This window comes from Kitasatospora sp. NPDC057015, from assembly GCF_042673745.1.
Lineage (GTDB): Bacteria > Actinomycetota > Actinomycetes > Streptomycetales > Streptomycetaceae > Kitasatospora.
On record NZ_JBHUSG010000037.1, the window covers coordinates 56,451 to 108,683 of the forward strand.

The following is a 52,233-nucleotide window of genomic DNA, read 5'->3' on the forward strand; positions in this document are numbered from 1 at the left end:
AGGTGAGTTCCGCCGGGCACCGGTGACCCTTGTACAGCGGCGATCCGCACTCCACGACAGGCCCGTCCCAGCCACATCCAATGCGGAGATCATCTCGCTCCTCGAGCAACGTGACGGCACCCTTGGGACACGATCGGGATATTTCCCGCACGAGCCGGTGATCAAGCAGCTCTTACGATGGGGGCCTTCGACATAAGGAAGTTGGAAGATACATGCGCTCGCACATCGTTCCCCTCGCACTCGCAGTCACCGCACTCGCGGTCACGGCCACCGCCTGCGGCCCGGAGAACAGTGGCCCGGCCTCCGCCGAGGGGGCCGCTCCGACGAGCGCTGCCGCCGCGTCGACCGCTCCCTCGACGGCCACGGCCACGGCCACGCCGACGGCCGCGGCGGCCAAGTCGGCGGATCCCAAGCCCTCCACCTCTGGTTCGGGCGACAAGAGCGGATCCGGCCAGGCCTGCCGCGCCAACGACCTCACGTTCAGCGCGAAGCTGGAGACCCAGGCCGGCGGCTACATCCTGGTCTCCGCCAAGGCCAAGCCCGGCATCACCTGCGTCCTGTCCGGCGAGCACCCGGTCATCGCCTTCGGATCGGGCGGCATCGAGGCCGCCAACGCCGAGCAGGCCGTGGGTCGGCCGATCACGCTCAGCGGCTCCGCGATCGCCTATGCGGGGATCAACCCGAAGAGCACCAAGGACAACCAGGCCGTGGAGTTCAAGGACGTCATCATCGGCATCGGCAATGCGGACCCGAACCCTGTGAGCATTCCTGTCGGCGCCGTCAGGGTCGACAAGCCGATCGTCACCAACTGGCACACCAATGCGAAGGATTCCGTCCCCGGCGTCTGATCTCGAATCCGCCGGGTCGGTACGGTCAGCGGCCCTGTCGAAGCGCCGCTGCGTGCGGAGGCGGAAACCATGGTCGAGGATCTACGGGAGAACGCAGGCGCCTTCGCATCGCCGTTTGACGTCGTGCCTCGAACAGGCGATGTCTGTGCCCCGCCGTAGGGTGCGGGCATGACTGAGACCTTCGACCTTCACGCCCGGCTGTCTGGAGCTTTGCACAGCCGTGCGGAAGCCTGGCGATTCGTCGCCGACTTCGCGGCCTCCTGGCAGCAGCCGCTCCAGGCGGGAGACGGATGGAGCGTGGCGGAGGTCGAGGCAGCCGAGCGGCGCCTGGGCTTGGTTCTGCCCGTGGCGCTTCGTGAGGCCCAGCTGCTTCTCGGGCGCCGGACCGACCTCACCAGTAATCACGACACCTTGCTCAAGCCCGATGAGTTGCATGTGGTCGACGGTGCCCTCGTGTACCGGGTGGAGAATCAGGGCGCTGCCTCCTGGGGCATCCTGCTGGCCGACCTGGACGGTGATGATCCCGGCACCGTGATGCGTCCCGATCTCGCCGACGAGTCGCAGGAGCGGTGGGAGGCCTGGGAGTCGAGCCTGACGGTGGCCTGCATCGAGATGGTCATGTCCGAGACGGTGCTTTTCGGGGGCGGGTTCACCGACTTCCTGGACGCGGGCGCCGAGGAGGCCGGTGTGGTGGGGCGGTTCCGGGAACTTCCGGTTGTGGGACGCGACGTGCGATGGTTCGCCGACGCCGATGTCCTGATCCGCGAGGTGGACGGCAGCTGCCTGAACGTCCGGGCCCGGACGGAGAAGGCCCTGGACCAGTTGCGTGACTCGGTGCCCGGGGACTGGCTGGAAGGCTGATCGCTCGAACGGCATCGGTGGGGCTTTGCCGGCGTCACCCCCATGGGGGTCCGGCGGACGCCGAGGCGCGTGTCATCGAGCACGTGGGCGGTAGGGAGCCCGGCTGTCCCCGAGGGGATCCGGGCCAGGCCGCCGGACGACCGACCTGTCATGGGGCAGCGCCAGTGCGCCGCGATGTGCGGGTGCCGCGCCACGAAGGTCACCACCTCCCACGACCAGGTCGCGCCCGCCGCGGGGAGCGAGACCCTAGGCGTTGGACGGTCTTCCGCCGACAGCGGGTCGACCTGGACGACCGGGCCCCGTGGCGCTCACCGACCCGAGGCCTCCGAGCCGCTGCCCGGGACGAGAGCCTCGGAAGGCGGCCCCCAGCCCGGTCGGAAGGGCTCCCCGGGCTTGAGGGAGCTCCAGGCGGCCGGGCAGTCGGGCAGTCGGCCGGTCGGGGCGCCGGACCGGCTGCTCACTCGCGAAGCTACGCCGTTCGCGTGCATTTCGAGCCCGGTTCTCCCGACCCTGCCGTGGCACCCGTCCGAGGCGTGGTTGGGTCGTCGGCATGAGCAAGAGTGAGGCAGAGGCCCTGTTCGGCAACCGGTTCCTGACGGTACCTGCTCCCTCGGAGACCTTTCCCGAGAATGGCATGACCGCGACGGACGCCATGAGGCTGGTGGACGTGGACCTCGCGATGGAGGGCGATCCGCAGCGCAACCTCGCGACGTTCGTCACCACCTGGATGGAGCCGGAGGCGCAGCGGATCATCGCGGAGAACCTCCACCGCAACTTCATCGATCACGCGGAGTACCCCATCTCCGCCGAGATCGAGCAGCGTTGCGTGCGGATGCTCGCCGACCTCTTCCACGCGCCGGGGAAGACCGCCGGGTGCCGGACCCAGGGCTCGTCCGAAGCGATCATGCTCGGTGCGCTGTCGCTGAAGTGGAAGTGGCGGGAGCGCCGCCAGGCGGCCGGCCTGTCGGTCGAGCGGCCCAACCTGGTCTTCGGCGGTGATGTCCATGTCGTGTGGGAGAAGTTCTGCCGCTACTTCGACGTCGAGCCGCGGATCGTGCCGCTCGCCGAGAACAAGTACACGATCGGCCCGGAGGACGTGGAGCCCCACCTCGACGAGAACACGATCGGTGTCGTCGCCGTCGTCGGTACCACGTTCACCGGGCACATGGACGACGTCGTCGGGATCGACGGGCTTCTGCGGGAGATCCGTACGAAGCGGGACCTCGACATCCCGATCCATGTCGACGGTGCCAGCGGCGGCTTCGTGTGGCCGTTCCTCTACCCCGATTCGAAGTGGGACTTCCGGCTCGAACAGGTTCGTTCGATCAACGTCTCGGGGCACAAGTACGGCCTGGTCTACCCCGGCATCGGCTGGCTGGTCTTCCGTGAGGAGTCCGACCTGGCCAAGGATCTCGTGTTCTACGAGAACTACCTGGGCAAGACCGACGCGACGTTCACCCTGAACTTCTCGACGGGCGCTTCGATGGTGCTCGCGCAGTACTACAACTTCGTGCGACTGGGCCGCCAGGGCTACACCTACGTCATGGAGACGATGCAGGCCAACGCCCGCGCGCTGGCGGACAACCTGCGTGACAGCGGCCGTTTCGAGGTGATCGGCAGCGGTCTCGAACAGCTGCCGCTGGTCGCCTTCCGCCTCGCGGGCAAGCACTCGTACGACGAGTCGGACATCGCCTGGCAGCTCGCGGCCGAGCGCGGCTGGATGGTGCCGGCGTACACCCTCCCGCCCAACGCGCAGCGGGTGAAGATCCTTCGCGCCCTGGCCAAGGAGACCCTGAGCCGTGAGCAGATCGAGCGCCTGACCAGCGACATCGCCGACGCGTGTGCCACCTTGGACCACAAGGGCGCGACCCATGACGTCGAGCGGGCCCAGATCAAGCGCGGCACCGGCTACTGACGCCGCAACCCGGTCTGCGGTGCCGCCGAAGTCGCTCCTGCCGGCGAGGAGCGACGGTTGCCGCATGAACGCCCGCAGCAGATCCGCACCCTGCGAGCCCTGGCCGGGGTGCAGGAACGCTTGCGCTCGCGCCCCCTGCGAGCACGCCCACAGGTGGGCCCGTCTCCCAGAATGGATGCGTATGCCAGCCGGACCGGCGGCCGAGAGCCGCGCAGCCCCGCAGGACCCGCTCGCCATCGTCCGCAGCCGCAGCTACCTCCTGCTGCTGGTGATGGCGGCGGTGCTGGGCGTCCCGATCTCGGCCGTGGCGTACGGCTTCCTCGCCCTCGTCTCCGAACTCCAGTCCCTGGTCTACAACGACCTGCCCAAGGGCCTCGGCTTCAGCGGGACACCGAACTGGTGGGCCGTGCCCGTGCTCGCCGTTTCCGGTGTGCTCGTCGCCCTGACCATCCGCCACCTGCCGGGCAGGGGAGGACACGAGCCGGCCGAAGGGCTCAAGACCGGCGGCACCCCGTCGGCGGCGGCGGTACCCGGAGTCGCCCTCGCCGCGATCGCCTCGCTCAGCCTCGGCGTCGTCCTCGGCCCGGAAGCCCCGCTCATCGCCCTCGGCGGCGGACTGGCTGTCGGCGCGATCCGGTTGGTGAAACGGAACGCCCCTCCCACCGCCGTCGCCGTCGTCGGCGCGGCGGGCAGCTTCGCGGCGATCAGCGAACTCCTCGGCTCACCCGTACTCGGGGCGTTCCTGCTCATGGAGGCCTCCGGCCTGGCCGGGCCGATGCTCGGCGTGGTGCTGGTGCCCGGGCTGCTCGCCGCGGGCGTCGGCTCGCTCATCTTCACCGGCCTGGACTCCTGGACCGGCCTGGGCACCTACTCCCTGTCACTTTCCCAGGTACCGCCCGCCGACCGGCCGACCCTCGCCGCGTTCGGCTGGGCCGTCCTCGCCGGCCTCGCCGCCGCGATCCTCGGCGAGGCGATCCGCCGCAGCGCCCTGCGCGTGCAGCCACACGTCGAGCGGCGCAGGTTGCCGCTCACGGTCCTGATGGGCGTTCTCGTCGGAGTGCTCGCCCTGCTCTACACCACCGTCACCGGAAAGCCCCTCTCCGGAGTGCTGTACTCGGGCGAGAGCACCATGGGCCCCCTGCTCGCCGACCACGCCGCCTACTCCGTGGGCACGCTGGTCCTCCTCGTGGTGCTCAAATCACTCGCCTACAGCGCCTCGCTCAGTGCCTTCCGCGGTGGTCCGGTCTTCCCGTCCCTGTTCGTGGGCGGCGCGGGCGGACTGGCCCTGTCCCACTTCCCCGGTCTCGACACGACCACGGGCTTCGCGATCGGGGTGGGCGCGCTGGGTGTGGCCATGCTGAAGCTGCCGATGACCTGTGTCCTGCTGGCCACCGTGCTGCTCGGCTCCCAGGGGCTGACCGTGATGCCGCTGGTGATCGTCGCCGTGGTCGTCTCGTACGTGCTGACTCTTCGACTCGCGCGGCCGGCCACCCCGCCCGCCACCGACCAGCAGCCCACCGGGCGGACCGCCCCCTGACGTCCGCGCGCCGGCGGCCGCCCACCGTCAGGACGGACCGCCCGAGGTCCTTTCCAGGACCTCCTCGCTGTCCGGGCCGGAGCCACGGAGCGTCACCGAAACCGCGATCACGAATCCTCGTCGCTGACGTGCTCCGCCAAGGCGTCCCGAGCCGGCTGCTCCAGTCCTTCGAGCCGAGCGAGCACCTCCAGGGACTGCCGGAGGTCGGCCTCGAAGAGGACGGGATTGCTCTGGGCGAGGGCGCGGCGGATCACGACTGCTTCCTCGATGGCGGTGAGGCTCTCCTCCCGCCGGCCGGCGTCGCCCAGCTGGTTGGACAGGGTGTCGAGAGCCATGGCGAGGTTGGGCAGGTGGGCGTCGGGGTTGGCTTCGGCGAGGGCGCGGAAGTGGTCGGTGGCTTCCAGGGCGGCGGCGAGGCTCTCCTCCCTTCGGCCCGCGTCGCCCAGCTGGTTGGACAGGGTGTCGAGAGCCTGGGCCAGGTTGGGCAGGTGGGCGTCGGGGTTGGCTTCGGCGAGGGCGCGGAGGTCGGTGGCCTCCTGGACGGCGGCGAGGCCCTCCTCCCGCCGGCCCACCTCACCGAGTTGGACGGAGAGGTTGTTGAGGGCAAGGGCGAGGTTGGGCAGGTGGGCGTCGGGGTCGGCTTCGGCCAAGGCACGGAGGCGGCCGGCGGCTTCCTGAGCGGCCGCCACGCCTTCCTTCCGTCGGCCCACCTCATTGAGCCCGAGGGAGAGGTTGTTCAGGGCGCTGGCGAGGCGGGGCAGGTGGGCGCCGGGGTCGGCTTGGGCGAGGACGCGGAAGTGGTCGGTGGCTTCCTGGACGGCGGCCAGGCCCTCCTCCCACCGGCCCGTTTCACCGAGCCGGAGCGACAGGACGTTGAGGGCCGTGGCGAGGCCGGTCAGGTGGGCGTCCGGGTCGGCTTCGGCCAGGGTACGGCGGATCGCGAGGGCTTCCTGGACGGCGGCCAGACCCTCGTCCCACCGGCCCGTCTCACCGAGCCGGAGCGACAGGTTGTTCAGAGCCGTGGCCAGGTTGGCCAGGTGCGCGTCGGGGTCGGTTTCGGCGAGCGTGCGGTGGTGCTGGACGAGCCGCTGGGCGAGGCGGGTGGCTGTGGGGGCGAGGCGGTGACTGGTACTCGGGAGGAGGTTGTAAAGATCGTCGAGCCGGACGGCGGGCTCGGCGGCGATGGCGTCGAGCGCGTCGATGAGGGGCTGGGGGTGGTTGGTGCGGGTTGCCGTGCTGATGATGAGAGGGGTGAGTAGCCGGTGGTGGCGGACGCAGAGTTCGGTGAGCCGGTTGTCGAGGCGGTTCTGGAAGACGGTGTGGGCGGCGGCGCGGCTGTAGACGGTGAGGAGCCGTCCGGTCCGGGTGTCGTCGGCACCGTCCACGAGGTGGTCGGCGAGGCGGGGATCGGCTTCGAGGGTGCGGCCGATGTGGCGTTCAGCGAGGCGGTCGGGTTGGAGTGCCCCCCAGGGCTGCCCGTCGGGATCGATGACCGTCGTGGGGTAGAGGGCGGCGAGCCACGCGGTGACCTGATCGCGGCGGTCGCGCGGCTGGTCGGTGAGCGCCGGCACGTGCTGCCACAGCACGTCGGCGTGTTCGCGATCGTCGGCGCCGGTCAGGTGGGCTGCGGCGAGCGCGGTCTTCAGGGTGTCCATGCTCAGACCCGGGCTGATGCCGCGCACGGTGGCGCTGCTCAGCCAGTAGCGGCTCTCGTGGCCGAGGAGCCGGTCCTCGACATCCTGCGCGGCCTTGGTGCGGTGCGCCGGTTCGGACCGGGTGGTGTCGAGGAGGTCGGCGAGGGCGGTCATGTGGAGGGTGAGCGCGTTGCCGTAGGCGTCCTGGGCCAACCCCTGCGGCGAGGGAAGGGCCGCGGCGGCTGCGGCCCACTCGTGGCCGGTGAGGCCGTCGACGAGCGGGAGCTCGGCGGCGAGGGCCCGGGCGGCGTCGCGGTAGTGGCCGGCCCGCCGGTCGGGGTCGTCCTCCAACGGGGCGAGGCGGTGGGTTCGGGCAGTGGTGAGGTGGTCCTCGGCCAGACGGGTGGCGATTCGGGCCTGCTCCCACCAGTCGCCGGCGGTTCGGGCGAGGAGGAGGAGCTTGAACGCGCTGGTGCCGGGGTGTTCGGCGGCGGCTTCGACGAGGGCGGTGAGTTGGTGGGTGCGCGTCTCGGCGTAGTCGAGGACGACCAGCAGCGACCGGGCCGCGCTCCGCAACGGCCGGAGCTGTTCCGGGGTGGCCGCGGCGCGCGGCCACAGCACCGTCCAACCGTCGGCGGTGAGCCGGCGGCCCAGGTGGTGGGCGAGGCGCGTCTTGCCCTGCCCGCCCGGGCCGTGCAGGAGCCACGCCCCGAACCCGCCCAGCGCGCACCAGGCCCGCAGTTCGGCGAGGAGGTCCTCGCGGCCGTGGAACGGCACCACCTGGCGGCCCGCCTCCAGCAGCGCGGCCGGTGTGGCCGGGGGGCGGAGCGCGGCCGGACCGTGGGCCGGGTCGGTGAGGTGCTGGAACTCCACCGCCTCCAGGCCTTCGACAGGGCCGTCGCAGTACCGGGCGAGCGCGGTGCGGAAGGCGGGGTCGTGGAGCAGGACGTAGGCGGGGACGACGTTGAGGCGGCCGTGGGCGGAGCGCGCCCGGTCGGCCGCGACGACGCCGGTCACGACGGTGCCGCAGTACACGGCCGCGCCGGACAGCCCGCCCCACGGCGAGGTACCCTCGGCCGGCCAGTGCGGGGGGTGCTGGTCGAGATCCATGACGTACTGGCTGTTGACGAAGCCGGTGCCGGGGTTGATCCGGCCCGCCAGCTGCTCGGCCTCCACCGCCAGCCGGGGGCGCTGGGCCTCGTCCGGCACCCCCCACGTCTCGCAGACGGCGCCGGGGCGGGTGGTGACCAGGCGGCCCCACCGGACCGGCGCCGCGGGCGGCCGCCAGTGCGGGGAGTCGTCGACGAGCACGAGCGCCGCGTCGTCCCGCTCCCTCGGTGTGCCGGCCCAGACCACCGTCCCGCCCGCGGTGCCGCCGCCGGCCGGATGGAAGACCGTCACCCTGCTCCCGGCGGGGCCGGTGACGTGGGCGGAGGTGAGGACGAGTCGGCCGCCGACCGCGTACCCCGATCCCGGTCCGCCCGTCCCGGTCACCGCTGCAAGACGTTGCTGTTCCACCCCTGGCCCCCGACCACCCTGTTCGTTTCCCGAGCCCGGCCGCTTCGGTCGCCGCCTCCGGCCCCGGACGCCGGAGCTGTCCGTGGCCGAAGGCGGGCCGGGCGCTACTCGATGCGCCCGGCGGTGTTTCCGGGTCCGTCGGGCCGCTGTTGCGTGGAGTTGACGAGGAGATCGCCGCCGTCGGGGCGCTTGGGGGTGAGGGTGAACGAGACACGATGGGTACGGGCGCGGGAGAGGCCGGCCTCGGTCTCCGCCCCCACCGCGAACAGCTTGAACCCGGCCTTGGCCTTGGCGTCGGCGCGCAGCTCGAACTCGAACTCCATCTCCACCGGCCCCACCGCGAACACGACCCCGGGGTCGTCCCCCACCCGGCCTGCTGCTTCGATCAGTTCGTCGCGCACCGCGGCCACCGCGTCCGCAAGAGGAACATCCACCCGAACCCGCCCCCTACCCGGTACCTGACCGGTAATCAGATCGATGCGGACACCGTAAACGCCGGGCGCCGCCCGTCGCAGCCGATCCGGCCGATCCCCACGGGCCGCCGGCCCGCAGCGGGGCGGGCCCCGAGCACTCGCCCTTCACAGCGACCGGCCCGCCTGGAGGAGGCCGCACGGCCACGGAAGGTCTGCGGTCGTGGCGTCCAGGGCGTCGGTCGGTGCCCGCGCCACGACCACCGGAGCCTGGGAATCGGCATCGATGTCAGTGCCTCCCGATAGCCTCGCGTAAGGGATGCAACGGTCGGCGTCGCCGGGGCGGCTTTCGCCCGGCACGTCGCACCACCGTCGTGGGCGACCAAGGAGGCGTACGTGGCTCAGCTGCTGAGGGTTCAGAACTTCAACGTTTCGAGTGACGGGATCGGTGCCGGTGAGGAGCAGACTCTTGAGCAGCCGTTCGGCCATGTCGATCCGGCGAGGCTCTTCTCCTGGGCGGGTGCCACGGCGAGCTGGCCCATGCGTACCGACCCCGGGGGGAGCCGGGGTCTGGACGACTACCTCACGCGGGACTACGCCCACAACATCGGCGCCGAGATCATGGGCCGCAACAAGTTCGGGCCCCAGCGCGGGCCCTGGCCGGACCACGAGTGGCAGGGCTGGTGGGGCGAGGAGCCCCCGTTCCGTACCCCGGTGTTCGTCCTGACCCACCACGAGCGTCCGTCGATCACGCTGTCCGACACCACGTTCCACTTCGTCGACGGCGATCCTGCCGCGGTCCTGGAACGGGCCCGGGAGGCGGCACAGGGCAAGGACGTCCGGCTCGGCGGCGGGGTCAGCACGATTCGGCAGTTCCTCGACGCCGATCTCGTCGACACCATGCACGTGGCGGTCTCGCCGGTGAAGCTGGGGACGGGACTGCGACTCTGGGAGTCCCCCGACGAGCTGATCGACCGGTTCCACCTGGAGGTCGTGCCCAGCCCGAGCGGGGTGACACACCACCTGTTCTGGCGGAAGTGACCGGTCCTCGGTGCCGGCCTGCCGCCGCCGTGCATCGCGCGGCCCAGTCATGGCCGCCGGTGCTCCCCGACCCGCCTGCGTCCGGCTGACGCCCGCTGGTAGGGGGCCGGCTTGGGGTTGTGCCCCCGGCCGCCAGGTGGGAGGTGGGCGGGGGCAGGCGGCCGCCGAGTGCGGGGGTGACGTGTCGGAGGTGCTTGCTAGGCTCCGGCTCCGAGGATCGAGGGGAGGGGCGGCGGGAATGTCGCAGTTCATCGAGGTGGCGGCGGCCGTGGTGATGGCGAGGCCCCGACTGGAGGCCTTTCTGCGGGCACCCGTCGCGCTTGCCTCGGCCTGGCCGGTGGACGACTGGCTCGGCATCTGCGAGCCGTGGAACGACGGCGCGCTGCGGCGCCGGTACCGCGAGGAGTTGGCCGGTGCCGTCACCGAGTGCGACGGCTGGATCGACGGCGACCACGTCGGCCTGCTGCGCGGCCTCGACGGTCTCAGGATCGGGTCCGACGAGGACTCCGACTCGCTCACGATCGACTTCGACTCCCGGGTCGACTTCCAACTCCCTTCACTCATATGGGTGTTCACGGCACTTCGCGGCATGGCCGGGTTCATGGCCGAGGACGACACGGGGCTGGTGACCGCCATCGTCGACTGGGACGACGCCTCGGCGGTGATGCATCTGGGCCCGAACCGGTCGTCGTTCCTCGATCGGACCCGGGATGCCGCGCTCTGGGCGAGGGCCCGAGACGCGGAGTTCGACGTACGGTGCGCGGTCTCTGACGCGGGCGTGGCTCCGAACGGTCTGGCTGCCGAGATCGTCGGGCGTCGGCTCGGGCGCTGACGCCGCCCTCGCGGGCGCCTCCGGTTGCCACTGCGGGTTCGTCGGCGAGGATACGGACCCGGTCGGTGCGGATGTCGCCCGGCCGACGGCGTTGCCCTGGACGGTCCGGGCCGCTCCGTCGACGGGCAGGCGCTTGGCTGGTCGGGTCGGAGGCCAGGAAACCTGCCTCCCGCCGGGTGCGCGGCGGCCGGGCACACCACGCCGGGTGCGGGAGGGAGCCTGGTCCTGGGTGCACCGGTGTGGTCGTGGGCGGCGTGAACGATCACGGACGGTCGGTGTGCCGGGTGCGGGCACGGCCGGGGTTCGCGGGTAGCTCGCCGCCGGCCGAGCGCGGCGTCGCCCGCGCGCTGCTCGGCGTAGGCGTCCGACGAGCAGCCGAAACCCCCGGACCTGGGGAACCCGGCGCCCACCCGATGCGACAGTCAGGCCCTCAACACGCTCGCCACCGCCCCGACAACCCGAAACGGCCCGCCAGGCGAACCGGCGGACCGTCACGAAGGACCGAGGCTAGCAGTGCGCCAAGCCATTGCTCGCACGGGCGCGCCAGGTGTTGTTGCTGTCGACGTAGGCACCGTAGACGTAGTCGTAGTAGAACTGGTTGCCGCTGGCGTTGTAGTACTCGTGGATGACGTGGTACCAGACATTGCCCTGGTTGTTGATGTTGTCGCCGGTCGTCCAGCAGTTGACGTAGACGGTGTCTCCAGGGTGGAGGTCCGCGACGTACGGCTCCTTGTTGTTCACGTAGGGCGTGATGTACATCCCCACGCTGTGGGGGCCGGTGAGGGTCACTGCTATGCCGTCCCAGGCCTGGGCTGTTCCGGTCGACCACGTCAAGGCACCGAGCATCAGTGCGCCTGCCATGACAGCCTGCCGTGCGCGTCGCTTCAGATGCTGCTTCATGCTTCCCCCCAAGAGACGGCCCATTGGAATTCCATTCGAACATACAATCGCTTGTGCTGCGAGGGTCTTCGGTGAACTCGGGGCCCTTGCGCATCCGGCCTTCTACTCGACGCCGGAGAGCTCGCCGTAGCGTCCGCGCGCGACCGCTCGCCCGCCGACTGAAGCGCTCAGTCACAGGAAAGTACTCCACACCATGACCGCCACCGGAGTACCTCCTTGCCCTGCGGAACGTGGACGGCGAGCAGCAGCCGACCGTCGCCGACCGGCTCGACGTCGAAGCCATCGCCCGCACCACCACGACCGGGACGGGCCGCCCGTGAACCGGAAGCCCAGCGCCCCGGACAGGCCCTAAACAGCCCGCATCACCGGCGCCCCGGCAGCCGACCGCGCAGCGGCCGGCACGCCCGGCCACTGCGACACCTGAGTGTTCGTCGGCCACCGGGGCGCCGAACCCGCGCTCGGCTGCGCCGCTGTCGGCTGCGCCCAGGCCCGCGCCATCACCGGGGCCGGCCTGCCGCAGTGCGCGAGCTACCGCCTGCCGATCACCGGCGCCCTGACTGTCCGACCTGCCGCTGCCCGGCGACGGAGCGACGACCAGCTGCGCTACTGGCACACCGGCCCGAGCGCCTGCGCCCGGGCCGGGAGGCGGTGGTCGGGCCGGGAGGCGGCGGTCGGGCGGTTTGCCGATGCCCAATGGACATGCGCCGATCAATTCGGCGTGAATCACATGATTCTACCGACAGGGCGTCCGCTCGGCCGGAACTTCCCGGTACCCGTAACGGGGAGCGACGGCCGCCCTACGCTGGCGGCACATCGCCGTCCGGACCACCCGGTCGGCCGTCGCCTTGGGGGGCGTCCGATGGAGTTCGACAGCTCCGCGTTTCCGTCCGGCAGCCTGGGTGCCAAACTCGCACCGGCCGCGCTGGCCGAACTGCTCGGTGCCGGGCGCCTGCGCCAGTTCGCGGACGGGGCCGCACTGCTGCGGGAGGGCGACATCAGCACCGAGGTGGTCTTCCTTCTCGACGGTCACGTGAAGGTCACCGGGACCAACCACGAGGGCGGTTCGGCACTGATCGCCATCCGCTCCCGCGGCGACCTCGTCGGCGAGGTCTCGGTCATCGACGGCGGACCGCGCACCGCCACCGTGATCGCGGCCGGCGCGGTGTTCGGCCGGGTGGTACCGGGCTCGGAGTTCCGGTCCTTCCTGGCCCGCCATCCGGCCGCGGCGGGCCAGGTGCACAGCTCGCTGTCGGAGAAGTTCCGACAGGCCATCCGATGGCGGCTGAGCTTCGTCGACGGTCCGGTGCTCAGCCGGCTCGCGCTCGTCCTGCTCGACCTCGTCGAGCGCTGGCCGCTCCGGGTGCCGGAGGGCACTGCGGTCGGCATCCCGCTCAACCAGGGTGAACTCGCCGCCCTGGTCGGCGTGGAGGAGCGCTCGGTGAACAACGCGCTGGCCGAACTGCGCAAGTCGGGGACGGTGCTGACGGGGTACCGGCGCATCGTGGTGGTCGACGCGGAGGGACTGCGTCGGGCCGCCCGCGGCCCCGGGAAGAGCCTCTGAGCACAACTTCCCCGAATCCCGAAGGACTTCGGTGTCGTCCCGGCGCCCCACCGGCAGAGTGATGAGCACATCGTCCGACTGCTGGAGGCGCCATGGGACCCCCTGCGGAACCGTCCGACCCGGAGCCAGCCGAGCCGGGTATCCGGCGGCTCTTCCTCGCCGTCGAGTCGGCCGGCCCGGTGCCGCAGCCGCTGCTGGACGCGGTCTGCGTCGCCGCCGGCGCCGACCGGGTCTGGTGGCAGCGCGGCCCGCGCGGCCAGCGCCTGGGTCTCCTGCCGCCCGGGGTCGACGAACCCCGGGTGATCCACGGCTTCATCCGTGAACTCGGCCGCGCCGTCGGCCGGTCGAACCTGACAGGGGAGATCCCCGGGCGCGGGCCGCGGGCGGTGCTGGCGATCGGCGAGGGGATTACCTACCTCGACGAACAGGGTTTCGACGGGCCGGCGGTCGAAGCCGCCGAGCAACTGCTGACCGTGCTCCGCGAGGCAGGGCCCGGGGCGGCCGGGCCGGGCGGCACACGACCGTCGTGGGCCGACCTCGCCGTCGTGCTGACCGAGCACCTGGCGACCGAGCTCCTCGACGGCCCGCACCCCCGCGCCGCGCCGCTCGCCCGGCTCACACTGGCCGGTCCGCTGCTGCCGGGCGGCACCCCGGTCCCGATCCGCGCCGAGTTCCACGGCCGGACGGCACCCGACACCCAGGAAGGAGGACCGACGGTGCGCGTCGCGTTCCTCGGCAAGACCGGAGCGGGCAAGTCCTCGCTGCTGAACGCCCTGTTCGGCCTGGACCTCCCCACCGGCAACACCAGCGCCGTCACCATGGAACTGCACCGCGTCCGCGTCCGGCTGCCCGACCCGGACGGCGGACCGGACCTGCCCCTGGAGGTGGTCGACACCCCCGGCTTCGCGGAGAGCCGGGAGACCGAGGAGCGCTACCGCCGCATGTTCGGCGAACTGCTGCCGGAGGTCGACCACGTGGTCTGGGTGGTCCAGTCGCACCCGCGGGTGTTCCGGCCGGACCAGGAGGCCCTGATCGCCCTCGGGGACCTGTCCGCGCGCCTCCCGCTGACCGTCGCGCTCACCCGCGCCGACACCATCGGCCCGGGCGACTGGGACACCGCCGCGAACCAGCCCTCGCCGGGGCAGCGGACGACCCTCGCCGAGCAGTCCGAGAACGTCCTGGGCAAGCTCGCGCCCTACGCCCCCACACTCCGCCGTGAGGCCGTGGTGCCCTGCGCACCCACCCGCGGCTACGGCCTGGACGCGCTGGCCCGCTGCCTGCACGCCGCCGCCCGGGCGCCCGGGCCCGCCCTTCCGTCCTCCTGACCCGGCCCCGGACGGACTTCTCGCACCCGACTTCTCGCACCCGACGTCTGGCACCGGACGTCCGGCGCCGGACGTCTCGCACCCGACCTCCCGCACCTGAGATGGAGCATCAGATGAGCAAGCACGGAACCGACGGCCCGGATGCGCGGGGCCGCGGCATCCTCCGCGGCCTGATGAAACTGGCGAGCACCGGAAAGGCGGACGCCGAACTGAGCGGCGTCATCGGCGCCGACAGCGCCCGGCAGTTGGAGCAGCTGATCCGCACCGAGCGGGCCGCCAACCCCCCGCGGATCGCGGTCATCGGCAAGGCCGGTGTCGGCAAGACCACCACCATCAACAGCGTCTTCTCGGTGCGGATGCACACCAGCCACGCGCTGCAGGGCACCTCCGCCGCCCAGTTGAAGCGGTTCGAGCTGACCGGCGGCGGCACGCTGGAGGTGATCGACCTGCCGGGTCTCGGCGAGAGCATCGAGGACGACCGGGTGTTCGCCGGGATCTACCGCGAGGAACTGCCCAAGGCGGACGTCGTGCTGTACGTCCTGTCGGCCGAGGAACGGCTACTGGCCGAGGACCAGCGGATCTTCGACGAGGTGGTGCTGCCGGCGTTCCGGGCGGGATCGGCCACGGCCGGCGGCCGGGTCAGGCGCCTGGTGATCGGCCTCAACAAGATCGACATCATCGGCCCCGGGAAGTGGGACGACGAGATCAACTACCCGGACGAGCAGAAGGAGGAGAGCATCCGGCGCCGCGCCGCCGACATCGCCGCGAAGCTGTCGGACCTGGTGCCGGACCTCGTTCCGGAGAACATCGTGCACTACTCGGCCGAGCGCCGGTTCCGCCTGCACGACCTGCTGCTGGCGTTGGTCACCGCAGCCGGCGCGGCGGCCTGGAAGCTCCCGCTCGCCCCGGCCGACCCGTTCGAGCTGGCCACATCCGAAGAGGCCAGGCAGCTTGCGGCGGACTGGCGCCGCACTCACGAGAGGTACTGAACAATGGCACTGACGGACTATCAGAAGCAGCGCATCGTCTCCCTGCTGGAGCGGGAGTCGCAGACCCGCATCTCCGCGATCCTGCGCTCCGCCGGCACCCTGCTCAACTGGGTCGCCGGGGTCGTGGACCTCGGGTACGAGCTGGTGCAGCAGGTCCGGGCGACGGCCCCGGACATCTTGCAGCGTCTTCGTTCGATCTTCCTGTGATCCCGCCACCGGCTCGGAAGGATGTGCCACCATGGCGCTGAGCGAAGCCCAGCAGAGAGGATCTGGAAGTTGATCCATGAGCTGGGCAGTGCGGAGGCGGAGCGGGTGGGGAAGTCGATGGAAGGCTTCGGCAACTTCCTGCGGCGCAACGCCTACGACATCCGGGTGTCCGTCTCCGGCCTCCTCCGCAATGTCCGGCAGGCCGTGTGCGGCTGGTTCGACTGACCGGTCCGGTGTTCCTCCGGTGATCGGGTGGGGGAGGATCCGGTCAGCCGGTACGAGGGGGGAGGGGCCCGTGTCCGAGAGCGTTCCCGAGGGTGCCCGGCGGCTGTGCGCCGCCGTCGACATCGTCTCCTGGAGCTCCCGGCCACGGGCCCCACAGCGTGACGAGGCGGCCCGGCTGCTGCACTCGCTGCTGGCGACGGCCTCGGACCGGGCCGGCGTGGACTTCGGCCGCTGGCTGCTGCCGACGGCGGGCGACGGCGGCCTGGTGGTTCTGCCGGGCGAGATCGACGAGTCCCGGGTGATCACCCAACTGATCGGGACGCTCGCGATCGAACTGCGCCGGGTGAACGCCGAGGCGTCGGCCGACGCCAGGGTGCGGGTCCGGTTGAGCTTCGCCCAGGGGACGCTGCGCTCCGGGCCCTTCGGCTTCTCCACGGACGTGGCGATCGAGGTGTCCCGGCTGAACGACAGCGCGGTGCTGCGGCAGTCGCTCGTGGCCTACCCGGCGGCCGACCTGGCGGTGATCGTCGCGGACGACGTGTTCTGCGACGTGGTCGCGCACGAGCACCACGGACTGCCGGCTGCCGCCTTCTGGCCGGTCGTCGCAGAGCACAAGGAGTACCGGTCGTCCGCCTGGCTGTGGGCCTCGGACCGGTCGGGCGGACCGCCCGAGCCGCCCGGCCTCGACCGCATCCGGGCGGGCCGTCCGCCACGCGAGTCCCGGCGGGCACCCGGCGGCCCGTCGGGTGCGGACGGCGCACAGGCCACCATCCTCTCAGCCGCCTGGGACCAGGTGCACTTCGCCCAGGTCGCCCTGGGCGCCGGACGACCGGAGCAGGCGGCCGCCGTGTTCGACGCGGTCTGGCGGATGCTCCGTGCCCACGTGGACCTGTCCGAGGCGGGGGACATCCTGCTGTACGCGGTGACGGGGCTCTGGCGCGCCCACCGGGCGGCCGGCCGGCCGGATGAGGCGCGCGGCCGGCTGGACGAGGTGGCCTGGTCGCTGCCCGGCATTCCCTGGATCACCGTCGTCCGGGCGATCGACGCCCGGCTGTCCGGGGACGGGGCGGCGGCACAGCGGTACGCCTCCCAGACTGTCAGGGAGGTGTTGGAGACACCGGGCGGGGCGTTTCTCCTGAAGGTCCTGCGGACGCACGGGCTGATCGAGGAGAGCGTTTACGCGATGGCCGTGGAGCTGCACGAGCGCCGCTTTCCACCGGCAGGGTGAACCCGCGGGGTCGTGACCTCCTCGCCCGGGCCGGCCGGGCGGTCGGGCCACGGCCTGGCGGACAGCCGCCGGTCGTGCAGACGGTCGGTGAGCTCTCTCGGCGCGGCCACCGGTCGGGTGACGGCCGGCGCCCGTGGACCGGTGGGCGGCGGGGATCGGGAGCGGGGCGCCCCGTCCGCCCCGTCCGCGCGCCGGGGCTCGACGACTCCGGGCACCCGCTTCGGCCGGGCCACCTCCTGGCGCTGCGCCGCGCGCGTGACGGAGGCAGAACGCGCCCCTTTATGGGCCGCTGTGCCTCGCCCTCTCAGCGCAGGCAGAGGCGGTGGGGACGGCACAAGCCGCGGGGACGATAGGCCGGCTGCGTCTGGGAACCGGCTGGATGCCCCACTGCGGCTGCCGGAAATCACCTCTGACGGCTCGGTGGACCGGGGTGTCGGCAAGCCGGAAGAGTGATCACCCGTCCGGCCGCTCGGCCCCGGCCTGTTCGTCTACCTGACCGCCCGCCGCCCGGGGGACTCGCCGCGGCGAGGTGCTCCTTCACCAGGGCGGCACAGCGCGGCGGCAGCGGTAGATCGTGACCTGGTGGGTGTCGGCACTCGTCGTTCGCGGGTGCCAGATGTACAGCGGGACGTCGGCCGCACGTGGACTTACCGCTGGCTTGAATGGGCGGCGATCAAGCGCCAGCCTGATCCGGGGGTGTAGATCCAGGTTCGGGTGAAGTTCAGGTCGGCGGTGAACTCCCGGCCGGCGAAGGTGCCCTCCAGCCTGCCCCGGAACCACGTCACACCGGTATGCCCGTCAACGAGGACGATCAGGTCTTCCTCCTCGACCGTCGAGAGCACCTGGGTGCGTGACCGTTGGATCTCCAGGTCGTCCTGTTTGGTGTACCGGGTGCCGTCCGGTCCACCCGTGTAGATCAGGCGGTCGTCGAGCAGGCCGTCGAGCACGTCGGCGTCACCGGCGAGTTGAGCAGCCTGGAGCCGCCGCTCGGCTTCCTGCAGGGCGGCGGTGAGGTCATCGGCCATCCGTCCTTGCCTCCATGGTCGATTCGAAGTCGGGGCGACCGGGGGAGTCGGAGTCCGCAGGGTGTCGGTGACCGCCGTGATCACGGCGGGATGTGACCTGCGGTCAGCACAACGCGGTCTCGGCCACGATAGCGCCCCGGCGGTTCCGGGACCGGCTTCAGCGCCTTCTGCCCGGGGCGGGCTGGGGTGACGGGCCGGCCCGGCGACGAGTCAGCGCCATCCTGTGCGGTGACGCGCTTCCGCCGCGCGGGCACGCCACCACGTCCACCGAGGGTTCCCCGCCCGTGCCCCTGCCCCGCTCCGCGACGCTTGTCCAGGACCGGCTGACTGTGTTCCGGCCCGCCGTGATGCGGACACCGGGGCGGATCCCGTCCGGTCGCGTGCCGAGAGCGCGCGTACGGTGCGCGCACCGGTCCCCGTACGGGGCCGGACACCGCGGTTCACGTACCGGAGCCGGCCGCCCCTCGGAGGGGTGGCCGGCCGTGGTCCGACCGGAGGTCAGAGGTCCAGCACCTGGTCCGGGAAGATCAGGTCCGGGTTCCCGCCTATGGTCCGGATGTTCTCCGCGTACAGGCTCCGCACGTCCTTGCCGAACTTGACCGCGATCTCGCTCAGGGTGTCGCCGCTCTTGACGGTGTAGGTGCCGGTCGGGACGCCGTTCCTCGGGGAGTCGACCGGGGCCGACGGGGCCGGCGTCCGCCCCGATCGCGTGGTCTCGGTGGAGCTCCGGTCGGGGACCGGGACAGGGGCGGGCGCGGACGGCTGCGACTGTGGCTGCGTTTTCGGGGCCTGGGCCTGGGCCTGGGCCTTGGGTGCGGCCGGCTTGGCCTTGGTGGCGGATTCGACCTGGGCCGGCGCGCCGCCCCTGGCCAGACCGGCCTTCCTGGAGCAGACCGGCCAGGCGCCGGGGCCCTGCGAGGCGAGCACCTTCTCGGCGACGGCGATCTGCTGTGCCCTGCTGGCCTGGTTCGCCTGCGGCGCGTATGCGGTGCCGCCGTACGCCCGCCAGGTGCCGGCGGTGAACTGCAGACCGCCGTAGAAGCCGTTGCCGGTGTTGATCGACCAGTTGCCGCCGCTCTCGCACCGGGCGACGGCGTCCCAGGTCGAGGCGGAGGCGGCCGAGGCCGAGGGGGCCGCGACGAGTCCGGCCACCGGGAGCGCCGCGACGGCGGCGCCGGCCACGACGGCTGCGCGGATTCGGTTGCGCTTGGTGGTGGCCTTGGTGGAGGTGGTGGCAGCGGTGGTCTCGTGACCGACGGTCATGAACATCCTCTCGACAAGCCCCAGGCAGGCATGCGGAACCAGGCCCCGGTGGGGCCCAGGTTTCGCTCACCTCACTCGATGGGCGGCCGGGCACGTGTCCGACGTGCCGTGCCGCCCCGGTTCCCCGCACACCGCCGGCCCGTTCTTCGAGCTTGGCCGGTCGACGGGGCACGGCCCTCGCACCGGGGATCGGCCGGCGGGCCGTGCATCGGGGGTGAATCCGGGTGGTGCTCGTTGCACCGCCCAAGAAGCTACGTGCGGTTGCGGTCGGTAATCAAGTAAATGCCTGACAGCGCAGGTCAGTTGGCTCTTACCGGCGGTAAGGATCAAGAAATCGTGCCGGAAATGCCAGCTTTGAGAGGATTTTCACGATCGAATGGACCGCCAGTGCGCCCCCGATCACACCAATGCACCGGCGAAGTGGCCCGCGAGCTCCGCCCGGAGCGATCGCCATGTGACGATCCGTCACCACGTTCTGCGGAGTTCCCGCTTCCGCTGCCCGTCTTGGTGGCACCAGTCACAGTCGTCACCCATCACGCCCTGGCCAGTCGCACAACGTAGTACCCCACCGGCCCGTAGCCGGCGCAGCAGATCAGTCGCCGCGCCTACGGCGAGCGGCGCGCGCCCATCAAACACCCCTCGAACACCCCTGCCAACGCCGGGAACTGCTGCCACATCAGTGAGGCCATGCACACCCTGGCCGCGAACGCCACCCCGCCGCCGCACCACCCGGGCCGCCCCCTCCCGTCACCGGCGCGGCGAAGCGCGGTGCCGGTGAGGGGTCGACCATCGTCAGGCCCGTGAACCGCAGGAACGTCCCCGTGGCGCCTCGTCCCGAGCCCCCACGGGACCCGCCCCGGTCCTCCGTCAGTCGCATTGTCGGCCCTGCCGGGTACGGCCGCCGACACCTCCGTGGGAGCCGGCCGCCCGCGGCCCCGACAGTCCGCGCACCGCGAGCACCGCAGGCAGGAGCGCCGCGACCGCCCGCGTCCACGACCCTCACCCCGCGGGCGCCTCCGACAGCCGCGCCCCCGGCACCGTCCCCCTGCGCCGCGTACAGGATGTCGACGAAGGCGACCGCGCACGCCGCGCGGACCGCCGCGCGCCACCCCCCGACGCCCCTCCTCCACCACCGGCACCCCGACCGCGCCGCACCCGGCGGCGCGGCCACTCGCCGGCCCGCGTCGCCACCCGCCGCAGCCGCCCCACCAGGGCCCCACCTCGAACGTCATGCCGGCCACCGTGCCCCGCGGGCCCGGACCACCTGCCGCGGTGACCGCTGCCCGTCCCGCCTCGCCCGCATGCCGGCCGGACCCGCTGCGCCGCCCACCGGCCCGCCGTACCGCGCAGCGCAGAGCACGCACCGGATCCCCCTGACGGCAGCGGTTCAGCGCTTGACCCGGCTGCGTACCGCGAGGGCGGCGAGGCCGAGGAGGACGGGTTCGCCGATCCGGGAGGCCATTTCGATGACGGTGCCGGGCGGGGTGAGGTTCTGGCCGCTGGAGCGGAAGACGACGGAGTTGACCACGACCAGGCCGGCCCTCTCCGCCCGCCCGGTGGTGACCCGCTTGCCCCAGGGCAGGGTGAGGGCGGGGCCGGGGGTCCTCGTCGTGACCGTCACCGTCCCGGCGTCGTAGGTGCCGGTGGTCTGCGGGTCGGGGGTGTCGTCCGGCAGGCCGAAGAGCGTCATCAGCAGCAGGGTGACGCCCATCGCCGCGACCAGCCACGACAACGCCCTGGACGCCCGTAGCCCGTACCCGGAGGCCAGCCAGTACGCCCACAGCAGCCGGCGCTCCGCCCGCGGCCGTTGCTGGTCGCGGCGGCGCATCTCCATCTCGCCGTAGTAGAAGTCCGCCGCGTCCGGCTCGTTGCCCGCCTCCTCGAACGCCTTCCGCAGCTGCTGGTACACCCCCACCAGATCCTCCGGACCCGCCCCCAGCTCCGGCACCCCGTGATGCGGACCCGCCGGCCACCCGTGCCCCGCCCGCCCGCCTTCCCGGGCGCGCCAGTGCTGTTCCTCGGCGAGGACCTTGCGCGGCGACCAGCGCGCGGGCAGCACGCCGCGGCGGCGCCAGCCGGCGGGGGGCTGCGCGAATCGGCAGCCGAAGCCGATCTGGATCTGGTCGAGGTGGAAGGCGCCGGTGAACTGGCACCCGGACAGGTCGACGTCGGTGAGGACCAGCTGGGCGGCGTCCACGCGTTCCAGGGAAGCCAGCCGGACGCCGGGCGGGTGGTGCCCGTCGGTGAGCAGGCTCTCGTCCAGCGCGCTCCCGCCCGGCCCGGTGAACGGGAGGGGCTCTGCTTGCAGCGCCATCGGGGCGGCCAGGGTCGCACGGTTCAGGTTCACCGTCGCGTACCGCAGGAGCAGCACCACCGAGCCCTCGAAGGCCGTCCGCTCGCACGTCAGGGACGAGGTGGCGGCCTCGACGGTGACCTGCGTCCCGGTGAACCGGGCCCCGTCGAAGCTGACCCTGCCCGCGCAGACCACCGGGCCCAGATGCTGCAGCCCCTCGAAGGTCGCCGCCTCGAACCGGACGCCGCGGGTGAAGGTGGCCCAGGAGAACCGGGTGTTGCCGCTGAAGGTGGTCGAGCGGAACAGGGCGTCGCGGGTGAAGGTGGCCGAGGTGAACCTCGCCTCGCGGTTGAAGGTGGCTGAGGCGAACCTGGCCTCGCGGTTGAAGGTGGCTGAGGCGAACCGGGCGTCGCCGGTGAAGGTGGCCGAGCTGAACCGGGCGTCGCCGGTGAAGGTGGCCGAGGCGAACCAGGCGTCACCGGTGAAGGTGGCCGAGCTGAAGTGGGCGTTGCCGATGAAGGTGGCATCGGTGAAGTCGGCCTGACCGAAGCGGGGTTTCCCGGTCCCGGGGTCGGTGCAGGCGGTACGGATGCTGTCCAGCAGGGGTTCGTCGACGGTGGTGCCGCGCAGGTCGAGGTCGCTGCCGGGGGAGAGGGTGGTGAGGTGGGCGGTGCGGTCCGCATCCGGCAGGTGGGCGAGGCACCGCTCGCCGGACCCGATCCGTATGCCGCGGCAGCCCACCGGATCGGCGGGGGAGGCCCCGTGTCCGCAGTGGGACCAGAAGGGAGCGGTGGTGCTGGGTGTGGCGGTCATGACCGTGTTCTAACGGCCGGTCAGCTCTCGCGCGGGGGAGATCGGCAAGCTGTGACAGACCTGCGAAACGCCGCCCGGGACGGCCGGCTCCCGCCGACAGCCCAGCCGTACGCAGGGAGGCCGCCGGGGGCGGCGGCCTTCGGGCACCCGGGCGGAGGGCCCCGGGGTGGTGCGGGCAGCCCGGGGCGGGGGAACGCCCGCCCGGCAGCGGTTCGAGGCCGGGATCGGCTGGATCTCCGGGCCCGGCCGGCTCACTGCCCCGTCGATTTCCCGCCTCCGAGCGGCTCGCCGCCGCTGCCCCGGGACGGGGGCGCCTGGGGGCGAAACCCCTGGCGTTCCGGGGCTCGGTTTTGCCGGGCTCGTTCCCGTCAGGGGCATCGCGTTTGTTCGCGGACGGGTCACGTGATGTCCGGTCCCGTCGCGGACAAGCGGGTAATCCACCTTTGTGGAGGATTTCCCTGTGCTGGACATCAGTCGTGGCCTTCCGGGGGAGAGCTCGCCTGTCACCGTCCGGTGGCCGGTTTGGTCAGTGGGTGGGGCCGGTGTTCTCGGGGAGGGCGGCTACGGTCACCAGGACGGCCTCTTCGGGGGTGGTGGTGCGGGCGATGATCTCTCCCCTGTCCCGGACGAGGTAGAGCCCGGTGTGGTGCGGGTCGATGGAGTACCCGACCCGTGTGTAGGGGTAGGTGGCGCGGGTGGAGAACCAGAGGATGAAGTGGCTGGTGACCGGCATCAGCCGGCGCAGGGCGGGCTGGGCGTGAGCTGCTTCCAGGAGCGCGAGAACGTGGGGGTGGCGGGTTCCCGGAGGTATGTGGAAGTTGTCGATGATGTGTCGCCAAGCGAGTTCGATCCGGTCGAGCGGCTCGCGCTCGTGCTCGAGGGCCCAGGGCCTGAACCGGATGAACGGGGCCGCTGCCTGGGTGCTTTCGAGGCTGCAGCCGCCCGTCCAGGCTGCCACGGCCCTGGCGACGGCGGCGAGGTCCGCGGTCGTGCCGTGGGCCAGCCAGGCGTCCTGCGCGCGGCAGCGCACCCGGAAGCCGGGCTCCTCGTGAAGGGCGAACACGGTCGTCTGGCGGCCGCCGTCGTCGTTGAACTCGACCCGGCGCTCCCACTTCTCCTCCAGGGCGGGCAGGTCGAGCCCCAGTTCTGCCGCCGTGCGTCGTAGGCCGGCCGCGAGGGTGCTGCCGGCAACGGAACCAGGAAGGGGAGCAGGGGTCGGCAACCGGCCTGGCGAGAAGGAGGTCATGGCTACAGTCTGCCCCTCTGCTCCCGGCCGGCGGTCCTGGTACCTGATGTCCTGGGTCGTCCGGCCCCCGGGTGCCCGTGCGCCCGGGGGGAGGTCTGGCCGCTCCTGGCCGCCGGGGTGGTGGACCGCCTGGACCGCCCTCGCTGCGCCGGCTGCTGGAGCCCTGATGTGTGGGGTGGTGGCCGGGCAGGCTGGTTTGCTCGGGTGAGTCTCCCGTGAGGGCCGACAGCACCGGCCCCCTCGTCACCCGCGCCTCGCTCCAGGCAGACCTGGCCAACGCTCAAGAACGCGCCGGCCGTCTCGCTGCAAGGATCCGGACTCTGGAGGGCAAGCTCTCCGAACTCCTCGGCGAGCAGGCGCGGAGAGACTCCGGACTCGGTGGACCCGATGACATCGACCAGCTCAAGCGCCGCATCACCGCCGTTGAACAGCAAGCGGTCGATCTCACCGGTCAACTGGAAGAGCGCAGCGAAGAACTCCAGGCCGCCCGAGCCGCCAACCGCCGGCTGATCAGTCGGCTCAACACGAGCCACTGACCTCGGCGCGGGGGCGGTGGGACAGTGATCACTTCCCACCGCCCCCGCGACGACGAGCTGGAACGCCTGCGTGCCATCCATGGAGGTGCCATCGGGATGCAGCCCGAATGCGGCCGCGAGAACGGTGGGGAGATCGGTCTCGGGGACGGCGACGCGCAGCTCCGCGAGGACGTCGGGAAGGTCGGCGTCGTCGATGGCGCCCAGATAATCCTGGCGCAAGCGGTGGATGACCCTCACCAGTTCGGGCCGCAGCCGCATCCAGGCGCGCGACGTCCGGATCTCATCCGCGACCTGGTCCATGAACCAGCGCATGACCTCGTACGGGATGTCCAGGTGCCGTCCTTGGGGATCGAAGCACACCGTCGGCTCGCGTGCCGGATCCTCGTCGGGGATGACCGCGGTCACCACGGCTCGTTGTTCCCGGACGAGGTCCAGTTCCAGGTACCAGGCGTCGTCAGCCACGGAGTACATCGCGGTGATCGCGTAATCGCGGCTGGGGTTCGTAACCATCGTTCTCAGGCCTTCGGGTCGATCGGCGGTGTGTGGACCTCGGCGTCCGGGGCCGGCAGCAGACCAGCCATGGCGAGGAAATCGGCGATTTCGATCCAGCCGCCGTCGGTGCCGTCGTCCCGGCTGGTCCAGAGCGTCGACTCCTCGCCGTCCCAGGTGTCGACGTCCTCGCTCGGGTGCTGCTCGACAGTCCCCTCGCCGCGCCGGTACCACAGGTACAGGCACTGGCCCGTGGTCGTCCGGGCATCCCACTGTGACGGGCAGCCCCAGGAGGTCTGCATGACTTGCGCGATGGTCACGTCCTCGTGTAGGTGAGCCTCGACAGCGCCCAGATGCTGGTCGTGGGCGATGAGGAGGTCGTCCACGAGACCGAGGAGGCGGATACTGCCGCTGGGGAACCGGAGCGTGAGGCCGGCCGTGAAACCGCAATGACCGTCGTTGTAGTCGATCTGGCGAACCGAGCGGATCGTCTGTCCGACAAACCGGGTCATCGGAACATCCGGCGAATCGTCGGTCACGGAGACGCTTCCGTGCCCCTCCATCGAGTACGGACCGTGCGGCTGATCGGCTCGCAGAAATACGCCGGTCGAGGGCGTGTGGACCAGCACCGGGCCCAGCCCCTCCAGGTGCAGCCACAGGTGCACCAGCGACAAGTCGTCGTCAGCATGGTGGTGCCAAGCCGTGGTCACCTTCAGCAGTCGCCGCCCGATCAGGTCGGCGGCAAACAGCTCCTCATCGTCGATCACCCGCCGATGCTCGCACGGCCTCACCCAGAGGACATGCGAATTCCTGACCGGCTGCCGTCGCCGGGAGCCGTCCCGCTGACGTTGCTGGCGACCACGGACGGGCGAAGCCAGCCGCTGTTCCTTGCGCCACACCTGTTGTACTGCCTACCTTGCTCAGTCATTGCCACTGAGCTGCGAGAACCCGACTGGGAGTCCGCCTCAGGATCGCCGATCACCCGAGAACCGCCGCTCTGCATCGAGCGGAACCGGGCGAGGCCGGCCGAACGGCGGGTGCCCGAGGACGTGCTGCGCCACCAGCACCGCATGTCCCGCACCGCCCGCGAGCGGCTCACGACCGAGGGCTTCGATGCCTGGGACCTGGCCTGGTCCACCGGTCCGACCAAGTCCCCACCTGCGGCCAGGACCACTGGGGCCGCGCCCCGGCTGGCCCGAACACTGACGGCCTGTACGACGGCTTCCCGCACCCGTGGATCCGCGTCGTCGGCGTCCTTCAGGTCGCCGACCTCCCCCGCGGCCACCTGGTCCGCGACCCGCACACCCCCCCCGGCGCCTACCGCATCCGGCACGGCCGCTGGAACACCCTTCCGCAGGGCGGCTCCAAGGGCCGCTCCGCGTCCGTGGACCTGTCCGTACTCGGGCGGATCGCGGCCGGCGCCCCGATCGTCGCCGGGCAGGAGGTCGAGGACGTCTCCACCCTGCCCCGGCGCCTGGTCGGTGAGGGGGAGCTGTTCATCCTTCAGGTGCGCGGGGACTCGATGATCGGGGCGTCCATCCTGCCCGGCGACTGGGTGACGATCCGCCGCCGGGACACCGCCCCGCACGGGGACATCGTCGCCGCCCTCCTCGACGGTGAGGTCACCCTCAAGGACCTGCGGATCGCCGACGGCTACACCTGGCTGATGCCCCGAAACCCCGTCTACGCCCCGATCCGTACTGGCCAGGCGACCATCCTCGGCAAGGTCGTCTCCCTCCTGCGCCGCCTGTGGAGCGGGCCGCGGCGGGTTCGCCCCCTCCGGACGAAGGCAGTTGGGTCAGGCGCTCGGCTGCGTTGCAGCGGTGCGAGTGGCGATGGTGAGATCCGCCGCCTCGTGCAGGTCGGCCGCTCCCTGCCCCGTTTCGATCTTCGTGCTGAAGGCCAGTACGACGCCGATCGTCCAGCTGTCCGCCCAGGCGCACACCGGGATGTCATGCGAGGAGGCCGATCCGCGCAACGTCGCCACCGTGCAGTGCAGCACCACCGCTGTGTCCTGCGTTGGATAGCCCTGGGCGGGGGTGGGGGCGAGGGTGAGCGTCGTGTTGGACGTGTTGGCCAACGGTGCCGCCTTCAGGGCCAGATCTGCCTGTCCCGCCAGGTCCTGCGGGTAGGGCCGCGGAAGGTTGACCCCGGCGAAGTAGAACGGCTTGTTGATGTCGAACCCGGCCGCGACGGCGGTCGGCGAGCGCTCGACGAAGAGCGACGCCAACTGCACACCCATCTGCTGCGCGAGGCCCTCTCGGATGATTCTCCGAGCATCACCGACGGCCTGCGGGGCGGTCAGTTCGGGCTTGGCGGTCAGTTCGGGCGTCAGTGCGGCACTTCCGTCGCCCGCCGAGGTGACGGTCCCGCCGGCCGGTTCGGCGGCAGGACCGGCTGTAGTGCATCCGACCCCCAGTACGGCCAGGACGGCAAGCAGGGCTATCGACCGGTACCTATGCATTCGTCGAACTCCCTTGGCCGGTCTGACCGGTCCCTTGAGGCGGGGCAGCGCTTCCCGCAGGCCCATGATCAGCAAGGTACCGGTCCTGAGGGGGAGCGGGTCTGAATTATGTGCCCGATGGCGGTCCGCGAACTCGCTGCCGCGCGCCGAACCAGCCCCGAATCGCCGACTGCACTCCCGGCCGATGCCCCGCAAGCCCGCCCACGTCCCCTACCCAGCCGGCCGGACGACCGTCCTCGGCAAGATCCTCCCGCCCCTGCCCGACTGCTGCGGTGAAGGCCGCGGGGCCAGGCGTACGCCAGGGGCGAGCCCGGGGGTCGGCTCGATCCGGGTCCGCCGACGTGAGCGGGCGGGACGGTCATCGGGGCGCCGTCGCGGGCGGCGGCTCGTGCTCCAGCAAGCGTTCCACGTCGGCGATCCGCGCTAGCTCCGGGTACTCGCGGCGGGCCCGGGCGAGTGCCTTGCGGGCCTCTTCGGCTCGTTGGGCCGCGATGAGGGCGGCGGCGAGGGAGCACTCGGCCAGGGCGATCCAGAGGGAGACGCGGTAGCCGGACCGCAGACGGCGGGCGGCGCGGACGGCGGCCTCGTGGTCGCCGGTGAAACGGGCGAGGTCGGCGGCAGGGAGCACACTTCGGACAATGGCGCGGTCGTTGTGGCCGAACGCCGCGAGGGCCGGGCCCAGCCGCGCCACGCCCCGTTCGGGGGAGAGCTCCCCGCTGTCGACTTGGCCGACGATGGCCAGTCCGAGGAAGCTGTGCGCGTTGATGTTGTTCCAGTCATGTTCCAGGGCTGCCCTGGCGAGCTCTTCCGCGCCCTGGTACCGGCCCTGGGCCAGGACTATCACGGCAGCGACGCCCGCCTCGTGCGGTGCGATGGGGGCCTCCTCCACCCTGCCGCGCGCCTCGCCGATGCGCCCCTGGAGCAGGAGCCGTTCGGCTTCGAAACCGTGCGGCGTCCACACCTCGTCGCCCAGGGCCTCGGGCCCCGCAAAGGGCAGTACGAGAACGGGCCACAGGGAGCTGACCAGCGACTTTCCCCTGGTCAGCGCGAGGAGTCCGAACGTGAACAGCAAGCCGAATCCGATGCCCCGGGTCGGACCGGTGAAGGAGGTCGCCAGCCAGAGCCCCAGCCCGGCGTGGAGGACGGCCTGCCCGGTCGAGGCAAGCCACAGGCGCAGGCGCGGTGTGCGGGAGGGCAGCAGGCACCACGGGAGGTAGAGGCCGCTCGTCGGCCGCAGGCCCACTTCGACAGGCACTCCGGCGATCGTGCCGCGCCACAGCCTCCGCCCCCGGCCGTACGAGATCAGGGCCAACCGAACTCCGCCGAGCCGGTGGGTGAGCAGGAACCAGAGGTCGGGCAGTGGTTCCCGGCCGATCAGGAAGCCGACCGCACAGCCGACGGCGGTCGACACCGGGAGCCCGTCGAGGAGTGCGACGAGCAGTGCGAGGGCACCGGCGGCAAGGAGCAGCCGGCCCATCTGGAGCAGGAGTCTTTCGATCACCTGCCGAAGCCTGATGGAACCGCAGCGCCGGGTGAAGACCCCGTGACCCACTTGTGATCTTGGTCCCGCCTGACCCGCCTGACCCGCCCATCTCGACGATCACCGGCCAGGTCATCGTGGGCGCGTCCGAAACCGTGGCGTTGGCCGGGCTGTCGGCCGAGTAGCTGTGGGAGCTGGTGGCAGGGGCCGCCACCGTAGTCCGAATCGAGTACGTGATCCGCCGGGAGTAGTGCCGACGCGCCGCGCTCCCCCCGGCCGGGGCCTGCTCACACCCGCACCTGGTCGAAACGCCGTCGGGCCTTCCAGCCCCGGCGGTCCGACGGCTTCCTGACGTCCGGGTCAGGCCGGGAGGTTGAGGATCAGGACGTGGTGGGGTGCTGCCTGGTCCCAGGTACCGAGCCGGTCACCAACGCCTTCAAGCGTGCCACCACCCCCGGCGCACCGACCCGCATGGGGATTCTCCTCACGCTGAACGGCGACGACGTCCTGGCCGTCGTCAGCGACCCCAGCACGCAGGGACCACAGCTCGACACCACCGTCCCTGGCCTGGAGGTGGGCGGTCTTGGGCTGGGCCTCGTACGCACCGTCACCCGCGACCGCTGGGGCTGGCACCCCCTACCCGTCGGCAAAGCCATCTGGGCCCAGTGCCCGCTCGCCACCCAACCCGCTGCCATCCACAAGCCCACCTGCTGCCGGCAGGCCACCTCCTCGACATCCCCGATCCCGAGCTCGAACCCGAGGAGGGAGCCGGCCTCGTTCGCTGGGTTCATTGGCCCCTGTGAACGGCACGCTCACCTCGGCTCAGTGGCTCCGCTCGGCGCTCCTCGCCCCTCAAGGCCCGGATCAGCACACTCCTTCGGCCGCCGGCACCGGCAGTCCTACGACCCCCAGGGCGCGCTGACGGGCATGCGGGTAGCCTGATCGCCTCGTAGGAATGCAGGTGGCAGGGATCGGATGGTCACGTTGAAGTGGATCGACGAGACGGATTTCGGCTACTACGCCTTGTGCCCGGAGGCCGGTGTCGCTGCCTGGGACGGGACCGAGGCCCTGGACGCGTGCAGCGCATACGTCGGTCGAGTCGGCCTGGCCGGCCATGGAGACGTCCTGGTCCTGGGCGGGGAGCCGCTTCCGGCGACCTACCTCGATCGCCAGATGACCTTCGTCCGCTGGTATGCAGCCGTGGATGACAGTGGGCTGGAGCACGCGGTGGATCAGGCGATGGGCTCGGACGGCTGGGAAGACGCCATCGAGATCTCACTCGGCGGGAGCTACCGGCTCATGGACTGCCTGAACGATGGCGAAGGTGTCACCGAGACCGACACGATCCGGATTCACATCCCCCAGGGCCGCTATCTGGTCCAGTCGTTGTTCATCGAGCCCTCCTCGGATGAACAGTTCATGCTGGAGCGACTGGTCGGACTCTGAGCATCACGGGTTGCACGAACGCCTTCCGGGCGCGGCCGACGGATCCCACCGTGCTCACCACCCCCACCTGACGGTAGTCCTGCTCTACGGCTGCCCGCCGAGCCCGAGCTTCTTCACCCCGAACGGGGAGAAAATCATGTGGGCAGCCCAGCCGTGGTGGATGAGCGCAATCTGGGAAGGCACTGGCGTCACCGGATAGATGGCCTTGCCCCGCGACCAGTTCGCGAGCAGGCCCTCGGTGGTGTCGACCGCGGCGACGACCATCGTCACCTGCAGGTTCCCGTCGCCCCACGTGTTCCAAAGGGCCCACCCCTCGGGTCGGGCCTCGACCCCGAGGCGGGCGCACGCCTCCTCATAGGTCTCCTCCATGCCGTCCGGCATCGCCCCGGGACGCAGAATCACCACGCCCGCGAGTTTCAGATCGGGGCGATCCGCCTCATCGTCGAGGCAGCCGTCCCCGGGGAAGTGGTAGTGACGAAGCCTTCGGGCCAGGGCGTTCACCGCCCGTTGCAGGGGCGTCGCGTCGTCTGCTTCGGGCTGATACAAGAGCCAGCCCTCGGTCGAGGCGGCACCCGCGACCACTCTGGCGAGTCGTTCTATCTCTCGCAGGTGGTCCAGTTCGGACAGTTCAGGTCGCGTCACGGCGGCCAGTCTCGCAGCGGCGCACGGTCGGGGCATCCCAGTTTCCACACCGGGCCCTCGCCGGCCAGCCCTGACAGGGACCGACCCGAGAGGAACCGGGGCCGGTACCGAGGAACCACCACTCGACAGCAGCCGCCAGGCCGACGTGGACGAAAGCCACCCGATCGGGGTGGCTCTGAAACTCGCCACCGATCACGACTACATAGAGAGCCGCACCCGGCGCGCGATCACAAAGTGGCTCCCGAACTCGCCGTCCTACCGGCTTCACCCTGTCGAGAACAGCGGTCCCGCCTGACTGACCATCCGCCAGCGACCACGACCCGCATCAAGCGGCCTGCCGATACCGGGAGGACAGCCGAGTCCCTGCCAGCCAACTGCCCGCTACATCGCCAGCATGTCACTCCAACCGGCCCGGGCGGGCACCGCATCCACCTGACGGCCCCGCCTCGCTGCCGTGCGGGGCCGTCAGGTGGATGCGCCGTCACTCACAGCCGCCTTCGGTTCGACTGGGCCGCACCCGGCAAACCGCCAGCCGGCAGCGGCTGGCACCGCTGCCGTTCCCCGGGCCCGGCCGGTGCAGACGGTCGGGAACACGCACGCCGCCGGACCTTCGAAAAAAAATGCCCGGACTATCCGGACAGCGTCCGCGAAGCCTTTGCCGGGTGAGCCCGACGCCACCGCCGTACCGGTCGAACCCTACGCTGTCAACCACCCACCCCCGGCCCGCACAAACAGCGCTCCTGCAGCCACAAGGTGTGGTCCTCCTGCTCGCTCTCCCCGGCACTGGTGGTGAACGGGCCGAGAAGGTCGTACAGCTGGCGGGACGTCACGAGCCGGCTCTGGTAGACGACGGCCAGCGCCATGCGGGTCGAAGTCCAGGCCGTCCTGTCCGTCCGAGCGCCGCCGTGGCCGGCGCGACTTCACGGAGGCTGTTGCCACCATCGAGGGTCTCCTTCAGAAGTGGTGCAGTTGCACTGAAGGGGACACCGCATTCCTTGACGGATCCCTTGATGAACCGGCACCACGGCATAACGACCGGGCAACGGGAGGGGCGTCAAGGTGTGACTCCCATCCCTTGAAGAGGGTGCTGTCAAGGTATCCGCACCTTGACGAGGTACATGCGCCTCTGCGCTGTCTCACCCGCAGTCAGGCCGGCTATGAGGCGATGGCCTGCGCGGGATTCACCGCGACCTCGCGCACTGTGAAGGCCTGGGGCGCGGGGAAGCGGAAGCCGAACCATGCGAACCGGGACATGCTGGACGCCGCGTACTGGGTTCTGCGGCGGCACAACGTCGTCACCTATCTGAAGCGCCGGTCGAACAACAACGGGGCCGGCATCCGGGTGGAGATCTACCCCGTCGGCCGAGCGGCGTCCTGGAGTCCCGCCGCCGCGACATCTCCCACTGGGCCATCGACGTCCGCGGTGCCTGGGACGACATGGTCGACGTCTGGCACAAGGGACCCAGCGACCCCGGCGCCGCCCAGATGCTCGACATCATCTGGGACGAGGTCATCACCGATCTCGGCTCCGACTACGACGCCTACTCCTACGTCACCCACATCGGCTTCGCCGCCTGACCACAGGGCTCTGAAGGGAGGCAGGATGGATCAACTGCCTCCCTCAATCGCCTTCTGCAACAGTGAGCGGATCGTCAAAGCTGTTTTCAGATCGGCTTCATGTACAGCGGGACGGAGGAGTGCCAGTCCCTCGTAGAGAGCTACGGCTTCCTGTGCGGCTGGCAGGGCTTCTTCGAGCCGTCCGAGGTCCCCGAGCTGGATGGCGAGGTTGTTGAGGCTCATGGCGAGGTCGGGGTGGTAGGTGTCGGGGCGGGTGCGGGCCAGCTCCCGTCGGATGTCGGCGGCTTCCTGTGCGGCGGGCAGGGCTTCTTCGGGCCGTCCGAGGTGCCCGAGCTGGTTGGCGAGGTTGTTGAGGCTGGCGGCGAGGTGGGGGCGGTAGGTGTCGGGGCGGGTGTGGGCCAGTCTCTCGTAGAGGGCCACGGCTTCCTGGCCGGCGGTCAGGGCTTCTTCGGGCCGTCCGAGGTCCCCGAGCTGGTTGGCGAGGTTGTTGAGGCTCGTGGCGAGGTCGGGGTGGTAGGTGTCGGGGCGGGTGCGGGCCAGCTCCCGTCGGATGTCGGCGGCTTCCTGTGCGGCGTTCAGGGCTTCTTCGAGCCGTCCGAGGTTCCCGAGTTGGATGGCGAGGTTGTTGAGGCTCATTGCGAGGTCGGGGCGGTAGGCGTCGGGACGGAGGAGTGCCAGTCCCTCGTAGAGGGCCACGGCATCCTGTGCGGCGGTCAGGGCTTCTTCGAGCCGTCCGAGGTTCCCGAGTTGGATGGCGAGGTTGTTGAGGCTCGTGGCGAGGTCGGGGCGGTTGGTGTCAGGGCGGGTCTGGGCCAGCTCCCGTCGGATATCGGCGGCTTCCTGGCCGGCGTCCAGCGCCTCCTCGAACCGCCCAAGGTTCCCGAGCTGATTGGCGAGGTTGCCGAGGCTCGTGGCGAGGTGGGGGCGGTAGGTGTCGGGTCGGGTCTGGTCCAGCTCCCGGTAGGCGTTGACGGCTTCCTGTGCGGCGTCCAGGGCTTCTTCGAGCCGTCCGAGGTTCCCGAGTCGGTTGGCGAGGTTGTTGAGGCTCGTGGCGAGGTGGGGGCGGTAGGCGTCGGGCCCGGCTTGGGTCTGGTGGCGGTAGAGGACTACGAGGCGTTCGGTGAGGTTGGCGGCAAAGGGGGCGAGGGCGTGGCTGGCGTGGGGCAGTTGGTGGGCGAGTGCTTCCAACGCGGCGAGGGCAAGGGTTTGGGTGAGCTGTTGGAGCCCATCCAGCAGCGGTTCGGGTTGTTCGGTTCGGGTGGCGGTGTCGATGGCGGCGGGGGCGAGGGTGGCAGGGTGGGTGGTGATCAGTGCGGTGAGGTGTGGGTGGAGGGTGCCGTTGAAGACGGTGTGGCCGGCGGCGCGGGTGTAGACGGTGAGGCACTGGGCGGCCTGAGATTCGCTGGTCTCGTTGGTGACCAGGTGATGGGGGAGTTCGGGGTACTGGGTCAGGTGGCGGCCGATGAAGCGTTCGGTGAGGCGGTCTGGTTGCAGGCTGTCCCACACCTGGCCGCTGGTGGTGGGCGGGTAGAGGGCGGTGATCCAGGCGCGGACCGCGGTGCGGCGATCGTGATTCTGGTCGGCGAGGCCAGGCACGAGCCGCAGCAGCGCGTCGGCCTGGGCGCGATTTTCGGCGCCGAGGAGGAATGCCGCGGCGAGGGCGTCGGTGAGGGTCGCCGTGGTCAGGGTCGGAGTGAGCTCGCGGGCGGCAGCGGTGGTGGTCCAGTACCGCTTCTCGTGCTTGAGCAGCCGGTCCTCCACGCCGTGGGCGCCGGCGGGTGCCGGCGTACCGGGGCCACTGTCCGGGGGATTCTGGGTGGCGGCGTCGAGGAGATCGGCGAGGGCGGTCATGTGGAGGGTCAGCGCGCCGGCCAGCGCGCCGGCTTTGAGCTCGCGGGTCTGGAGCCGGCCGGTGATGGCGGTCCAGTCGTGGTTCTGCCAGGTCGGGAGCTGGCTGAGGTGGCTCGCGTATCCGTCGAGGGCCTCGTGGTAGGCCTCGGCGCGGGAGGTTCCCGCGTCCGGCTCCAGGGGGCCGAGGAGGATGTCCTCGCTGCCGTCGAGGAGGTCCTCGGCGGTGGGGGTGGCGGCCTGCAGGGCGGTCCACCAGTCGCCGGCGGTGCGGGCCAGGAGCAGCACCTTGAACGCGGTGGTGCCCGGGTGGCGGGCGGCGGCTTCGAGTACGGCTAGGAGCTGTTCGGTGCGGGTTTCGGCGTAGTCGACGACGACCAGTAGTGGCTTGGCCGCGCCGGCGAGCACCTCAAGATCCTTATCGGATGCGTTCGCCCGCAACCACAGAACCGCGTACTTCTCGGCGGCGAGGAGGCCGGCGAGGTGGTCGGCGAAGCGGGTCTTGCCCTGGCCGCCGGGGCCGTGGAGGAGGTGGGCTCCGAAGCCGGGCTGGCGGCACCAGGCGGTCAGGGTGTCGATGAGGTCGGTGCGGCCGCGGAAGGGGACGGCCTGGCGGCGGGCGCGCAGCAGTGCGGCGGGGGAGCCGGCCCGGCCGGCCGGCGGCTCGGGGTTCTCGGCGAGGTGCTGCCACTCGGCTGCCTCGAGCACCGTCCCGGCGTGGGGTGCGTGCTTGGCCAGGGCGGTGCGGAAGGCCGGGTCGTGGTGCAGGACGTAGGCGGGGACGGCTTCCAGGGCGGCGTGGGCGCGTCCGGCGGGGTCGGAGCCGATCACACCGGCGAGCAGGTCGCCGCAGAACAGGGCGCCGCCGGAGATCCCGCCCCAGGGCGATTGCCCGTCCTGGCGGTCGGCCGGGGGATGGGCGGTGATGTTCATGACGTAGCGGTTGCCGACGTCGCGGTCGCCGGGGTTGAGAGTCCCGGCGGGGTGGAGGGTGTCGGTGGCCCGGCCCTTGCGCTGTACGAGGTCGGGGATGCCCCAGGTCTCGCACGCGGTGCCCGGTCGGGTGGTGACGAGCCGTCCCCACCGCACCCCGGCCCCCGCCATCGGCGTCCAGGCGGTGTCGTCGACGAGCAGCAGGGCGGCGTCATCTACGCCGCCCGGGGTGCCCCGCCACACGGTCCGCGCCGCATATGTGCCGGGCCGGCCCGGCCGGTACACCGTCACCGCCGCACCCACCGCCGGGGCGACGTGAGCGGAGGTGAGCACCAGGGACGGTGCGATCACGTACCCCGACCCCGGCCCGGCAGGGCCGTCGACCGCTACAACCCGCTCCTGCTCCACCCGCAACCCCCACCCTCTTGAACCCGCGCCCGGCGCTGCCCGGACGCGCCCCTACACCCCAGAACCAGCGGGCTCGCACCGAGGACATCCGGCACGAGCCCACCAGCTGGCCAGTCAGTCCGCGATGCGCCCGGAGACGTCACCGGGGCCCTGCGCGCGGTGCGCCTTGCCGTGGACGAGGAGGTCGCTGCCGTCGGCCTTCTGCGGCTGGAGGGTGACCTTGACCCGGTGCGTGCTGGCCCGGGAAGCGCCGGCGGCCACGCTCGCGTCCACGACCCACGCCTTGAAGCCCGCCTTCACCTTCGTGTCGGCCTTCAGCTCGACGGCGAACTCCAGCTCCACCGGCCCGACCTTGAACACCACGTCCTGCCCGACCCCCCGAGCCGCGGCCTCCAGCAACTCGTCCCGGACCGCAGCAACCGCATCCGCCAGCTCGATTCCCATCAACAACCCCCAACTCCCCGCCGCACAGGCGGAACCGCCCTATGAGACCCACCACGGTAGAGCACCAGCAGGGGGCCGACGGACCACCGTTGCGACACGCCCAACGAAACCTCCCAACGGCACCTTCGAAGCCGTCGGCACCATCGGACGGGTACTCATCAGTACGTACTGCGCGGCTGGTCCGGTCAGAGCTCCTCATGTCCCCCGGAGCGTTCGAGTGGGTGTTCCGAGGACCTAGCGGGCCTACCGGGCCTGCCCCTCGGGGCAGACCTCGGCGAGCAGGTCCAGCAGGTACTCCGTTACCTGCCCGGCCTCGCCGGCCTGCACCCACGTGTAGACGGCGGTGCGCAGCTGGGCATCGACCCTCTGCAGGACGTACCCGTCCACCAGGGCGCCGCCCGCGCCCGGCTGTTCGCGGGCCAGGATCTGCCGGGGCCGGTCCTCGTCCTCGGCCAGGACCTCGACGTCCTCGGCGTCCGGGGAGTCCCGGAGCTGGTGCACCCCCGCAGCTCAAGACCCGTTTTCGGAACGGCGGAAATCCAGACAACCCTTCTTCTGGCCCTTTCCTGGTTGTTGGTGGTTCGGTTTGGTCGGTTGGCGTTTGGCCCTGCCGGGGGCTGCTGGGTTGGTGGTGGCGTCCGACAGGTGCCGGCCGCGCCCCCGCCACGTTCGGGCGGGCTGCGGCCGCCCACCGCCGATCATGCAGAGCGACGTCAGAACGTCAGCGGAGGACGACACGAGGTGTCAGTAGTCGGCGACATGGATCCGGACCGTGATCGCGTGCAGGCGCAGACGGCTGCCCTCGCGGGGCGGGGTATTCGCGCTGACAATCCCGATGTCGCCGGTCAGGACTATCCCATGTCGTTCGACAGTGGGCGTCCAGCTGTGCCGGCCGCAGAGGCGCCGGCGGCGGACCGGCGGGCGGGGGTGGGGGCCTGCGGGCCCCAGCAACACCCCGTACGGGTGTCCCGGCCGGGCTACGCCGTCCAGGCCGGGCTCTGGGGCCTTGAGCTCGCTCTCTAGGCCCTCCGCCGGTCGCCGCGCGGCCGCCTCCGCCTGACGGCCTGTGTCGATGCCGCCCGAGGCGCGAGGGGCCGCTTGGCGGACGAGAAGGGCGAGGCCTCCCGCTGCCCCACCGGCCGCCGGCGCCCTGGCGCCCATGGCGTCTGCCGTGATGTTCCGTTTGTCAGTCGTTTCGCAGTCATCTGACTGATGTGGTGCGCGGAGGCGGTGCGGCAGATTGTGGGCGGATGCTGGCCCTCTTCGGGGCCGGACGAATTTTCATATGGATGGGGATTTGATTTGAGAGTCGTACTGAAGCGGTGGCGACTGTTGCCGATCGCGCTGCTGGCTGCCTTTTCCGTTCTGCTGGGCTCTGGTACCTCGGCTTACGCCGGGCAGCCCAACGAGGAGAACACGTGGCACAAGCAGGGGGTCAATGCCTACAGCGACATGAGCGAGGCACGAGACCCGCAAGGGAACTCGCTCCAGGTCTGGGAGGGGGACGGCCAGACTATTCAGGTCCGTGTCAACGGTAGTGCAGCCTTCGCATTGGCCAACGCGCAGACGCGCGCTGCCCCGGTGGTGCAGTACTCGAACGGTCAGTTCGTCATCTTTCACACCGGCACCAACGGCTACGTCTTCTATGAGTGGGCCGACCTTGTTTTCGGGGCGGACGGCACCTACAGCCTCCGGACCCATGGCTGGATCCAGGTTCCCAACGGTGTCCGGACCAACTCGAATGAGCCCGTGTCGGTGACGGTCGCCCCGGGCGGGCTGTACCTGGCATTCCTCGCCGCGGACAACAGCGGCCTGCTCTACGGCGACTTCTACAGCCGGGACACGGGCCAGTGGAACAGCCCCTCGTTCATCAACGGCGCGAGGTCGACGCTGGGCCCGACAGTCTCCTACAGCTCGAACGGCCGCATGTTCATCCTCGCGTACACCGGCGAGGACCGGCGGGTGTACATCGCGCGGCTCGCCTACGGGAGCAACGACTGGGGGGCATCCGTTGCCCTCCCCGGTGTCCACACCTATGACCGTCCCGGGCTGGCCATGGCAAGCAACGGAAACGGCCAGGTCGCCGTCCGGACCGCCGACCTCGACCTGATCGAGTTGAACTCCATCACCGAGAACCTGGGCTCCAGCGGCTGGACCTACGACACCGGCGGCATCATCGCCCGTTTCGCGCCCGTGGTCCTCGCATACGGCACCTGGTTCTATGCGATTGTCACCGCCGGCAACGGCGACGTCTGGTGGAAGAACACGCGGCACTGACGACCGCCCGCCCGCACTCGGCGGGCACGGAGCAGGGAACCAAAGCCCAATCCGCGCCCGCCGCAGCCGGGCCGAAGAAAGTTCTGCGATGGACGGGAGGATCCACTCCGTCGCGGCCGACAGTGCGTTCACCCCCCAGGCGGGTGTCCGGCAGCCGCCGCGAGGTGCCAGCCGCCGGGCGCTCCAAGCCGCCGGAGTGGCAGCTTTGGCGCGGAGTGCGGCTGGCGCCTCGCGGTGCTGTACCGAGGGGGCGGTGTTCAAGCGGTGTCTGGGGGGACAAGGACTACCGTGGCATCGATATTGACGCCTTGGACACCGGCGACATTGGCTTCATAACCATAGGGCACGTTCATGTCGAGCAACCCGTCCCCGTAATAGGGCCTGTCCCAGTGGAAGACGAACTGCCCCGCATCTGAGTTGTAGGTGGCGAAGCCTTCCGTGCCTGTGAGTACTCCCTCTGATTCACTCTCCCAGGTCCTCGATTTGCCGGACGGGATAGTACCGGGAGGCTCAAGCTCTCCTCCATGGCTCCATATGCCGTGCGGCAGCGTCGCTCCCTGGAATCGCAGTTCATCGTCGGATTCCTCCTGGCGCTCCTGGGCAGCAAGGTTTTCCACCTGTCCCTGGCCAGCGGCCGCCCCTGGTTGCACTACTGATCGCCACCCTGGGCGCCGTACTGTTCGGCGGCGTCCTGGGATCCCTGCAACGGCGGGTCGTCAGGCAGCGCGTCCCTGTGCCCCGCAAGGCATGGATCACCGCCAACATCGGACCCGCCCTGCTCGCCTGGCTGTTCGTGATCATGCCCGCAGTGATCGACGCCCAGAACACCGACAAGAACGCCTCCACCGCCTACCTGCTGGCCGCCAGCCAGTCACTCGCCCTGGGACCACTGCTCGGCCTGTCACAGTCGATGGTGCTCCGCCCCCTCACCCGCCGCTGGGGCTGGTGGATCGGCGCGAACTTTGCCTCCTGGCTCATCGTCGACGCCCTCGTCCTCCTGCTCTCCCACTTCGCAGCCGGCCCCGACGTCATCACGGCCGACGGCTCCATCGCCGGGGTCTACCTGACCCTGATCGCCACCACCCGCCTCACCGGCCGCGCCCTGCGCTGGGTACTGGCCCCCTCCGCCCTGACCCCCACCACCCCGCCACCCACCTGACAAGCCAACCGCATCCAGGTCCGGGCGCGGGTCGGCACGGAGGGCGGCCAGCGCCGCGGCGCCGTTGGCGGCCCTGCTGATCGCACGGGCGGGGCTTGGCGGGGCAGACCCTGCTCGATCAACGTGGCGTCGCCGTCGTCGTCCTCGACGACCAGGACGCGGTGGCGGGCGGCCGGGCCGGGTGCGCTTGCGAGCCCGAGTAGGAGGTCCCCCTCCCGCACGGCGCTGCGCAGCCGGCGTTCGATGGCGTCCTGCAGGTGGGTCGGCGCGCGGGCCTGAGAGGGTATGTCGCCGGGGCTGTCCGGAGGGGTGGTCAGGTTCGTCAGGCGGCGCACGAGGTCGGTGGCGCCGGTGTCCCCGAGGGCGGCGATTTCGTCCTCCGAAGCGGCGTCGAACGCGTGGCTGTCCGGTATCCCGCCGGCTTAGGGGCCGCTGCGCTCATCGTACGTGTGTGCTGATCACCACCGGGCGGGTCACAGCGCAGCGGCCCGCAGCGTCGGCGGTGCACCGGCGGACTCGGCAGGGGCGGCCCTCGTCGCCCCTGCGACGTGGGAACCGGTCGCAGGGGCGGAACCGCGAGGGACTACGGTCGCCAGACCACAGCCAGGTGGGACGCGTACATGGCGCCGCCGTGGAGCAGTTGGACCCCGGCGACGAGACCGGCGTCGTTGACGAACAGGGCGGCCGCGTACTGCTCGCCTCCGGCGAGCGGCAGCACGGTGGCCGTCCCGTCGGGGCTCCAGCGCACTGCCTGCTGGTACTCGCGGGCGGGAATGCCGCTCCAGGTGTATCCGACGACGGTGGCGGCGGCGTTGATGCCGCTGGAAACGGTGCCCGTTGTGCCGGCGGGCGCCCCGAGCGTCCTGCGGACGCCGTCGGGACGCCAGAGGGCCGCGTCGTGCCGGGCGGTGTCCGGGTCGGCGGGCGGCACGGTGCCCGCGATGTAGCCCGAGGCGTTGAGCACCGTGGCACTGGTGCCCGCTCCCAGGTCCCGGCGGCTGCCGCCGGCGCTCCAGACCAAGGCGTGCCCGGCGCCGGAGTCGGGGTCCGCCGTCCCGCTACCGATCACGGTGCCCGCGTCGTTGATGCCGGTGGCGGACGTGTAGCGGTAGGCCGGTGGTGCGCCGAGGGCGGTGACGGCCCCGCCGGGGCTCCAGAGCACCGCGTGCCGGGGGTCGAGGGAACCGGCCCCCGCGGAGTAACCGACCACCGTGCCCGAGCTGTTGACCGCGGTGGCGACGGTGCGGACATCGCCGGCGAGCGGTGCGAGCGCGACCACCGTGCCGTCCGGGCGCCACGCCACTGCGTGTTCCTGTCCCGCGTCGTTCCAGGAGGTCCCGACCGCGGTTCCGCCGCGGTTGACCGCGGTGGGCCGGCTGTACAGGTCGCCGGGCAGTGCCGCCAGGGCGGCGGGGGCGCCGCCGGGGGCCCAGCGCACGGCGTGTGCGCCGCCCGGCAGGCCGGACTGCCAGGAGAATCCGACCACGGTGCCCGCGTCGTTGAGCGCGACGGTCCTGCCGTACTGGTCGCCGGGGAGCGGGTCGAGGACGGCGACGGTGTGGTCGTTGTCCCAGCGCACCGCGCGGGGACCGTCACCGGAGCTGCCGGAGGACACGCTTCCGATGACGACGCCGAGCCTGTTGATCCCGGTGGGGTCGCCGTAGGGGGCGCCGGGCGGGGTGGGCAGCAGCACGGCCACGGAAGGTGCCGTGCCAGGGACGGCGGCTGCTGCGCCGGGTACGGCCGGCGCCGCGAGGGCGATGGCGGCCGTGGCGGTGGCCACCGCGACGGCGGCCCGTAACGCGCGGGTGGTGCGGAAGATCGCTCGGGTGGCTGCGGGTGTGCTCATGACGTTCGGTTCCTGTCTCGTCGACTGTGCGGATCGGCTGGACGGTGACTGGACGGGTCGGCTGGTGCCGGCCTTCATGAACTACGCACGGTGCGAGGGCTGTTGATGCGACGTACGGCGGCACCGGCCGGCCCTGACCGACGCCCGGTGCGGGCTCCAGTCTCCGTCACTTCGGGGCGGACCCGCAGGCCGATCGGCAAGCTGCTGCCGTGACGCAGGACACGGCGCGAGTGGTTTGCCGGGCCGGGCCACTGACACGGATGGCGGCGAACGGATTACGTTGGTAGGGATCGTCGGCTGCAGTCAAGTCGCCCACGGCAGGAGCTCGTACCGGTCACCGACTGATCGACGGCGGCTCACCTGCCCGGGTGTCAGATCAGCCCGGCGGCCGGCCGCGGATCTGCATCCGCCTGAAGGGGGAAGGCACCCACGTTGGCGATCGCCCGGCTGATCGCCCGCCGGGAGGTACGTCTGCGGGAGAAGACCCTGTCGGCGCTTCGAAAACCCCATCCCCGCCCCCGGGACGACCCGCCTCGCCCCCGACCCGGCCGACGGGACGGCCAAGCCTGCCGCTGCGTCCGGACGACCGCCGGTGGCGTCGTGCCCCGTCCGGGGCGCACGAAGCCGCGGCCAAGATCCCGCTGACCATCGTCCGCTGAGCATCCGACCACCCCGCCCCCGCCGGTCAGCTTGCTTCTGCGAGCATCCCGGGGCCTGTCGCGGGGGTTGACGTGTCCCTTTGCCGTGTGGGTGCTGTTGCGCCTGGGTGCCGCCCGGGGGCGCCGTGCGAGGGTGTCGGGGCCGCTTGACTGTGATCGCTCTGGCGTGGGTCGGCGCCGCTACCGCAGTTCCGACGATGTCCGTTCGGCTGCCTCCGCGAGCTTGGCGGCCAGATTCTTGAGGGCTGGTCGGAGTTCGTCCGGGCGGTGGATGGTGAAGGGCCATTCGAGGCAGGCGAGCATGTGTGCCATGCCGTCGAGGCGTTCGGCCCGGGCGTGCATCAGGACGCCAGTGGGTTGGGCGGTGAGCGTGACGGTGGTGTTCGGCAGCCTTCGGGCGATCTCGTCGAGGGGGCCGTGGATCGTTACCTCGACCTGCCAGCGGTAAGGCCCTTGAGCGAGGGTTGAGGCCAGGTGGGCGACGGGGTCGAAGTCGTTGGGTGTGGTGAAGGTTTGCGGGCGGGGGTGGACGGAGGCGATGCGGTCGATGCGGAAGGTCCGCAGGTCGTCGCGGAGATGGTCGTGGCCGACGAGATACCAGCGACCGGTGTGGAAGACCACGCCGTAGGGGTCGATGTCGCGCTCGCTCTGCTCCTGTCGCCAGGACTGGTACTTGATGCCGACCGTCGTTGTGGCGTGGGAGGCCTGGGCCAGGGCAAGCAGGACTTCGCTCCCGGGTGCCTGGGCGCTCACGGCGTTCGCAGTGAAGAACAGGGTTTCCCGCATGGCGGTGAGCGGTTCTCGCAGGGCGTTCGGAAGCACTCTCTCGATCTTGGCCCGGGCGCCCGCGCCGGCCAGCACGGTCGTGCCCATCCCGAGCCGCTCGGCGGCGAGGAGTCCGAGGACGACGGCGAGGGCCTCGTCGTTGGTGAGCACCAGGGGCGGCATCCGGTAGCCGCGGGCCAGTCGGTAGCCGCCGTAGCGGCCGCGTTCGGCCTCCACGGGGATGCCCAGGTCGCGCAGGTGAGCGATGTATCGGCGGACCGTGCGGACGTCGGTGTCCAGCCGGTCGGCCAGCTCGGTCCCGGTGAGTCCGGCGTTCGACTGGAGCAGTTCCAGCAGGGTCAGTACACGGGTCAGGGGATGCGACATGGGTCACTCGACATTTCAGGGCTGATTCTGTCCTGTATGGACTCTACGCTCCCCGCAGTACCTCACTTCAGGGAGATCACATGGCCACCTTCGTACTCGTTCCCGGCGCCTGGCTCGGCGCGTGGGCCTGGGAAGACACCGCCCGCGCTCTGCGGGAGCATGGCCACACGGCGCTTCCGCTGACACTGACCGGCCTGGCCGAGCACGCGGAGGACGGCGGGCCCCAGACAGACCTGGACGCGCACATCGCGGACATCACCGACTTCGTCGAGAAGAACGATCTTCGCGAGGTCACCCTGGTCGCCCACAGCTACGCGGCCGCCCCCGTCACCGGGGCGGCCGGGCGCCTCGGCGACCGGCTGGAGCGCGTGGTCTACGTGGACAGCGCCCCGTTCGCCGCGGGCATGCGCATGCTGGACCTCATGCCACCGGAGGCAGCGGACCAGCTGAGCCAGCAGGTCGCGGCCCACGGCGACGGCTGGCGGCTGCCGATGCCGCCGCTCGAGGTCCTGGGCCTGTCCAGCAGCCTCGACGGCCTCGATGAGGACCGGCGGGACGTGCTGAGCGCGCGTGCCACCCCTCAGCCGTTCGGCACCTACACCCAGCGTCTCGCCGGCCCGGCCGAATTTGGCCCCGGCGTGGACCGTGTCCTGATCGCCTGCCGCGACTTCCAGGGCCTGCTGGACAGTGGGGTGCCGGGGCTGGCCTTCCTCAACCACGCGCCGTGGCGGCGCTTCGACCTGCCCACCGGGCATTGGCCGATGCTGTCGGTGCCTGCCGAGCTCGCCGACATTCTCCGAACGACCGTCTCCTGACCGAGACCGACCCAACGAGGCACGATGACAATGCTCGACGAGGCGCTCGCCACGGAGACTAGCTGCTCGCCGTCGAGAGGGCCCGTGCGACCAGGCTGACTCCGGCGCCGCGGCCGCCGAGGAGAGGCGCGGCGGCTCTTGGTGGCGCCCTCCCGGCTGCCTGCCGGGTACTCGTGCGGGTGGCATTCCCGAGTGGGCCGAGCGAGGGCCCGGCCCGGTCGGTGCGGTCGCGGGACGTTGCGGTTGGCGGTGGGGCAGAGCACGGTGCTGGAGGATCCGCGGGACCGGGCCGGGATCCGCGCGGCGGGGGAGAAGGTCCGGGCAGCTCGTTGTGGAGCTGGGCCCGCTCGAAGGCGAGGTACGCGCTCTTGGTGCGGACTTCCGGATCCGGTTCGCCGAGCAGTTCGAGCAGGACGGGGAGCTGGGCGCGGACCGCGTCGTAGGAGCGCGCTCTCACGGGCGTCGACGGAGTGCCCCGCCGCACAGTGATCCCGTCCCTCGCGCAGGTTCTTCAGCCGCTCCTCGTCGGTCTCGGCGGCGATCTGCTTCTCGTACCAGCGCAGGCCTTCTTCGGGGCTGATGGCCGCGGCGCGCCATGCGGCGGTGTCGATGCCGAAGGGGAGGTCGTACTCGTCGTGCCGATCGACGGCGAGGCGGGTCAGCAGCATCAGGGCGCTGGCCTGGGCCTGCGACGGCGATCCGGGTGATGAACGGTACGGCGTACGGAGAGGCCGAGTACCGGCTGCCCTGGTGGAAGATGTTGCCGAACAGGCTGCGGAAGGCGCTCTCCCGGGCCTTCTCGTCCGGCCCGGACACCGCCCGGAGTTGGCCGGGCACGTCCTCGGCGCTGCCGTAGGCGTGCCCCAGGGCTGCCCAGTCGATGTCGTCCAGCCCTGCCAGAAGACGTCAGCGGGCGGCACCGGCGGCGGGTGATCCCGGCGGTGCCGCGTTCGCGCCTCGGACGCTCCACCTGCTGGTGGTTCACCGCATTTCCCTGGTACCGCAGTTGGACGTGTGCGCGCGGCACGCCGTAGCCACCTCTGGACGCGAGGACGGGTCGTCCCGGTAGGTCGGACGTGCAGAAGCGAGAGTGACCTGCGAGCCGTCCGGGCGGCCCCGTCGTCGGTGACGGGGCCGCCCGTGGTGCGGCAGGACGCTCAGAGGTACTGACGGTGGCCGTCTGCGTTGAGCGGGGACCACCACTGGTCGTAGTTGGTGGCGCCGTCGCCGAAGAAGCCGGCGTGGCCTTCGACGATGAAGCCGTTCTCCCAACGGAAGACCTGGATCCCGCGGGCGTCGAGCACGTCGTAGGGGGAGGTGCTGCCGGCGGGGGCGCCGGGGCGGACGGCGTGCACCTTGACCACGTCCATGGACTCGTTGCCGCTGATCATGCTGGTGAGCAGTTCGACCTCGAAGTTGCCGCCGGCGGCTTCGGTGAGGGCACGACGGAAGTCGAGGAGGGCGTCCAGGCCGACATGCCGGCCGGCCTGGGCGTGACGGCCGGGGACGAAGAAGTGGACGTCCTCGGACCAGTACTTGGCGGCTTCGGCCCGGTCGCAGGAGATCAGGGCAAGGTAGGCGTTGGTGACCAGCTCGGGGGTGACTTCGGTCATGGCGTCGGCTCCTGTTCGTTGGACAACTGACGGGTGAGCCAGGTGTGGACGGCTCGGGCGGTGGGGTCGGCGTGCTCCTCGAGCAGGGAGAAGTGGTCGCCGGGGGTTTCCCACACGGTGGCGGTGCCCGCCCAGGACGGCGCCGGGGGCGTGGTGCCGGGCAGGGCGTCGGTGGCGCGCAGGAAGAGGGTCGGGGCGGTGACTGCCCCGGGGGTCCAGCTCTCGAACACCCGGAAGTAGGCGCCCATGGCGGTGAGGGACTGCGGGTCGGCGGGTGCGTCGCCGCGGCGCGCGAACAGGCCGTCGGTGAAGGCGGTGGCCAGGGCGTCGTCGGTGTCCTGCTGCAGGTAGGTGTCGAGCAGGACGAGGGCCTGCGGGCCCTGGCCGGACGCCTCCAGACGGGCGGCCACCGCGTGGGCGATCCAGCCGCCGGAGGAGTAGCCGAGCAGAGCGACCGGTGCTCCGTCCGCATACCGCAGGACGGCGTCGGTCTGGGCCGCGACGACGGCGTCGAGGTCGGCCGGGAGCGGCTCGCCGGGGAGGAAGCCGGGCTGTGGCAGGGCCGCCACCTCGCGCAGGCCGCGCAGCGCGCTGGCGAACCGGGCGAACTGGTGCGGTCCGGACAGGGCGACGACGGCCGGGAAGCAGAGCAGCGCGGGGCCGTCGGGGCCAGCCGCCAGCCGGACCGGCAGCGGGGGCCTGGGCAGGTCCGAGGGAGTGCGGAACGACGGGAGGAACCGGGAGGCGACGCGCAGCAGGTCGATACCGTCGAGGGTGCGATTGGCTGCGCGGGCCTGCTGGAAGAGGGAGTTGACGGTGGGTCCGGGGTCGGTGGGAGGCACGGAGGCGCGGTCGAGCTCGCTGCGAAGGTGGTCGACCAGGGCCGGTAGGCTGGGGTGGTCGAAGACCACGGTCGCAGCCAGCTGCAGGCCGGTGGCCGTCTCGAGGCGGTTGCGCAGTTCGACGGCGGTGAGTGAGTCGAGGCCCAGTTCGGGCAGCGAGTCGTGTTCGTCGACCGCTTCGGGGGAGGAGAAGCCGAGCACGGCCGCGACCTCGGTGCGGACGACGGTCGGCAGGTCGGGGCGGCCCGGCACCGGGGCGGCGGGGCGGTGGGGCGCGGTCGGGGCCGGGCGCCGCAGGAGCGGGCGCAGCAGTTCGGGCAGGGGCCGGTCGGCGGTGTCGGGGTGGGCCGGGTCGATCAGCAGCGGGACGAGGACGGGGTCGGGGCCGGTGCCGCTGAGGGCGGCGTCGAGCAGGGCGAGGCCCTGTGCGGGGGTGAAGGCCTCGACACCGCTGCGGGCGATCCGGTGCAGCTCGGCGGTGCCCGCCATGCCGCCGTCCTGGACCCAGGGGCCCCAGGCGAGGGCGAGAGCGGGCAGGCCGAGGTGGCGGCGATGGTGGGCGAGGGCGTCCAGGAAGGTGTTGGCGGCGGCGTAGTTGGCCTGGCCGGGGGCGCCGAGCAGGCCGGCGGCGGAGGAGAACAGGACGAATCCGGCGAGTTCCTCGCGGAGGGTCAACTCGTGTAGGAGCCAGGCTGATCGGGACTTGGCATGCAGGGCTCGGGCGAGGCGCTCCGGGGTCATGGAGGCCACCACGCCGTCGTCCAGGACACCCGCGCAGTGGACGACCGCCGTGAGCGGGCGCCCGGCCGGGACGGTGGTCAGCAGCCGGGCCAGGTCCGCGCGGTCGCCGACGTCGCACCCAGCGACGGTGGCCGTGACGCCGAGCACCTCCAACTCGGCTGCCAGCGAGGCCAACCGCGGGTCGTCGGCGCGGCGGCCGACGAGCAGCAGGTATCGAACGCCGTGGGCGGTGGCCAGGTGCCGGGCGGTCAGACCACCGAGGGCGCCGGCAGCACCGGTGACCAGCACGGTGCCCTCGGAGTCGAAGGCCGGTGCGCCGGTGGTGGTCGGACGGTCGACGGGCGCCAGTCGGGGAAGGCGCGGCTCGCCGTTCCGGATCGCCACCTGGGCGGCGTCCGAGGCGACCACCGCCGACAGCGCCCGCCACGACGCGTCAGTGCCGTCCACGTCCACCAGGGCGAAGCGGCCGGGGTGTTCGGAGGCCGCCGACCGCACCAGGCCCCAGAGCGGGGCGTGGGCGAGGTCGGGGACGTCCTCGGTGGGCGAGGCCGCGACGGCGCGCCGGGTGAGAACGACGAGCCGGGAGTTCTTCCACCGTGCGTCGGCCAGCCACTCCCGGACCAGTTCCAGTGCCCGGGTCACCGGGGCCCGGTCGGCGGGCTCGTGCGCGGTGAGGAACGGGACGAGTACGGTGCCCCCGGCCGGGGCCGGCACGGACGCCAGGTCGTCGGCCCGCCGCACGGCCTCGGACGGCAGCGCCTCGGACGGCAGCGCGTCCGCGGCGCCGAGGATCGTCCAGGGGTATGCGTCCGGGGAGCCGGGCGTGGCCGCGAACGGCCGCCAGTCGACGCGCAGCAGGGAACGGACGGGGCCGGCCGGCGGGGCCGCGACCGGGCGCAGCGTCAGGGCCTCGACGGAGGCTGCCGGGGCACCCGTGGGGTCGGTCAGCTCGACGGCCACCGTGTCGGCGCCGTTCGGGGTCAGCCGGACCCGCAGCGCCCGTGCCCCGGTGCGGCACAGGCGGACGCCACGCCAGGAGAAGGGCAGTACGACCGGCGCGGGTGCGCCGTCGAGGGGCAGCCCGAGGGCGTGCAGGGCGGCGTCGAGCAGGGCCGGGTGCAGGGCGAAGGTGCCGGGGTCGGAGACGTCGTCGGGCAGCGCTATCTCGGCGAACAGCTCGTCACCGGCGCGCCAGGCGGCCCGCAGGCCTTGGAAGGCCGGCCCGTACGCCAGCCCGGCCGCGGCCGAGTCCCGATAGAGGTCGGTGAGGTCGACGGGCTGTGCGGCGGCCGGCGGCCAGGGGGTCGCAGTCCCGGGCGGTGCCGGGTTCCCCGGCCCGGCGGGCGCCAGGGTGCCGGTGGCGTGCCGGGTCCAGGCGTCGTGGTCGGCGGCGGTCCGGGCGAAGACGCGGAAGGCGCGTCGGCCGGCCTCGTCAGGCTCCTGGACGGAGAGCCGCAGCGGCACGCCGCCCCGGTCGGGGACCGGGAGCGGAGCCTCGACCACGAGCTCCTCGACGGTGGGGCAGCCGAGTTCGCCGCCCGCGTGCAGGGCCAGCTCGACGAAGGCGGCGCCGGGAAGGACCGCGGTGCCGCCGACCCGGTGCTCGGTCAGCCACGGCAGGACCTGGACGTCCAGCGTGCCGGCGAAGACCGTGCCGTCGAGGTCGGGGGCCCCGACGGCGGCGCCGAGCAGGGGGTGCCGCTGGTCGCGGCCGTGCTGGGGGCCGGCCGCCAGCCAGTAGCGGCGCCGCTGGAAGGCGTAGGTCGGCAGCGGTACCGGACGGCCGCCCGAACCGGTGTGGACGGCCGCCCAGTCGACGGCGACGCCCCGGACGTGCAGTGCGGCGACGGCCGCGGCGAGGGACTGCGCCTCCGGCAGGCCGGGGCGCAGCAGGGGTACGGCGGCGCGTTCGCGGTCGTCCAGGCAGTCCCGGACCAGGGCGGTGAGCGTGGCGCCGGGGCCGACCTCGACGAAGGTGGTCACGCCGTCGGCCTCCAGGCGGCGCACCGCGTCCCGGAACCGTACCGGCTGCCGCAGCTGGCGGACCCAGTACTCGGGCGAGCGGAGCTCGGTGGCGCCGGCGGGCTGGCCGGTCGTGCCGGAGACGACGGGCAGCGACGGTTCCCGGAAAGCGATACCCCGGGCGACCTGCCGGAACTCGTCGAGCATGCCGTCCATCCGGGGCGAGTGGAAGGCGTGGCTCACCCGGAGACGCTTGCTGCGGCGGCCGGTTGCGGTGAGGTGGGCGAGGACCTGGTCGAGCGCGTCGGCGTCGCCGGACAGCACGACGGAGGACGGGCCGTTGACCGCTGCGAGTGCCACCCGGTCGGTGAGCAGCGGCAGTACCTCCTCCTCCGGTGCCTCGACCGCCGCCATCGCCCCGCCGGCCGGCAGCGGCTGCATGAGCCGGCCGCGCGCCGCGACCAGGGCGGCCGCGTCCGCCAGGTCGAGGACATCCGCCGCGTGCGCGGCCGCGAGTTCGCCGACGGAGTGCCCGGACAGGATGTCCGGACGGACGCCCCAGGACGCGAGGCGGCGCAGCAGGGCCGTCCCGACGGCGAACAACGCCGCCTGGGTGTACTGCGTCTCGTCCAGCAGGGCGGCCGCCGCGGTGCCGGGGTCGGCGGCCAGGAGCTCACCCAGCGGCCGGTCGAGCAGCGGGTCGAACGCGGCGCACACCTCGTCCAGTGCGGCGGCGAACTGACGGTCGGTGGCGGCCAGTTCGCGGCTCATGGCCGGGCGCTGGCTGCCCTGGCCGCTGAACAGGAAGGCCACCCGGCCGTGGCTCGCCCGTCCGGTCGGGACACCCTGCGCGGTGCCGCCCTCGGCGAGTTGCTCCAGTGCGGTCAGCCGCCCGGTCCGGCCGGTGGTCAGGACGGCCGCACGATGGGGGAGGGCGGGCCTGGTGGTGGCCAGGCTGAGGGCGAGGTCGGCGTCGGTGTGCTCGGGGTGGGCGCGGACATGGTCGAGCAGGCGCCGGGCCTGGCCGCGCAAGGCCTGCGGGGTCCGGGCCGACAGCAGCCACGGCACCGGCGTGGGGGCGGGCGTCCCGGCGGCGGGCGGGGGGCTGTCGGGTGCCGTGGGGGCCGGGATCCCGTCGGGGACCAGTTCGATGACGGCGTGGGCGTTGGTGCCGCTGATGCCGAAGGAGGAGACGCCGGCCCGGCGGGGCTCGCCGGTGGCCGGCCACGGGGTGGTCTCGGTCAGCAGCCGCATGCCGCCGTCGGACCAGTCCACGTGGGAGGTGGGCCGGTCGACGTGCAGGGTGCGCGGCAGGGTGCCGTGCCGCATCGCCTGGACCATCTTGATCACCCCGCCGACCCCGGCGGCGGCCTGGGTGTGGCCGAGGTTGGACTTGAGCGAGCCGAGCCAGAGCGGCTGTGCCGCGGTGTGCTCCCGGCCGTACGTGTCGAGCAGTGCCTGGGCCTCGATCGGGTCGCCCAGGACGGTGCCGGTGCCGTGTGCCTCCACCGCGTCGACCTGACCCGCCGTCAGCCCGGCGTCGGCGAGGGCCCGGCGGATCACCCGCTGCTGGGCGGGGCCGCTGGGGGCGGTGAGGCCGTTGCTGGCGCCGTCCTGGTTGACGGCGGTGCCGCGTACCACGGCGAGGACGGGGTGGCCGTTGCGGCGGGCGTCGGACAACCGCTCGACCAGCAGCACACCGACGCCCTCGGCCCAGCCGGTGCCGTCCGCACCGGCGGCGAAGGACTTGCAGCGGCCGTCCGGGGAGAGCCCGCGCTGGCGGCTGAACTCCACGAACGCGCCCGGGGTCGCCATCACGGTGGCGCCGCCGGCCAGCGCGAGCGAGCACTCGCCGGCCCGCAGCGCCTGGGCGGCGAGGTGCAGCGCGACCAGGGAGGAGGAGCAGGCGGTGTCCACGGTCACGGCGGGTCCTTCGAGGCCCAGCGTGTACGCGACCCGGCCGGAGGCGACGCTGCCGGCGGTGCCCGCACCGAGGTAGCCCTCGACATCCTCAGGGGTGTGCTGTGCCCAGGACCCGTAGTCGTGGTACATCACGCCGGTGAAGACCCCGGTGTCGCTGCCGCGCACCGCCAGCGGGTCGATGCCCGCACGCTCGAACACCTCCCAGGAGACTTCGAGCAGAAGCCGCTGCTGCGGGTCCATGGCAAGGGCCTCGCGCGGGCTGATGCCGAAGAAGCCGGGGTCGAAGTCGGCGGCATCGGCGAGGAATCCGCCCCGGTGGGTGTAGAAGGTGCCGCGCCGACGGTGCTCGGGGTCGTACAGGCCGTCGATGTCCCAGCCACGATCGCGGGGCATGTCGGTGGTGGCGTCCCGGCCGGCGAGGACGAGCTCCCAGAGATCCTCGGGGGAGGCCACCCCGCCAGGGTAGCGGCAGGCCATGCCGACGATCGCGATCGGTTCGTCGGTGGCGGGTGCGGTCCGGCGTGCGGTCGGGGCGGCGGCGCCGAGCAGCAGGGCCCGCAGCCGTTCGGCGAGGGCGCCGGTGGTGGGGTGGTCGAACACCGCGGTGGTCGGCAGCCGCAGGTCTGTGGCGGTGCCGAGCCGGTTGCGCAGTTCGATGGCCGCGAGCGAGTCGAAGCCGAGCTCGGAGAACGCGCGGTCGTCGGGGATGTCCTGCGGGCTTGGGTAGCCGAGGACAGCGGCCGTCTCGGCCCGCACCAGTGCGGCCAGCTCGCGCAGCTGCTCGGCCTCGGGAAGGAGGGCGAGGCGCTGGGCGAGGCCGGTCCGGTCGGGGCGGGGCGAGGACGCGGTGCGGCGCCGCTGCCGCCGGGGCCGCACCAGACCGCGCAGCAGTGCGGGCACCGCGTCGCCGTCGAGGCCGTGCGGGTCCAGGTGGAGCGGCGCCGCCAGCGGCTCGGATCCGCCGAGGGCGGCGTCGAACAGGGCCAGACCCTCGGCGGTGGGGATCGGCCGCATGCCGAGGGCGGCGAGCCGACGGCGGGAGGCGTCGTCGACGCGCGCGGTCATGCCGGAGCCGCCCTCCCAGAGGCCCCAGGCCAGTGAGAGGGCGGGCAGGCCGAGGTGGTGGCGGTGCTGGGCGAGGCCGTCCAGGTAGCCGTTGGCGGCGGCGTAGTTGGCCTGGCCGGGGGCGCCGAGCAGGCCCGCTCCCGAGGAGAACAGGATGAAGGCGGTGAGGTTGTGGTCTTTGGTGAGGTGGTGGAGGTGCCAGGCGCCGTCGGCTTTGGGGCGCATGGTGTGGTCGAG

Annotated in this window: 39 protein-coding genes and 1 pseudogene; 19 read left to right on the forward strand and 21 right to left on the reverse strand. The window is 71.9% G+C overall.

From position 1 onward, the window contains the following. Positions 1 to 212: 212 nt before the first annotated feature. From ACFTWP_RS28605 to ACFTWP_RS28620, 4 genes are all read left to right on the forward strand, one after another. Positions 213 to 848, forward strand: coding sequence for a hypothetical protein (locus tag ACFTWP_RS28605; protein ID WP_380267780.1), 636 nt, complete (start codon positions 213 to 215; stop codon positions 846 to 848). Between the two features lie 168 nt (positions 849 to 1,016). Next, positions 1,017 to 1,709 carry an SMI1/KNR4 family protein gene (locus ACFTWP_RS28610; RefSeq protein ID WP_380267781.1) on the forward strand — a complete coding sequence of 231 codons (693 nt, stop codon included), beginning with the start codon at positions 1,017 to 1,019 and terminating at the stop codon, positions 1,707 to 1,709. 550 nt (positions 1,710 to 2,259) lie between these two features. After that, positions 2,260 to 3,624, forward strand: coding sequence for a glutamate decarboxylase (locus tag ACFTWP_RS28615; protein ID WP_380267782.1), 1,365 nt, complete (start codon positions 2,260 to 2,262; stop codon positions 3,622 to 3,624). A gap of 181 nt (positions 3,625 to 3,805) precedes the next feature. After that, positions 3,806 to 5,161 (forward strand): chloride channel protein, encoded by a 1,356-nt coding sequence (locus tag ACFTWP_RS28620; protein WP_380267784.1) that lies wholly within the window; start codon positions 3,806 to 3,808, stop codon positions 5,159 to 5,161. A 107-nt stretch (positions 5,162 to 5,268) separates the two neighbouring features. Here ACFTWP_RS28620 and ACFTWP_RS28625 read toward each other — a convergent pair whose 3' ends face one another. Continuing rightward, on the reverse strand, positions 5,269 to 8,313 hold the full coding sequence (locus tag ACFTWP_RS28625; protein WP_380267785.1) for a tetratricopeptide repeat protein: 3,045 nt from the start codon (positions 8,311 to 8,313) through the stop codon (positions 5,269 to 5,271). A 104-nt stretch (positions 8,314 to 8,417) separates the two neighbouring features. Further along, positions 8,418 to 8,747 (reverse strand): trypco2 family protein, encoded by a 330-nt coding sequence (locus ACFTWP_RS28630; protein ID WP_380267786.1) that lies wholly within the window; start codon positions 8,745 to 8,747, stop codon positions 8,418 to 8,420. A gap of 372 nt (positions 8,748 to 9,119) precedes the next feature. Here ACFTWP_RS28630 and ACFTWP_RS28635 point away from each other — a divergent pair, with 372 nt between their 5' ends. After that, positions 9,120 to 9,764 (forward strand): dihydrofolate reductase family protein, encoded by a 645-nt coding sequence (locus tag ACFTWP_RS28635; RefSeq protein WP_380267787.1) that lies wholly within the window; start codon positions 9,120 to 9,122, stop codon positions 9,762 to 9,764. Positions 9,765 to 10,002: 238 nt separating this feature from the next. Then, positions 10,003 to 10,596: a hypothetical protein gene (locus tag ACFTWP_RS28640; protein WP_380267788.1), complete on the forward strand. Its 594-nt coding sequence runs from the start codon at positions 10,003 to 10,005 to the stop codon at positions 10,594 to 10,596. Positions 10,597 to 11,103: 507 nt separating this feature from the next. On the opposite strand, the gene ACFTWP_RS28645 is transcribed toward ACFTWP_RS28640, so the two are convergent. Then, positions 11,104 to 11,430, reverse strand: a complete 327-nt coding sequence (locus ACFTWP_RS28645; protein ID WP_380267789.1) for a hypothetical protein — start codon at positions 11,428 to 11,430, stop codon at positions 11,104 to 11,106. Positions 11,431 to 12,355: 925 nt separating this feature from the next. On the opposite strand from ACFTWP_RS28645, the gene ACFTWP_RS28650 reads away from it, so the two are divergent. The 6 genes from ACFTWP_RS28650 (at position 12,356) to ACFTWP_RS28675 (ending at position 17,031) form a co-directional block, all read left to right on the forward strand. After that, positions 12,356 to 13,057 (forward strand): Crp/Fnr family transcriptional regulator, encoded by a 702-nt coding sequence (locus ACFTWP_RS28650; RefSeq protein ID WP_380267791.1) that lies wholly within the window; start codon positions 12,356 to 12,358, stop codon positions 13,055 to 13,057. Between the two features lie 92 nt (positions 13,058 to 13,149). Then, complete coding sequence (locus tag ACFTWP_RS28655; protein ID WP_380267792.1) at positions 13,150 to 14,382, forward strand: GTPase family protein; 1,233 nt, start codon at positions 13,150 to 13,152, stop codon at positions 14,380 to 14,382. A 113-nt stretch (positions 14,383 to 14,495) separates the two neighbouring features. Beyond that, positions 14,496 to 15,371: a GTPase family protein gene (locus ACFTWP_RS28660; RefSeq protein ID WP_380267793.1), complete on the forward strand. Its 876-nt coding sequence runs from the start codon at positions 14,496 to 14,498 to the stop codon at positions 15,369 to 15,371. Positions 15,372 to 15,374: 3 nt separating this feature from the next. Further along, a complete protein-coding gene (locus ACFTWP_RS28665; protein WP_380267794.1) occupies positions 15,375 to 15,578 on the forward strand; it encodes a hypothetical protein in 204 nt (67 codons plus the stop codon). Between the two features lie 69 nt (positions 15,579 to 15,647). After that, positions 15,648 to 15,803: a hypothetical protein gene (locus tag ACFTWP_RS28670; RefSeq protein ID WP_380267795.1), complete on the forward strand. Its 156-nt coding sequence runs from the start codon at positions 15,648 to 15,650 to the stop codon at positions 15,801 to 15,803. A 70-nt stretch (positions 15,804 to 15,873) separates the two neighbouring features. Further along, complete coding sequence (locus ACFTWP_RS28675; protein ID WP_380267796.1) at positions 15,874 to 17,031, forward strand: hypothetical protein; 1,158 nt, start codon at positions 15,874 to 15,876, stop codon at positions 17,029 to 17,031. Between the two features lie 647 nt (positions 17,032 to 17,678). Here the strand turns inward: ACFTWP_RS28675 and ACFTWP_RS28680 are convergent. The 6 genes from ACFTWP_RS28680 to ACFTWP_RS28705 all read right to left on the reverse strand — a co-directional run bounded on the left by ACFTWP_RS28680 (position 17,679) and on the right by ACFTWP_RS28705 (position 25,463). Next, positions 17,679 to 18,056 carry a nuclear transport factor 2 family protein gene (locus ACFTWP_RS28680; RefSeq protein WP_380267797.1) on the reverse strand — a complete coding sequence of 126 codons (378 nt, stop codon included), beginning with the start codon at positions 18,054 to 18,056 and terminating at the stop codon, positions 17,679 to 17,681. A gap of 498 nt (positions 18,057 to 18,554) precedes the next feature. Continuing rightward, positions 18,555 to 19,319, reverse strand: coding sequence for a transglycosylase family protein (locus ACFTWP_RS28685; protein ID WP_380267798.1), 765 nt, complete (start codon positions 19,317 to 19,319; stop codon positions 18,555 to 18,557). A gap of 1,387 nt (positions 19,320 to 20,706) precedes the next feature. Further along, positions 20,707 to 22,425 carry a pentapeptide repeat-containing protein gene (locus ACFTWP_RS28690; protein ID WP_380267799.1) on the reverse strand — a complete coding sequence of 573 codons (1,719 nt, stop codon included), beginning with the start codon at positions 22,423 to 22,425 and terminating at the stop codon, positions 20,707 to 20,709. A gap of 526 nt (positions 22,426 to 22,951) precedes the next feature. Next, entirely contained in the window at positions 22,952 to 23,671 is a 720-nt protein-coding gene (locus ACFTWP_RS28695; RefSeq protein WP_380267800.1) for a DUF6193 family natural product biosynthesis protein, read from the reverse strand. 2 nt (positions 23,672 to 23,673) lie between these two features. Next, positions 23,674 to 24,717 carry a hypothetical protein gene (locus tag ACFTWP_RS28700; RefSeq protein ID WP_380267801.1) on the reverse strand — a complete coding sequence of 348 codons (1,044 nt, stop codon included), beginning with the start codon at positions 24,715 to 24,717 and terminating at the stop codon, positions 23,674 to 23,676. A gap of 5 nt (positions 24,718 to 24,722) precedes the next feature. After that, positions 24,723 to 25,463, reverse strand: a complete 741-nt coding sequence (locus ACFTWP_RS28705) for a hypothetical protein (RefSeq protein WP_380267802.1) — start codon at positions 25,461 to 25,463, stop codon at positions 24,723 to 24,725. Between the two features lie 518 nt (positions 25,464 to 25,981). On the opposite strand from ACFTWP_RS28705, the pseudogene lexA reads away from it, so the two are divergent. After that, positions 25,982 to 26,431: pseudogene (lexA, locus tag ACFTWP_RS28710) on the forward strand (transcriptional repressor LexA); the annotation flags it as partial. Positions 26,432 to 26,494: 63 nt separating this feature from the next. Here lexA and ACFTWP_RS28715 read toward each other — a convergent pair. Together ACFTWP_RS28715 and ACFTWP_RS28720 are read right to left on the reverse strand one after the other, a co-directional pair. After that, positions 26,495 to 27,235 carry a hypothetical protein gene (locus ACFTWP_RS28715; RefSeq protein WP_380267803.1) on the reverse strand — a complete coding sequence of 247 codons (741 nt, stop codon included), beginning with the start codon at positions 27,233 to 27,235 and terminating at the stop codon, positions 26,495 to 26,497. Positions 27,236 to 27,518: 283 nt separating this feature from the next. Further along, the gene (locus tag ACFTWP_RS28720) at positions 27,519 to 28,661 is read right to left on the reverse strand and encodes a hypothetical protein (protein ID WP_380267804.1); all 1,143 of its coding nucleotides are present in this window, start codon (positions 28,659 to 28,661) and stop codon (positions 27,519 to 27,521) included. Between the two features lie 954 nt (positions 28,662 to 29,615). Here ACFTWP_RS28720 and ACFTWP_RS28725 point away from each other — a divergent pair. Continuing rightward, positions 29,616 to 30,086, forward strand: a complete 471-nt coding sequence (locus ACFTWP_RS28725) for an Imm21 family immunity protein (protein WP_380267805.1) — start codon at positions 29,616 to 29,618, stop codon at positions 30,084 to 30,086. Positions 30,087 to 30,170: 84 nt separating this feature from the next. Here ACFTWP_RS28725 and ACFTWP_RS28730 read toward each other — a convergent pair whose 3' ends face one another. Both ACFTWP_RS28730 and ACFTWP_RS28735 read right to left on the reverse strand, forming a co-directional pair. Beyond that, entirely contained in the window at positions 30,171 to 30,728 is a 558-nt protein-coding gene (locus ACFTWP_RS28730; protein ID WP_380267806.1) for a hypothetical protein, read from the reverse strand. Positions 30,729 to 31,432: 704 nt separating this feature from the next. Then, a complete protein-coding gene (locus ACFTWP_RS28735; protein WP_380267807.1) occupies positions 31,433 to 31,558 on the reverse strand; it encodes a hypothetical protein in 126 nt (41 codons plus the stop codon). A 607-nt stretch (positions 31,559 to 32,165) separates the two neighbouring features. On the opposite strand from ACFTWP_RS28735, the gene ACFTWP_RS28740 reads away from it, so the two are divergent. Continuing rightward, complete coding sequence (locus ACFTWP_RS28740; RefSeq protein ID WP_380267809.1) at positions 32,166 to 32,306, forward strand: hypothetical protein; 141 nt, start codon at positions 32,166 to 32,168, stop codon at positions 32,304 to 32,306. A gap of 30 nt (positions 32,307 to 32,336) precedes the next feature. On the opposite strand, the gene ACFTWP_RS28745 is transcribed toward ACFTWP_RS28740, so the two are convergent. The 3 genes from ACFTWP_RS28745 to ACFTWP_RS28755 all read right to left on the reverse strand — a co-directional run bounded on the left by ACFTWP_RS28745 (position 32,337) and on the right by ACFTWP_RS28755 (position 36,440). Next, positions 32,337 to 35,438, reverse strand: a complete 3,102-nt coding sequence (locus ACFTWP_RS28745) for a tetratricopeptide repeat protein (protein ID WP_380267810.1) — start codon at positions 35,436 to 35,438, stop codon at positions 32,337 to 32,339. 171 nt (positions 35,439 to 35,609) lie between these two features. Then, positions 35,610 to 35,939: a trypco2 family protein gene (locus ACFTWP_RS28750; RefSeq protein ID WP_380267812.1), complete on the reverse strand. Its 330-nt coding sequence runs from the start codon at positions 35,937 to 35,939 to the stop codon at positions 35,610 to 35,612. Between the two features lie 243 nt (positions 35,940 to 36,182). Beyond that, positions 36,183 to 36,440: a hypothetical protein gene (locus ACFTWP_RS28755; protein ID WP_380267813.1), complete on the reverse strand. Its 258-nt coding sequence runs from the start codon at positions 36,438 to 36,440 to the stop codon at positions 36,183 to 36,185. A gap of 831 nt (positions 36,441 to 37,271) precedes the next feature. On the opposite strand from ACFTWP_RS28755, the gene ACFTWP_RS28760 reads away from it, so the two are divergent. After that, the gene (locus tag ACFTWP_RS28760; RefSeq protein WP_380267814.1) at positions 37,272 to 38,216 is read left to right on the forward strand and encodes a hypothetical protein; all 945 of its coding nucleotides are present in this window, start codon (positions 37,272 to 37,274) and stop codon (positions 38,214 to 38,216) included. Positions 38,217 to 38,473: 257 nt separating this feature from the next. Here ACFTWP_RS28760 and ACFTWP_RS28765 read toward each other — a convergent pair whose 3' ends face one another. Then, on the reverse strand, positions 38,474 to 38,833 hold the full coding sequence (locus ACFTWP_RS28765; protein ID WP_380267815.1) for a hypothetical protein: 360 nt from the start codon (positions 38,831 to 38,833) through the stop codon (positions 38,474 to 38,476). A gap of 116 nt (positions 38,834 to 38,949) precedes the next feature. On the opposite strand from ACFTWP_RS28765, the gene ACFTWP_RS28770 reads away from it, so the two are divergent. After that, positions 38,950 to 39,375: a hypothetical protein gene (locus ACFTWP_RS28770; RefSeq protein ID WP_380267817.1), complete on the forward strand. Its 426-nt coding sequence runs from the start codon at positions 38,950 to 38,952 to the stop codon at positions 39,373 to 39,375. Between the two features lie 583 nt (positions 39,376 to 39,958). Here ACFTWP_RS28770 and ACFTWP_RS28775 read toward each other — a convergent pair. Then, positions 39,959 to 41,224, reverse strand: coding sequence for a hypothetical protein (locus ACFTWP_RS28775; RefSeq protein ID WP_380267819.1), 1,266 nt, complete (start codon positions 41,222 to 41,224; stop codon positions 39,959 to 39,961). A gap of 839 nt (positions 41,225 to 42,063) precedes the next feature. Continuing rightward, a complete protein-coding gene (locus ACFTWP_RS28780) occupies positions 42,064 to 43,035 on the reverse strand; it encodes a helix-turn-helix transcriptional regulator (RefSeq protein ID WP_380267820.1) in 972 nt (323 codons plus the stop codon). 80 nt (positions 43,036 to 43,115) lie between these two features. Between ACFTWP_RS28780 and ACFTWP_RS28785 the strand changes: the two genes are divergently transcribed. Beyond that, positions 43,116 to 43,850 (forward strand): alpha/beta fold hydrolase, encoded by a 735-nt coding sequence (locus ACFTWP_RS28785; RefSeq protein ID WP_380267822.1) that lies wholly within the window; start codon positions 43,116 to 43,118, stop codon positions 43,848 to 43,850. A 706-nt stretch (positions 43,851 to 44,556) separates the two neighbouring features. Further along, the gene (locus ACFTWP_RS28790) at positions 44,557 to 44,706 is read left to right on the forward strand and encodes a hypothetical protein (RefSeq protein WP_380267823.1); all 150 of its coding nucleotides are present in this window, start codon (positions 44,557 to 44,559) and stop codon (positions 44,704 to 44,706) included. Between the two features lie 301 nt (positions 44,707 to 45,007). On the opposite strand, the gene ACFTWP_RS28795 is transcribed toward ACFTWP_RS28790, so the two are convergent. Next, positions 45,008 to 45,463, reverse strand: coding sequence for a nuclear transport factor 2 family protein (locus tag ACFTWP_RS28795; RefSeq protein ID WP_380267824.1), 456 nt, complete (start codon positions 45,461 to 45,463; stop codon positions 45,008 to 45,010). After that, positions 45,460 to 52,233: SDR family NAD(P)-dependent oxidoreductase (locus ACFTWP_RS28800; protein WP_380267825.1), on the reverse strand; the 6,774-nt coding region annotated here is incomplete at its 5' end. The genes ACFTWP_RS28800 and ACFTWP_RS28795, both read right to left, overlap by 4 nt.

Bases quoted from the DNA above. Each gene is read 5' to 3' on its own strand.
- ACFTWP_RS28605 (WP_380267780.1), top strand. From the start codon at position 213: ATGCGCTCGCACATCGTTCCCCTCGCACTCGCAGTCACCGCACTCGCG.
- ACFTWP_RS28610 (WP_380267781.1), top strand. From the start codon at position 1,017: ATGACTGAGACCTTCGACCTTCACGCCCGGCTGTCTGGAGCTTTGCAC.
- ACFTWP_RS28615 (WP_380267782.1), top strand. From the start codon at position 2,260: ATGAGCAAGAGTGAGGCAGAGGCCCTGTTCGGCAACCGGTTCCTGACG.
- ACFTWP_RS28620 (WP_380267784.1), top strand. From the start codon at position 3,806: ATGCCAGCCGGACCGGCGGCCGAGAGCCGCGCAGCCCCGCAGGACCCG.
- ACFTWP_RS28640 (WP_380267788.1), top strand. From the start codon at position 10,003: ATGTCGCAGTTCATCGAGGTGGCGGCGGCCGTGGTGATGGCGAGGCCC.
- ACFTWP_RS28650 (WP_380267791.1), top strand. From the start codon at position 12,356: ATGGAGTTCGACAGCTCCGCGTTTCCGTCCGGCAGCCTGGGTGCCAAA.
- ACFTWP_RS28655 (WP_380267792.1), top strand. From the start codon at position 13,150: ATGGGACCCCCTGCGGAACCGTCCGACCCGGAGCCAGCCGAGCCGGGT.
- ACFTWP_RS28660 (WP_380267793.1), top strand. From the start codon at position 14,496: ATGAGCAAGCACGGAACCGACGGCCCGGATGCGCGGGGCCGCGGCATC.
- ACFTWP_RS28665 (WP_380267794.1), top strand. From the start codon at position 15,375: ATGGCACTGACGGACTATCAGAAGCAGCGCATCGTCTCCCTGCTGGAG.
- ACFTWP_RS28680 (WP_380267797.1), bottom strand. From the start codon at position 18,056: ATGGCCGATGACCTCACCGCCGCCCTGCAGGAAGCCGAGCGGCGGCTC.
- ACFTWP_RS28685 (WP_380267798.1), bottom strand. From the start codon at position 19,319: ATGACCGTCGGTCACGAGACCACCGCTGCCACCACCTCCACCAAGGCC.
- ACFTWP_RS28690 (WP_380267799.1), bottom strand. From the start codon at position 22,425: ATGACCGCCACACCCAGCACCACCGCTCCCTTCTGGTCCCACTGCGGA.
- ACFTWP_RS28695 (WP_380267800.1), bottom strand. From the start codon at position 23,671: ATGACCTCCTTCTCGCCAGGCCGGTTGCCGACCCCTGCTCCCCTTCCT.
- ACFTWP_RS28700 (WP_380267801.1), bottom strand. From the start codon at position 24,717: ATGGTTACGAACCCCAGCCGCGATTACGCGATCACCGCGATGTACTCC.
- ACFTWP_RS28725 (WP_380267805.1), top strand. From the start codon at position 29,616: ATGGTCACGTTGAAGTGGATCGACGAGACGGATTTCGGCTACTACGCC.
- ACFTWP_RS28740 (WP_380267809.1), top strand. From the start codon at position 32,166: ATGGTCGACGTCTGGCACAAGGGACCCAGCGACCCCGGCGCCGCCCAG.
- ACFTWP_RS28750 (WP_380267812.1), bottom strand. From the start codon at position 35,939: ATGGGAATCGAGCTGGCGGATGCGGTTGCTGCGGTCCGGGACGAGTTG.
- ACFTWP_RS28775 (WP_380267819.1), bottom strand. From the start codon at position 41,224: ATGAGCACACCCGCAGCCACCCGAGCGATCTTCCGCACCACCCGCGCG.
- ACFTWP_RS28780 (WP_380267820.1), bottom strand. From the start codon at position 43,035: ATGTCGCATCCCCTGACCCGTGTACTGACCCTGCTGGAACTGCTCCAG.
- ACFTWP_RS28785 (WP_380267822.1), top strand. From the start codon at position 43,116: ATGGCCACCTTCGTACTCGTTCCCGGCGCCTGGCTCGGCGCGTGGGCC.
- ACFTWP_RS28790 (WP_380267823.1), top strand. From the start codon at position 44,557: ATGAACGGTACGGCGTACGGAGAGGCCGAGTACCGGCTGCCCTGGTGG.
- ACFTWP_RS28795 (WP_380267824.1), bottom strand. From the start codon at position 45,463: ATGACCGAAGTCACCCCCGAGCTGGTCACCAACGCCTACCTTGCCCTG.